The organism is Geodermatophilus sp. SYSU D00742 (assembly GCF_054049935.1).
In genome coordinates, this window is record NZ_JBJGYJ010000009.1 from 1 (window position 1) to 56,878 (window position 56,878).

The window sequence follows — 56,878 nt, forward strand, 5'->3', positions numbered from 1 at the left end:
ACGCCCACGACGTCGGCGCACCGCTGGAGGTGTCGGTGAACCGCACCGCCACCGGCGCCTGCCCACTCGACGGCGACGCCGTGAACGACGCCACCGGCACCACCGGACCCGGACCCGGAGCCGGCGCCGCGAGGTCGGCGTGCCAGTAGCGGCGGGTCGACTGGTTGCTGGCCAGGACCACGATGCCGCTCTGGGGGGTGACGCTCTGCTTGGTCGTCGTGACGTCGTTCATGTTCGCGGAGGCGACGTCACGGATCACCGGGGTGCCGCGGCCGGGCTCGAACGACGGGTTGTCCATCGGCGAGGTCTTGTCGTAGATCGTGCCGGCCGCGCCGGGGAAGGGGCAGCCACCGCTGCTGGGAGCGGTCGCGAAGACGTGCACCGTCTGGTTCGCCTCGTCGAGCACCAGCTGCGGCCGGGTGTGGCAGTCGGCCAGGGTGCCGACCGTGGTCGTGGTCCAGGAGCCGGTGCCCGGCTTGAAGCTGAGCAGCTGGATCTGCGGATCCGTCGACACGGTGGGGGACGCTCCGTCCAGGCTCGTCTTCGCCACCGCGAACACCCGCCCGGAGGTGTCGGCCTGGACGGCCTTGATGTTGACGTGGTCGTCGGCCTGCCGGTTGCCGCGCACGGCCGGGACCACCCGCCAGGAGTCCCGCGCGGCCCCGTCGTCGTGGACGGCCCAGTAGACCCCCCCGTCGAGCTGGTTGCTCCACAGGATGCCGATCCGGTTCCTGCCGAAGGCCACCACCGAGGAGATGTCGTCGGGAGCGACCGCAGATGCGGCCCCCGGCACGACGAACGGGGTCCCCCAGGTCGCGTCGCCGCCGATGGTGGAGTTGGCGTACACGGCGCTGGTGTAGCCGGACGTCGCGTTCCCGCTGACCTGCGTCCAGGTCGCCCACAGGGTGCCGGTGGAGTCCTTGTCGATCGTCAGTGACTCACTGGAGTTGTCGTTGATGGCGACCGGGAAGCCGGCGTCGCGGGTGTAGGAGTTCGCCGCCGCCGAGTAGCTGAAGCGGTACAACCGCGCCGGGCTGCCGGCCACCGACGGCCGCGCGGTCCCGTCACTGGAGACCGTGACCACGTGCGAGGCGACGTACAGGTGGGCGCCGTCCCACAGCACGTCGGCGAGGGTGTCGACCCGGTCGTCGATCAGCACCCCGGTGTCGACCCACTGCTGCGTCGAGCGGTCCAGCCGGTGGATGTGCCAGGTCCGGGACGCCGCGTGGAACATGTCGGCCCACCAGGAGCCGTGCGCGTACCACAGCTTGCTCTGTGGTTTGTCCGACGTCGGCGCGTTGGCGACGCCCACGTACGACGGCCCCGGGTGACCGAAGTCCCCCACGGCCGCCGAGGCCGGTCCTGCGACCGTCACCAGTCCGATCGCGACCGTGAACGCGACCAGAGCGGTCACCACGGCCTTCCGCATGCCACAGAGCACGTGCCATCTCCCCGTTGATGCAGGCGCCGTCCGGCGCCGGGAGACGCCCGAGGAGACCCGCGGCTGATCACTGCCGGTGACGCTAGCCAAGGGAATCGCGGCGCGCGGTCGCCCGAACAGGTGAACTCCCGGGGAAACGCCGCGGGATTGCGCACGGAATGCACACGCAGGTGTGCCGGGAAATCACCGTCGGGCCATTGTCCGGGAGCAGGCCAGGAGCCGGGGTGACCGCCGTCACAATGTTGCCAGCGACCATTTGCGGGAACGCGCCCCGATCGCCTGACCACCTGCTCCCTAAGGGTGACCGTGCCATTCCGGCCACGCGGCGACGGACTTTCCCTCAGTAGGGTCCGGCGCATGAGTCCCCCATCGGCAGGCCCGTTCCGGGGCTCGAACGGCTCCGTCTGATGACCCGTTCCACGCAGGAGGAGCCGGCGTCCGCGGAGAGGACCCAGGTCGCCGACGAGCGCAGCGCCCTCCTGCGCGCCGGGGCCTCGGGGGTCCTGTGGCAGGGGCTGGCGCAGGTCGTCGGCAAGCTGGTCGTCCTCGGGACGACGGTCGTCCTGGCGCGCCTCCTCGCACCGGAGGAGTTCGGCCTCGTCGCGCTCTCCCTGGTCCTCATCACCTACGCCGAGGCCTTCGCCGACGCGGGCGTGGCGCAGGCCCTGGTCTACCTGCCACGCACGCGCGAGAACCTGCGAGCCGCGCTGCTCAGCTCGGTCGTCGCCGGCGTGGGCCTCGTGCTCGCGGCGATGGCCGCCGCGCCGGCCATCGCGTCCTTCTTCGACCGTCCCGACGTCACCCCGCTGGCGCGCCTGCTGGCGCTGTCCCTCCTGGCCGCGTCGCTGGGCGCCCTCCCGGAGTCGCTCCTGCGTCGGGATCTGCGGTTCCGCCGCCTCACGGTCTCCACCGTCGCCCGGGTCGTGGTGACCGGAGCGGTGTCGATCGCCCTGGCGACGGCCGGTCTGGGCGCCTGGGCGCTGGCCTGGGGAACGGTCGCCGGGAGCCTGGTCTACGCGGTCGCGAACTGGCTCCTGCTCCCGCAGCGGCCGGACCTGGCGATCTGGCGCGCGACCCGCCGGGACCTCGGACGGGTCCTCGGCTACGGCCTACCGGTCGCCGGGAGCAACCTGCTCTCCAGGCTCATCTTCAACGTCGACTACCTGGTCATCGGCTCGATCCTCGGCGCCACGGCCCTGGGCTACTACACGTTGGCCTTCCGCATCCCCGAGCTCCTCGTCATCAACGTCTTCTTCGTCCTCTCGGCCGTGGCGTTCCCGATGTTCAGCCGGCTGCAGGGTGACCTGGCCCGGATGCGCAGCGCCTACCTCTTCAGCGTGCGTCTCCACTCGCTGTACGGGATCTGCGCCGGTGTCGGCCTGGCGGTCGTCGCCTCCCTGGTCGTGCCGGTGGTGTTCGGCCCTCGCTGGGAGCCGGCCGTCGCATCGCTGGTCCCGCTCGCGCTGTACGCCGCGTGCCGGTCGATCGGGGTGGGTGCCAACGAGGTCTACAAGGCCCTGGGGCGCCCCGGCCTCGCCCTCTCCCTGTCCGTGGTCCGGCTGGCCGTGCTCGTCCCCGCGCTCGTCGTCGGAGCTCTGCACTGGGGGGTCGTGGGCGTCGCCTGGGCGCAGGTGGTGACCTCCCTGGCCATGGCCGTGCTCATGCAGGGCCGGGCCGCACGCGTGCTCTCGCTGCGCTGGCGACAACTCGGCCGGGCCGTGGCCCCCGCCCTGCTGGCCGGCGCGGCCATCGCCGCCGTCGGGCTGCCGCTGGCCCGGCTGCCGCTGCCCGCGCCGTCGGCCCTCGCCGTCGTGATCGTCGCGGGAGCCGCCGCGGCCTCGCTCGTGGTGTTCCTCCTCGAGCGTCGGTTCGTGCGCGAGCTCCTGCAGGTGGCACGCCGTCGGTCCGGGGGGACGACGTGAGCGGCGGGCCCTCCCCGCGGCGGGTCGCCCGGCCGGTCGAGCCGGGCCCCGCACTGCCGCCCGATCCCCCACGCAGGTGGGACAGCCCCCACCGAGACGAGAGATGAAGGACCCGATGCTGGAAGCCATCCCCGACGGCTCGCTCCCGCGGACCGCCCCCGTGGACGCCCCGCCCGTGCACCCGATCGTCGCCGCGGCCTTCCGCGGGCTCACCGAGGCCGCCGTCCCGTGGGTGCTGCTGCGGGGAGCGGACGACCTCGCCGCGCCCTCCGGTGACGTCGACCTGCTCGTCGACCGGGACGCACTGCCCCGGGTGGACGTCGCCCTCGCCGCGGCGGGGCTGCACCGCCTCGGCTCCCGGGGGCACGGCAGCCACCGGTTCTACTTCGCGTACGACGCGGACGACGACCTGTGGGTCACGCTCGACGTGGTGTCCGAGATCGAGTTCGGGCGTCACCAGTCCCTGCGCTCGCCCCTGGCCGCTGCCTGCCTCGGGCGTCGCCGGCAGGACGGCGCGCTGTCGCGGCCCGCGCCGGAGGACGAGGCCTGGCTGCTGCTGCTCCACCTGCTCCTGGACAAGGGGACCGTGCCCGCCGGACGTCGGCAGGCGGCCCGGGCCGCGGCGCAGGTCGCCGGGTCCAGCCCCGTCGCGGACTTCCTCGACCGCGAGATCGCAGCGGGCTCGGCCCGACGGGTCAGGGACGCCGTCCTCGACGAGCACCCGGGTCGAGCCGAGGAGCTGGCTCGCGAGCTCACCCGCCGATGGGTCGGCCGGCGGAAGGTGGGCGCACGACTGGTCGGGGGGAGGAACCGGCTGCTGCGGCGCCTCGAGGTGCCGTTCGGCAGGCCCACCGGCGGGCTGGTGGCCGCGCTGGTCGGCCCGGACGGTGCCGGCAAGACCACGGTCGCCGAGGCGCTCCGGGCCCGCTACCCCCTTCCCAGCCGGGCCGTGCACATGGGCATCTGGCGCGAGGGCCCGTGGGACCACCGGCTCTCGCGGCTGCCCGGCGGACGGGTCCTCCAGCGCACCGGGCGGATCGTGCGGAGCTCGCTCGCCGCGCGCTACCACCGGGCACGTGGGCGACTGGTGCTGCTCGACCGGTTCGCCCAGGACGTCCTCCTGCCCGGCGTCGTGGACACCAGCCGAGGTGGTCGGCTCAACCGCCTGCTGTCGCTGCACCTGGCCCCGGAGCCGCAGCTGGTCATGCTCCTCGACGCACCGGGAGAGCTGATGTTCGCGCGCAAGCGGGAGCACTCCCCCGGCGTGCTCGAGGAACGACGTCAGGGGTACCTCGCGCTCGTCTCCGACGTGCCGAACGGGGTCGTGCTCGACGCGACCGAGCCGGTCGACCGGGTGACCCGCGCGGCCCTGGCGGCCGTCTGGCGCACGATCGTGGCGGGTCGTCCCCGCCCGGTCCCGGCCGGGAGGAACAGCCGGTGGTCCCTGCCGCGGGTCGGCCGATGAGCACCTCGACCTCCCCGTACCCGGCGGAGCCGGCTGCGGCGGGTGGAGGATCCCTCTCCCCGCCGCCCGCCCTGCTCCTGCACCGGTGGCGGCGACTCGACTGGCGGTTCCTCCTGCCCGTCCCGGACGTCGGCAGGCTGGCCGTCGGCGGTCGCGTCGACGACGGGCTCCGGGACGCGCTGCCGCTGCTGGCGGGCGAGGTGCACGAGGTGACCTCCGTGGCCGGGTGGAGTGCACTCCCGGGCAACTGTGACGTCGTGGTGCTCGTCCGGCCGACCGTGCCCGAGCTCGGGCGGGCCGCGGCGGCCCTGCGTCCCGGCGGCTGGCTGTACGCGGAGGTCCGCCGCGACCTGCGGGGTCGCGGACCCCGGTCGCTCGCGGGATGGCACCGCGCCCTCGAACGGCTGGGTCTGGACGACGTGGCCGCCCACTGGCACGCCCCCGACCTCGCCACCACGTCCCGGATCGTCTCGCTGCAGGATCGGACGGCCGTGCGACACGCGCTCGACGACCACGACCGCGGTCGGCTGGGCGACCTGCGCAGTGGGCTGGCGACGGTGCTGCTGGGCGCGGGGCTGCTGCCCCTGCTGGTCCCCGAGGGCAGCGTCGTCGGCCGCAGGCGCTCGGCATGAGCGGGAACCTCGTCCGCACGGCCCTCGTCGAGCACGCCGAGGACCTGCGCCTCGCCACGCTCGGCCTCGACCACCGGCTGCAGACCACGCTGCTCACCCCCCGGTTCCCGACCTCCCGCCACGTCGTCGCCCTCGTCTTCGCCCCCGGCGACCGCCGGCCACGGGTGGTCGCCAAGATCCCCCGTCGTCCGGGCGACGACGCGGGTGTACGGACCGAGGCGCACGTCCTCCGCCGGCTGGAGACCCTCGGCGGTTCCGCGGTCACCGGTGTCCCCGTCGTCCTGGGGACCCCCGACGTCCACGGCCGCACGATGCTCGTCGAGACGGCGGTGCAGGGCACCCCGCTCGGGCTCGCCGAGGTGGCGCGCGACGTGCCCCGCGCCGTGCGGGCGGGGGCGGACTTCGTGTCGCGGATGCCCGTCGTCCGCCCGCCGCAGGACAACGGGAACTGGTACGAGGGCGCGCTCACCGCTCCGCTCGAGGCGCTGGGTCGCCTGGCCGGTGCCGACAGCGAGATCACGGCGCTGGTCACGCGGACCCATGCCGTGCTCGACCCGCTGCGCGAGGTCCCGCTGCCGGCGGTGTTCGAGCACGGCGACCTCGGCTGGCCCAACCTGTTCCTCGCCGAGGACGGCAGCACGCTGCTGGTCATCGACTGGGAGCGCGCGACCGAGGACGGCCTCCCCGGGCACGACCTGACGTTCTACCTGCAGTACGTCAGCCAGTGCCTGCACGGGTTCGACCCGCGGACGACGCTGCTGACCGCGTTCGACCGCGCCTTCGTCGGTCCCGGAGCGTGGGCCGGACCGACGTTGCGGGACCACCTGGAGGAGCGCGGCATCAGCCCCCGCCTCGGCGGCCTGCTGGTCGTGGCGTGCTGGGCACGGGCGGCCGCGACCCTGGTCTCCCGGCTCGGCACCGACCGGCAGGACGACGGGTCGTCGGCGGCTGCCGTGAGGGAGGCCGTGGTCCAGGACCGCGACGTCGTCCTGTGGCGGCACGCCCTCCGGCGAGCCGAGGACGGCGATCTGTTCACGAGAGAGGACGCACGATGACCGCCGAGCCCGAGACCTCCCCACCGGCGGCCGCCGCGGGCTCGCCGTCCGGCGACGCCGACGTGGACTCCGTCGCGACGGGCGAGCGCGCCGCCCTCCCGTGCCACGACTCCTCGGTGCTGGCGACCTGGTGGCGTACCTGGCGGCAGGACCTCACCTGCAACCCGCTCACCGACGCGCGGACGACGCTCGCCATCTGGCGCGCGGGGCAACTGCTCTACCGCCGACCCGGTGTCGTCCCCTTCCTGCTGCGCCGGGTGTTCCGGATGGCCGACCGCCTCTGGACCCGGGGCTACATCGGTGCGGAGCTGCCCTTCCAGGTGACCGCGGGCCCCGGCATGCGCCTGCCGCACGCAGGGCGGGGGATCATCCTGCACCCCACGGTCCGCATCGGGTCCGGGGTGACCATGTACCACCAGGTGACCGTCGGTGTGCGGGACGACCGGCCCGCGGCCGTCATCGGCGACGGTGCCTACATCGGCGCCGGCGCCAAGATCCTCGGCCCCCTGGACATCGGTGCCGGTGCCCGGATCGGGGCCAACGCCGTCGTCGTCCGGGACGTCCCGGCGGGGGCCACCGCGGTCGGCGTGCCGGCGACCGTCCGCGCGGGGGACGCGCGACCGCAGGCCCGCTGACGCGGGCCGTCACGGCGGCCGCGAGCCGACGGGCCGCGGCCGCCGTGACCGCCGGTCGCGAGGAGCCCGCGCCGCGGCCGCGACGAGCACCCGGTCCGCGACCGAGGGGACGTCAGGTCGGGCGCGGTCCCCCGTGCCCGACCATCACGCCGGACGCCCCGACGCGGCCGCGCCGCAGCCAGGTGCGGACCCGGTGGGGCAGCAGGCGGAGGCCGAGCCAGCGCGTGCAGTACCAGATCCAGAACCGCCACCGGGGCTCGAAGACCGACCGCGCCTCGGTGAGGACGGCCCGCCGCTCCGGCGAGAGCTCACCGTGGGCCACCAGGAACGCCTCGATCCACTGGAGGTACCGCAGCGTCGCCGGGTCGCGACTCCCCCGTCCCGGCGAGCGGTGCACCACCGAGCCCAGGTGCTGCCGGTACCGGCTGGTCGAGCCGGCGGCCACGACCGCCGGAGCCTGCACCGTCAGCCGAGCGACGATGGTCTGGTCCTCGAACAGGCCGCGGAAGTGCGGGTCGCACAAGCCGTCCGGCGGGACGAGGGACCGCCGGAACATCAGCCCGCAGGTGGGGATGGGCGCCCCGGCGAACGTCGCCGAGTCCAGCAGCGCGCCGGCCGGCAGCACCGCGTCGACGGGGTACGGCAGCTCCCGCACGTGGTCCTCGGCACCGCTCTCGCCGCGCCAGCTGACCCAGATGGTGGTGGGGGACACGACGATCGCCGCGTCGGGGTGGCGCTGCGCGGTCTCCAGCTGGCGCTCGAGGTGGTCCGGCAGCCACACGTCGTCCCCGTCGAGGAAGGTGGTCCACCGGCCGCGGGCGCGGTCCACACCCAGGGTGCGCGAGGCTCCTGTGCCGCGGTTGGCCCGGCCCGGATGGGTCAGGAGCACCACCCGGGGGTCCCGCGCCGCCCACGCCTGCGCCGCTGCATGGCTGCCGTCGGAGGAGCCGTCGTCGACCAGGACGAGCTCGAGGTCGGCCATGGTCTGCCCCAGGACGCTGCGCACCGCCTCGTCCAGGTAGGGACCCGGGTCCAGGAAGATCATCACGACGGACACCAGCGGTGCCCGCACCGCCGCTGTCACTGCCGGGTCGTCCTCCGGGGTCGCGAGTCCCCCACCGGTCCCGGCGCTGTCCGCGACGGCGGTCACGAAATGGCCGCCGCAGCGGCGGTGTCGATTCGGCGCAGCACGACCGCCAATCTATCCGAGCATTTCCGACCGGAAGCCGTGCCGGCCGTCAGATCACCCGTAAGGGCAACGGACGGCAGTCGACCGGGCGCATCGTCCCGAACTGCGGCACGGGCCTCCACGGGCTCGACTAATCTCCACGGTGGCCGATCGAATGGCCACGAACCGGGGGGGCACATCGTGACCAGGAAAGAGAATGCGCACCGTCGAGGCGGAAAACGGCGCAGACGGTGGTCGAGTGCGATCGCCGCCGCCGTCGTCCCCGTGATCGTGGGCTGTCAGGCGTCGTCGTCGGCATCGTGCGCCAGCACCTCCCCCGCGACGGGCAGCGCGTCGTCCGGTGGGTCCGCGGAGGACGGACCGCCGGCCGGCTACCCCTTCGGGCCGGCGAGCGTCTGGCGCACCGACATCGGGTCGGCCCCGGTCGCCGAGGACTCCAGGGCCGTGGTGGGGTACCTGGCCGACACCGTCGAGGACGTGTACGGCGGGATCGCCGCCTTCAACGTCCGGCGGTACAACAACAACGTCTACGTCGCGCCGCCGGGGACGGCGACCGTCGACGTGGCGTTCGACGACTGCCAGGACAAGGGCTACCTGCCCAGCGGCCTGACGGGTCCCGGCGGGCAGTTCACGGCCGTCCCGATCCCCACCGGGGCCGTGCCCGCCGCCGGGACCGACAGCACGATGTCGATCTACTCCCCCGGATCCGACCAGCTCTGGGAGTTCTGGCGGATCGGTCAGTCACCGGACGGCCGGTGGAGCGCCTGCTGGGGCGGTCGCATCGACTCGGTCTCCCGCAGCCCCGGGTACTTCCCGGAGGGCTACGGGGCCTCCGCATCCGGGCTCTCCACCACCGGCGGCACCGTGTCGCTCGCGGACGTGCGTTCCGGCGAGATCGACCACGCACTGGCGCTCGTGGTGACCAACCCGGCGATCCACGAGCGGTTCAGCTGGCCGGCCCAGCGCAGCGACGGCTGGGACCCCCATCCGCACGCGGTCCCCGAGGGGACCCGGCTGCGCCTGGACCCGTCCCTGGACGTCGACGAGCTGCGGCTCACGCCCGTCGCCGAGATGATCGCCCGGGCCGCGCAGCGGTACGGGTTCATCGTGACCGACAAGGGCGGCGCCGTCGCCGTGACGGCCGAGGGCGGCGCGGCGGAGCAGGCGGCCACCGGCGTCGACCCCTGGGAGACCGTCCTGGACGGCGTCCCCGACTACGCGGTGATGGAGGACTTCCCGTGGGACCGCCTGCAGGCACTGCCGCAGGACTACGGACGCCCGTCGGAGGCCGATCCGCGCTGCAGCTGAACCCGCCTCACCGCGCCTGCGCCTCCTCGAACGCCTCGGTGCTCCGCCGGGCCGGGAGGCCGTCGGTGCGCCCTCCGTCGGTCGAGCCCTCCCACAGGCGGGTGAGCAGCCGTGCGTTGTCGTCCGGGCGATGGGCCTCGAGGACCGCGGCACGTCCGGCCTCTCCCAGCCGCCGGCGGAGGGCGGGATCGGCGGCCAGCTCGGCCAGCGCCTCGGCGATGAGGTCGGCACGGCCGGGCGGGACCACCAGCCCGGTACGGCCGTGCACGACCAGCTCCGGGATCCCCGCGATCGCGGTGGTCACCACGGGGCGGCCGGAGGCCATCGCCTCCATCAGCACCACGGGCAGCCCCTCGGCGAAGCTGGGCAGGCAGAAGACGTCGGCCGCCCGGTACAGGTCGGGCAGGTGCTGCTGTCCCACCGGACCGACGAGGTCGACGGCGTCGGTCAGCCCGTCCGCCCGCACCTGCTCGGCCAGCTGCGCGGCGAGCGGGCCGGCGCCGACCACGGTGAGCCGCGCCCGGATCCCCGCGGCCCTCAGCCGGGCGACGGCCTCGACGAGGACCGGCGCACCCTTCTCGGGGACCAACCGGCCCACCGTGAGGATCCGGAGGTCACCGTCCCCACCGTCCTCCGGCCGGGCCGAGGTGGTCTCGAGCGGCCGGAACCGGGTGGTGTCCACAGCCATCCGGACGATGCCGGTCTTCCCCCACTCGGACGGCGGGAGGAGCCGCATCACCTGACTGCGGCAGAAGTCGCTGATGCAGGCGACGGCCGATGCGGAGGCGACCTTGTCGGCCAGGTCGAACGTCGTCCGGTCCTCGAACTCGGTGGGGCCGTGCATGCTCAGCGACCACCGCCAGCCGCCGTCCGGGCCGTCGACCGCCGCACCGAGGGCCACGGCCAGCCGGGCGATGTCGGCCCCGTTGTTGGCGAAGTGCACGTGGACGTGCCGGAGCCCGGTCCGGGACATCCGCCACCAGAGGACCACGGCCTCGTACAGGTAGAACGCCTGCCAGAGCCGTCCGCGGGGCGTCGCGGGACCGCTGCGCGCCGCCAGCCGGAGGCCGGCCGGGACCGCACCCGGGGAGCGGAGCACGAGCGCGAGCGACGCCCGGAGGAAGGTCCGCAGCGATCCCCGGAGCAGGACGGTCGTGGCGGCTGCCTCCTCCCGCGCCCGGTCGGACAACAGGTCGCCCGGCGTGCTCGGGCGCACGGAGAAGGGGTGCACCTCCACCCCGAGGTCGCGCAGGGCGCGGATCTCGGTCTCGATGAAGGCGTGGCTCAGGCTCGGGTACCGGCTGACCAGGTAGGCCACGCGGCGCGAGGCGGGGTCGGTCATGCCGGCACCCCGTCGACGCGGCCGTGGCCGTCCCTCCCGGTGGGCCGACCCGGCGCCCGCCCGGGGCCGGCCGGAGCGGCGGGCACCCGGCTGGAGTCGTCGCGCTCCCAGGCGGCACCGGGGAGCGCTCGTCGGGCCTGCACGCGGGAGGCTGCCGTCACGGCCACGTAGACCAGGGCCGGCACCAGGAGAGCCGGATCGCGGACCACCTCACCGCAGAGGGCGCGTGCCGTTCCGCCGGTCGTGGCAGCGGACGCCAGACCCAGCTCGGCGCCGCGGCCGGCCAGTTCCCGGTTCCCGCGTGCCACGCGTGTGCGCACGGCGAGCAGTGCCCGCGTGGTCCGCGGCGCCACGACCTCGAAGACGTCGTCCACCGTGATCCGCTCCTCGGGACCGAACAGCCGCTGGACGTAGAGGTCGTCGGCCACCACGTCGGGGAAGGTCCCGAAGCGCTGGCGACCGAGCTCGGACACGCCGTACACGCCGAGCCCGACCAGGCCACGGCGGGTGTAGGGCAGCCGCTGGAAGACCGCGAAGAACGCCCGGACCGGCCACGAGCAGCCGGACAGGTCGAACACCGCGCGCGGAGCGCCCACCAGCGGGACGTCGGTGGCCAGGGCCTCGGCGAGGCGCAGCAGCGAGGACCCGGAGATCCGGATGTCCGCGTCGAGGTAGATCCGGGGGAACACGGTGGCTGCACGATCCCCCGCGTCGAGGGCCGCCGTCTTCGACGCCTCGGGCAGTTCGACCACCCGGGTGCCCGGGACGCCCCGGGCGACCGTCGCGGTGTCGTCGCTGCAGCCGTTGGCGACGACGATGAGCTCCACGCTCCCGGCGGGCAGGGACGCCGTCAGCCCCCGCAGCCGTTCGGCGATCACGGCCGCTTCGTCGTGCGCCGGGATGATCACCGAGCAGAGACCGCTCGACGGGTGGTGTGCGCGTTCTGGTGGCACGTCGACCTTCCTGAGAACCATCACTGTGCGTGCGTGCGGGCCGCCCGCACGCCGTCCGGCCGGAGCCGGATCGGGACGAGGGTCACGTCCCAGGGGCAGGCACCGGGCCGGCGCCGGGCGTCGACGTCGAGGCACGAGGACCCGCGTCGTCGTGGGCCGGGGCGTCCCGCTCTGCGGGTCCGGCGCCCGGACCGTGCCGATCCACCGCCGGGGCGTGCGGCAGCAGGTGGTCGCGGAGCACCATGCCCGCGAGGAGCCAGAACAGGTTGTTCGGCAGCACGTACGGCAGCGGGCTCAGCATGGCGCACACGCCCCAGACGCATGCGTAACCGATGAACACCGGCTGCCAGCCCTGCAGGTCGGGGTCGCCGGGCCGACGGGTCGCGGCCAGGACCGGTCCGGCCAGCACGCAGGCGACCCACAGGGCGGCGCCGACGAGCCCCAGCTCGGCCGCCCGCGACAGCAGCACGTTGTGGACCTCGATGTCGACGTTGGTGATCGGGTAGTCGTCGGCCTGCCGCACCCAGTCGGTGCTCTGACCCAGGAACTGGGTCCAGCCGATGCCGTCGATCGGGTGTGCGCCCACGGCCCGCAGGGCCGCGGCGTTCGTGTTCTGCCGGTCGAAGATGGACCTCGCGGTCGTGAGCCTGTCCACGAGCACGGTGGTCAGGCCGGGCACCGTCAGCAGGAGGAGGCCCCCTGCCGCTGCAGCGCCGGCGACCAGCGCGACGAGGCGGCGCCGCAGCGGCGGGACCACCACCATGAGCACGAGCACGCCGAGCGCCGCGCCGACCCACACCGAGCGCGTGAGCGTGAGCACCACACCCGTCGCGGTGAGGAGCACCGCCGCCGCGGAGGCGACCCGCCAGGCCCCGCGCGCCCTGGAGACGTACAGGGCCGAGGCGAACATGCAGGCGGCCAGCACCAGGCCGTTGGCCTCCGGCTGGACGAACGGCCCTCTCGCCCGCCCGAACAGGATGCCGGCCTCAGGGTCCATGACGTAGCGCGGGAGGACCAGCCACGAGGGACCGGCGATCTCGAGCACCGCGGTGGCCCCGAGGTAGAGGCCGAGGACCACGAGGGTCCGCAGGAGCAGACGGCGGTCCTCCTCGCGGGCGAACAGGACCGGCGCGAGGGCGAACAGCAGGAACGGGACGACGATGCGGTCGAGGAGGGCGTAGGAGCCGTACGCCGTCTGCAGGGCCCCGTGCGTGAGGGCGGACCAGGACGCCCACAGCACGGTGCCGACCATGGCGGTGTGCACCGGCCGCCAGCGGAGGCGACCGAGCTCACGGGCGCCCCCGGTGAGGAGCAGCAGGGCCAGCGCCCCCGCGAGGAGGATGCGGTCCAGGGGGAGGACCAGGCCGAGCCGATCGCTGTTGCCCGACAGGACGCTGCAGGCCAGGCTCGCGACGACCAGCCGGGTGACCCACCGGCGATTGCTGTCGGTCACCTCACCGGGCTCGCTCGCCCGCGCCCGCCGCGGATCCGCTCAGCCGGCGCTCCGCCGGTCGCAGCTCGTCGGCGTCGACGGGCGGGGTGGGGAGGTCGTCGGCGGCCACCGCCGTCCGCGCCGTCCGCCGACGCTCACGCAGGACGGAGGTCACCAGAGCCGCCAGCAGTCCCGCCGCGAGCCCCGCGACGCCGAAGCGCCCCAGCTGCGCGACGCGGTCGTCCCCGGTCACCGCGGGCTCCTGGACCAGCATGAGGTTGGCCGCGCCCTGGCTCATCTCCGAGATCTGGTTGCGGTACTTCTGTCCCAGCGCCTGCTGCTGGACCTGCAGGATGGCCAGCTGGGCCGCCGCATCCGCGGCCGCCTGGCCGAGCTGCTGGACGTCGGCCGAACCAGCGCCCTGGGCCTGGCCCAGTGCCGCCTGAGCGGCGTCCGACGCCTGCTGGGCCGCGGCCACCTGGTTGCTGATCTCGGTGTACTGGTCCAGCGTGGCGTCGGCCGCGGAGCTGGCGCTGGTCGTGTCGTTGACCTGCTCCATCAGCGACTCGCTCGTGGCGGCCACCGCGGCCCGGGCGGCAGCCGACGTGCGGGCCACGGCCTCGACGCGGACGACGTTGGACTGGGGAATGGGCGACGCCGACACCTGTTCCACCGTTCCGGCCCGGACTCCGAGCGGGAATTCCAGTGCCGTTTGTTCCTGGGCGTTGTTCACGTAACGGGCGTAGTTCGCGGCGAGCTGCTGCGCCGCCAGGGCGAATCCCGGAACCGCTTCCGCGGCCAGCCCGGCATTTCCCCCCACGGCGAGGCGGGCTTCCGCGGTGTAGTGGGTCGGACGCGTCAGCGCGAGCCCGAGACCAGCGACGACGCCGATCAGCGCGAGGAGGGCTGCCATCTTCTTGTGCCGCCGGACGGCGGCCAACGGAGTTGCTCGTTCTGTCGACATGCTGACACCCAATTTCTCGATCGGTTCTCGGTACCGCACCGACAGCCCGCTGTCGGTGAAAGGGCCGTCGGCACCGACCGACCCTCGATCCGGATCGACACTAAGTGGACGGCCGGGAATGGATCTCCTCATTCGCCACCGGCTACCTCTGACGGGTGAGGCGCGCGCGTGCACGACGCCGGCGTCCCCGCAGCGGTGGTCGGGGACGTGCGCCACGACCCGGTGCCGCTCGGTGGTCGTGGCCCGGCAGCCCCGGCGCGGAGCTCAGGAGAGCGTGACCAGCTCCAGTCCGCGGGCGCGCAGGCCCGTGATGGCGTGCGGGAGCGCGTCCACGAGGACGTCCCGCGAGGGGGCGCCGTCGGGCGCCTCCTCGAGCGCGTCGTGCAGCAGGACGACGTCGCCGGCCCTGCAGCCGTCGAGCCCCCGCCTCAGGTCCATCGCCTCCGTACCGGGCTGGTAGTCGTGGGGGTCGACCGTCCAGAGCCGGGTGTGGAAGCCGAGGCGGCGCAGCGCCGAGGCGTTCCTCCAGTCGAGCCAACCGTGCGGAGGCCGGAACAGCGGGACCGGGCGACCGAGGGCGTCCTCCAGGGACCGCCGACCCGCCTGGTAGTCGGCCACGACGGCACGGCCCGCGAGGTCCCCCACCCGGTGGGTCTCGGAGTGCGAGCCGACGGCGTGGCCCGCGTCGACGATCCGCCGGACCAGGTCCGGGTGGCGACGCGCCCGCTGGCCGACGCAGAAGAACGTGGCCACGGCGTCGTGCGCGGCCAGGACGTCGAGCACCCGGGGCGTGCTCTCGGGATCGGGACCGTCGTCGAAGGTCAGGGCGACCGCCTGCGCGGACCCCTCCAGCCGGCGGGTCGCCCCGGCGACGCGCGCCAGCCCGAGGTAGGCCCGCCATCGCAAGGGGGTGTCGATACGTCGCACCCGGCCACGCTAGACAGGAAGAGGTCCCCGGCGAGCCCGCTGCGCGGGACGCCTCACCCGTTCGGGGCGGGGAGCCCGCCGGCCAGGCGGTCGTGGCGGGGGACGCGCCACCGGGCCGCGGCGACCGACGTCCACGGTCGGGTCGCCGCCGCGGCGACCACGTGCACCACTGGGCGGACGTCACCGGTGGTCCCTCCCCACGTCGACATCGGCGGCGCCGGCCCCCCGGAGGTGGCCGGGCCCGTCGCAGGACCCGACCGGGCGGTCAGTACGCCCCGGACCGGCTCAGGACGGCGCGCACGGTCTTGGCGAGGATCAGCAGGTCCATCGCCAGCGACCAGTTCTCCACGTACCGCAGGTCCAGGCGCACGGCCTCCTCCCAGGGGAGGTCGCTGCGGCCGGAGACCTGCCAGAGGCCGGTCAGACCGGGCTTCACCAGCAGCCGGCGGTGCACCGAGGTGTCGTAGCGCGCGACCTCCCCCGGCAGCGGCGGCCGCGGCCCGACCAGGGACATCGAGCCGCCCATCACGTTGAACAGCTGCGGCAGCTCGTCCAGGGACAGCCGGCGCAGCAGCCGGCCCACCGGGGTCACGCGCGGATCGGAGCGCATCTTGAACAGCAGCCCGTCGGACATGTTCTGGGCCTCGAGGGCGTCGACCTGGCGGTCGGCGTCGACGACCATGCTGCGGAACTTCAGCATGGTGAACGCCTGGCCGTTCACGCCCACCCGCTCCTGGCGGTAGAGGACGGGCCCCGGGCTGGTGAGCGTGACGGCCGCGGCGATCGCGAGCAGCACGGGGGCCAGCAGGACGACGGCCAGCCCGGCGGCGACGCGGTCGAGACCGCCCTTGACCACGCGCCGCCAGCCCTCGAAGCGGGGCTGCTCGACCGAGAGCAGGGGCAGCCCCTCCAGCGGCCGGATGTGCAGGCGCGGGCCGGCGACCTCGATCAGGCCGGGGGCCACGAGCAGCTCGATGCCGGTGCCCTCCAGCTGCCAGGACAGCTGCCGCAGGTACTGCGCGGCAGTCTCGCTGGCGGAGGTGACGGCGATGGTGTCGGCGCCCAGCCGGGCGGCCAGGGCCACGACGTCGTCCAGGCCGCCGACGGGCAGGTCGGCGGCGTCGGCCACCCGGTCGCGGTCGGCGCGGGGCACGCAGGTGGCGACGACGTCCAGCCCGGCGAACCGCTCGCGGCGGAGCCGGTCGACCAGCTCCAGGACGGCGGTCCCCCGGCCGACGACCACCACCCGCTTGGTGCACTGCCCCTGGGCGCGCAGGCCGCGCAGGGTGCAGCGCGCGGCGAAGCGACCCAGCAGGGTGCCGAGGGTGAGCGCGGGGACGGCGACGACGACCAGGGCGCGGCTGAGGTCGAGGTCCCCGGCGTAGGAGACGAAGCCCGCGACGGCGAGCAGCAGGAAGCCGGCCTTGCCGACGGCCCGGTACTCGTCGCTGCCGCTGCCGAAGACCCGCTCGGCGTGCGCGCCAGTGGCCTGCAGCAGAAGCGGCCAGGCGACGACGAGCGCGGCGGCGGCCCAGAACAGCGCGGTGTCGGGCGCGAACCCGGTGGGGTGACTGGCGAGGACCGCGGTCGCGGCGACGAGGGCGGCGAGCACCTCGAACACCGTGAGGGCCGCGGAGTACCGACGCGCCCAGGCCGGTGCCCCGGAACGGAGCCGCGGCGTGGTGTCGGCAGCGGGCAGCCGGGACACGGTCCCGAGCCGGACCCGGGTGTCGTCGAGAAGCACGGATTCCCCCGAACGCGTGTGACATGCTGTAACCGAGATCACTCGGGCGGGGGATGCGGCAGCCCTGTGACCAGGGCGTTTCCCCACCGGCGGGGCTCGGTGTCGGAGCAACCATCACAGTGCGTCATGGGCCGGGTCAACGCGGAGCGCGGCCATTCACCCGATAGGAGCCACCGGCCCCCGCCGGTCACCGGTCCGGGGGAGGCGTCAGGTACGGGGGTGGACGACGTTCTGCGCGGCCTCGAGGCCGCGGGTCAGGAGCTCCTCCGTCGCGTCGGCCGCCTCGGCGACGAGCAGGTCGAGCTCCTTGCGCTCGGTGGCGGAGAAGTCCTTGAGCACGAAGTCGGCGGGGTCCTGCCGACCGGGCGGGCGGCCGATGCCGACGCGCACCCGGAGGTAGTCCTTGGTCCCGGTGGACCGGGTGATCGAGCGCAGCCCGTTGTGACCGCCCTCGCCGCCACCGCGCTTGAGCCGCACGCTGGCGAAGGGGATGTCGAGCTCGTCGTGCAGCACCACCAGGTCGGTGGCCGGGATGGAGTGGTAGTCCAGCAGGCCGCGCACCGGCCCCCCGGACTCGTTCATGTAGCACGTGGGGCGGGCCAGCACGACGCGCCGGCCGGCCAGCCGGCCCTCGCCGATGAGCGTCCGTGCCCGCTTGCCCTTCCCCGGGGACAGCTTCACCCCGCTACGGGCGGCGAGCTCGTCGAGCACCATCGCGCCCACGTTGTGGCGGTTGCCGGCGTAGGAGGGGCCGGGGTTGCCCAGGCCCACGATCAGGAAGGGGCCCTCGGACACCGACGAGCCGGGGGCGCCGGCGGTACCGGCGCCCCCGTTCGTGCCGGAGCCGGTGCTCAGGGCTGGACGCCGGTGTTCTCGCCGGCGTCGGCCGGGACGGCACCCTCGATCTCGGAGGTGGCCTCCTCGGCGGACTCGGCGGACTCCTCGCGCTCGATGCCGGCCTCGGCCTCGGCGGCCTCGAGCTCGGCCTCGAGGGCCTCGGCGGTCGGGGCACCCAGGAAGCCGATGACGAGGGCCTCGGCGTCGGTGACCAGCGTCGCGCCGCGCGGCAGCACCAGGTCGCCGGCGGTGATGTTCTGGCCGGCGGTCCGCCCGGTGACGTCCACCTCGATGGTCTCGGGGAGGTGGGTGGCCTCGGCCTCGATCGAGACGGTGTTCAGCTGGTGGTTCGGGATCGCGTCCACGCCCGGCTGACCCACGACGACGATCGGGATGTCGACGGTGGTGCGCTCGCCCCGGCGGACCAGGAGCAGGTCGACGTGCTCGTGCTGGCGGGTCAGCGGGTCGCGCTGCACGGCCTTGGTGAGCGCGAGCTCCTCCTTGCCGTCCAGGACGATCGTGAGCAGGGCGTTGGCGCCGCCGTTGCGCAGCGCCGCGGCGAACTCGCGGGCCGGCAGGGACAGGTGCACGACGTCCTGGCCGTGCCCGTAGAGGACGGCGGGGACGCGGCCGGCCCGGCGGGTGCGGCGGGCACTGCCCTTGCCGAACTCGGTGCGGGCCTCGGCGACGAGGCGGAAGTCAGCCACGGTGGTGTGCTCCTCGGGGAGTGGTCGGTGTCGATGGCCGGCGCGCGGCGCGGCACACCCCGACAGGGGCACACGCACGTCGATCACGGAGTACGGACGGGCCGTCTCCCTCGCCGGGCAACCGACACAGGGTACCCCGACACACGAGGTGCCCCGACGGCGGCCGGGATCGGTCCCGCCGAGCGGGGCCCGGAGGGTCCCCCGACGCGGGACGGGAGGGGCTCAGCGGCGGCCGGAGCCCGCTCCTGGCCGCGGTCGGAGCCCGGAGGGCGACAGTGTCACGACGCGCCGTCGAAGAGGCTCGTGACCGAGCCGTCCTCGAAGACCTCCTTGATCGCCCGCGCCAGCAGCGGGGCGATGGAGAGCACGGTGAGCTTGTCGAAGTGGCGGGCCGGGTCGATGGGCAGCGTGTTGGTCACGATGACCTCGCTGACCCGGCTGTTCTTCAGCCGGTCGACCGCCGGCCCCGAGAGCACGCCGTGGGTGGCGGTGACGATGACGTCGGCGGCGCCGGCCTCGAAGAGGGTCTCGGCGGCCTTCACGATCGTGCCGCCGGTGTCGATCATGTCGTCGACCAGGATGCAGACGCGGCCGGCCACCTCGCCGACGACGCGGTTGGCCACGACCTCGTTGGCGACCATCGGGTCGCGGGTCTTGTGGATGAAGGCCAGGGGGGTGCCGCCGAGCTTGTCGGTCCACCGCTCGGCGACGCGCACCCGGCCGGAGTCCGGGGAGACGACGGTGATGTCGCGGTCGCCCCAGCGCTCGCACACGTGCCTGACGAGCAGGTCGAGGGCGAAGAGGTGGTCGACCGGGCCGTCGAAGAACCCCTGGATCTGCGCGGTGTGCAGGTCGACGGTCATGAGCCGGTCGGCGCCGGCGGTCTTGAACAGGTCGGCGACCAGGCGGGCGGAGATGGGCTCGCGGCCGCGGTGCTTCTTGTCCTGGCGGGCGTAGGGGAAGAACGGCGCGACGACGGTGATCCGCTTGGCCGAGGCCCTCTTGAGGGCGTCGACCATGATCAGCTGCTCCATGAGCCAGGTGTTGATCGGTGCGGTGTGGCTCTGCACGACGAAGGCGTCGCAGCCACGTACCGACTCCTCGAAGCGGACGAAGAGCTCGCCGTTGGCGAACTCGTACGCCGCCGTCGGCGTCGGGGTGACGCCGAGGTGGCCGGCGATCTCGTCGGCCAGCTCGGGGTAGGCCCGGCCGGAGAACAGCATCAGGCTCTTGCTGGTGGTCTGCCGGATGGCGCTCATCGGCTCAACTGCCCCTAGTGGTCGTCGTCTCGGGGACCAGGCCGTCGACCGGCCTACTCGGACGCCTCCGTCCGAGTGTCGGCCGCGCCGGCGGCCTCCGCATCCCCTGCCGCCTCGGCGGCCTTCGCGGCGGCCGTCCCGGGACGCCGCCTCGCCACCCAGCCTGCCACATTCCGCTGGGTGGCCCGCGCCACGGCCATCGCCCCCGGGGGGACGTCGGAGGTGATCACGGAGCCGGCCGCGGTGTAGGCGCCGTCGCCCACCGTGACCGGCGCCACGAGCATGGTGTCGGAGCCGATCCGCACGTGGGCGCCGATCGTGGTCCGGTGCTTGGCCACCCCGTCGTAGTTGACGAACACCGTAGCCGCCCCGATGTTCGCCCCCTCGCCGATGGTGGCGTCGCCGACGTAGGACAGGTGGGGCACCTTCGACCCCTCGCCGACCTCCGCGTTCTTCGTCTCGACGAAGGCCCCCACCTTGGCGCCGCGGGCCAGCCGGGTACCGGGCCGCATGTAGCTGAACGGGCCGACGACGGCCTCCGGGCCGATGACCGCGCCCAGGACGTGCGACCGGACGACCGAGGCCCCCTCCCCCACCTCGGCGTCCCGCAGCGTGGTGTCCGGCCCCACGACGGCGCCGGTCGCCACCGACGTCGTCCCCTGCAGCTGGACGCCGGGCTCGAGCACCGCGTCGGGGGCGACGGTGACCGTGACGTCGACCCAGGTGGTCGCGGGGTCGACGACGGTGACGCCGGAGCGCATGAGTTCGTCGAGCACCCGGTCGTTGAGGGTGCGCCGGCGGGCGGCCAGTTCGCGGCGGTCGTTGCACCCGAGGACGTCGTCGGGGTCCTCGGCGCGCACTCCGCCGACCCGGCCGCCCTCGGCGACCAGCAGGCCGAGGACGTCGGTCAGGTACTGCTCGCCCTGGTCGTTGTCCTCCCCGAGGAAGGCCAGGCAGCGGCGCAGGGCGGCCGCGTCCCCGACGTAGACGCCGGCGTTGATCTCCCGGACGGCCCGCTGCTCGGGCGTGGCGTCGCGCTCCTCGACGATGGCCCGCACCGCGCCCTCGTCGTCCCGCACGATCCGGCCCAGGCCGGTGGGATCGTCGACCTCGGCGGTGAGGACGGTCAGCACGTTGCCGGCGCTCCGGTGCGCGTCGACCAGTGCGGCGACGGTCTCGGGACGCAGCAGCGGCGCGTCGCCGTTGACCAGGAGCACGGCGCCCTCGATCGCCGGGACGGCGGCCAGCGCGACGGCCGCCGCGTGCCCGGAGCCCCGCTGCTCCGCCTGGAACACCGGCCGGGCGCCGGGGGCGACCTCGGCGAGGTGCTCCTCGACCGCGGTGCGGCCGGCGCCGACGACGACGACCGTGTGCTCGGCACCGAGCGGGGCCGCGGCGGCCAGCACGTGGCCGAGCATGCTGCGCCCGCCGAGGGGGTGCAGCACCTTGGGCAGGGCCGACTTCATGCGCGTGCCCTGGCCGGCGGCGAGGACGACGACGGCGGCGACGGACGGGGTCGAAACGGTCACGGGTCTCCTCGTGCCTAGAGCTCAGGACGGCGTTGCTGGGGGACTCGGACTCGAACCGAGACTTCCCGGCTCCAAAGGCCGGCGGGCTGCCGATTACCCCATCCCCCACTGCGGGCGCCACCGGCGCACCGGCGACGCGGACACCGGTCGGCGTCCCCCCGAAGACTAGGGCGCCGCGGGGTCGTGGCCACCGGCCGCCCACGTCCCCGACAGGCGCCGTTCCCTACGGTGACGTAGGTTACGGCGGCCCAGACCGGTTCCGCGGCACCTCAGATCTCCGGTGCCCACCGGCCCAGCCGCCCAGGAGGTCGCTTGTCCGCTCCCGCTCTCACCAGGCCCACGGCACCGCCGCGCCCCGCCGACCCGGACGCCGGTCTCCCGGCGAACGCGCTGGGCAAGGACAAGGGCGCGCTCGAGCAGATCACGCTCTACGTGTTCGTCGTCGTGCCGTTCCTCGCCCTGGCCGCGGTGGTGCCCGCCGTCTGGGGGTGGGGTCTGTCCTGGCTCGACGTCGGCCTCGCCGTCGGCTTCTACTACCTGACCCTGCTCGGCGTGACGGTCGGGTACCACCGGCACTTCACCCACGGGTCGTTCAAGGCCGACCGTCCGCTGCGGATCGCCCTGGCCGTGGCCGGGTGCATGGCGATCCAGGGGCCGGTCGTCCAGTGGGTGGCCGACCACCGCCGGCACCACGCCTTCTCCGACCGCGCGGGCGACCCGCACTCGCCGTGGCGGTACGGCACCGACGCGCGGGCCCTGCTCAAGGGCATGTGGCACGCGCACCTCGGCTGGCTGTTCGACCGGCGGCAGACCAACCCCGAGCGCTACGCGCCCGACCTGCTCAAGGACGCCGCCCTGCGCCGCACCAGCCGGCTGTTCGTCGTCTGGGCCTTCCTCAGCCTGGCGCTGCCGGCGGTGATCGGCGGCCTGGTCACCCAGAGCTGGGCCGGGGCGTGGTCGGCGTTCTTCTGGGCCGGCCTGGTGCGGGTGGCGCTGCTGCACCACGTGACCTGGTCGATCAACTCGGTGTGCCACGTCGTCGGCAGTCGCCCGTTCGCCTCGCGGGACCGGGCGACCAACTTCTGGCCGCTGGCGCTGCTCAGCGGCGGCGAGTCGTGGCACAACCTGCACCACGCCGACCCGACCTGCGCCCGGCACGGCGTGCTGCGCGGACAGGTCGACATCAGCGCCCGTGTCATCTGGGTGTTCGAGAAGCTGGGCTGGGCGCACAGCGTGAAGTGGCCCGACCCGGTCCGGCTGGCCGCGAAGCGGCGCGCCACCGCTCCGGCCGTGTCCTGACCGCGGCCGCTCCCCCGCCCGGGCGGCGGCCGCCGCTGCCGGCCCCCGGGCGGGGCCGGCCGCGGGGCACCATGGGGGTCATGCCCAGCAGCGCGGCACGACCCCGGGTGCGCATGACCGGCGCGCAGCGGCGTGAGCAGTTGCTGGACGTCGGCCGGGAGGTGTTCGCCCAGCGGGGCTACGAGGCCACCTCCATCGAGGAGCTCGCCGCCCGCGCCGACGTCAGCAAGCCGGTCGTCTACGAGCACTTCGGCGGCAAGGAGGGCCTCTACGCCGTCGTCGTGGACCGGGAGATGCAGCGGCTGCTCGACCGCTTCACCTCCGCGCTGGCCGCGGGCGGCACCCCACGGGAGCTGCTGGAGCGGGCCGCCCTGGTGCTCCTGGACTACATCGAGGAGGACTCCGACGGCTTCCGGGTGCTCTCGCGGGACTCCCCCGTCACCGGCGCGTCGGGCGGCACCTACTCGTCGCTGATCGGCGAGGTGGCGCGCAAGGTCGAGCACATCCTCGGCGCGCAGTTCGCCGCCCGAGGCTACGACCCGCGGCTGGCCGAGCTCTACAGCCAGGCGCTGGTCGGCATGGTGGCCCTGGTCGGCCAGTGGTGGCTCGACACCCGTTCACCGGGCAAGCGGGAGGTCGCCGCCCACCTGGTGAACCTCTCCTACAACGGTCTGGCCCACCTGGAGCCGGCCCCGCGCCTCGTCGGCCGGCCGGTGGAGCGCCCCGGGGGCTGACCCGCTCAGCCGACCAGGCGTGCTCCGGGCACCGGCCCGTGCACGGCCCGCACCGTGCGGTAGACGCCCACCCCGGCCAGCTCGGCGGCCAGTCGGACAGCGGCCTCCTCGTCGTCGGCCAGTGCGGCCACCGTCGGGCCCGAGCCGCTCACGATGGCGGCGGGGGAACCGGCGTCCGTGGCCGCCCGCAGGGCCCGGCGCAGGGCCGGCCGCAGGGACACCGCCGGCGGCTGCAGGTCGTTGGCCAGCGCGGCCGCGAGCGCCGACACCGGTCCGCTGCGCAGCGCGGCGATCACCGGCTCGGGCGACGCGAGGTCGGTCCCGTCGGGCACCCGGCCCTCGTCCCGCAGCCGGTCGAGCTCGCCGTACACCGCCGGCGTCGACAGCCCCTCGCCGGCGATGCCGAGCACCCAGTCCCAGCGGCGCCGGGCCAGCACCGGGGACAGCTGCTCCCCGCGGCCCGAGCCGAGCGCGATCCCGCCGTGCAGGCTGAACGGCACGTCGCTGCCCAGCTGCGCGGCCAGGGTCGCGAGCTCGCCACGGGTGGCGTGCGTGCCCCACAGGGCGTCCAGGGCGACCAGCGCGGCCGCGGCGTCGGCGCTGCCACCGGCCAGCCCGGCCGCCGCCGGGATCGACTTGTCGACCGTGATGGTGGCGTCGGGAGCCACGCCGGCGCGCTGGGCCAGCAGCTCGGCGGCGCGCCAGACGAGGTTGCGACGGTCGGTGGGGACGGCGTCCGGGCCGGTGCCCGTGGTGCCCTCGCCGGTCACGCTGAGCGCCAGCCCGGAGCCGGGGCGGACGGTCACCGTGTCGAACAGCGAGACGGCGAGGTAGACCGTGCGCAGCTCGTGGAACCCGTCGGGGCGCAGCGGGCCCACGGCCAGGTGCACGTTGACCTTCGCCGGGGCGCGGGCGACGACCGCGCCGTCGCCGGCGATCCGCCCCGGCCCGCCGGAGGACGTCCAGCTCATGGCTGCACCGGCGCCGTGGCGGCCAGCCGCGCGAAGTCGGTGACCGAGAGCTGCTCGCCGCGGGTGCCGGGGTCGATGCCGGCGGCCCGCAGCCGGGCCTCGGCGGTGGCCGGGCTCCCCGCCCACCGGGCCAGTGCGGCCCGCAGGCCCTTGCGTCGCATGGCGAACGCCGCGTCGATGACGGCGAAGGTCGCGGCGCGGTCGCCGGGCGGCGGGGGCCGGCGCACGAGGGCGACCAGGCCGGAGTCGACGTTGGGCTCGGGCCAGAAGACGCGGCGACCGACGTTGCCGGCGCGGCGGACCTCGCCGTACCAGGCGGCCTTGACCGACGGCACGCCGTAGGCGGGCGCCCCCGGCGCGGCGGCCAGCCGCTCGGCGACCTCCGCCTGCACGAGCACCAGGGCGCGGCGCAGCGTGGGCAGCAGTTCCAGCAGGTGCAGCAGCACGGGCACCGCAACGTTGTACGGCAGGTTCGCGACGAGCGCTGTCGGAGGCGGTCCGGGCAGCTCGCTGACCCGCAGCGCGTCGGCCTCGACGACGGTCAGCCGGTCGGCCAGGGCGGGGACGCGTCCGGCGACGGTCCGCGGCAACAGGTCGGCCAGCCGGGGGTCGATCTCCACCGCGGTGACCCGCGCGGCGGCCGGCAGGAGGCCGAGGGTGAGCGAACCGAGGCCGGGCCCGACCTCGAGGACGACGTCCTCGGGGGTGAGCTCGGCGGTGCGCACGATCCGCCGGATGGTGTTGGCGTCGTGCAGGAAGTTCTGCCCGAGGGACTTGGTGGGACGCAGCCCGAGCTGCTGGGCCAGGTCGCGGATGGCGGCCGGGCCCAGCAGCCCGTCGGTCTGCTCCGGAGGAGTGCTCAGGTGGATCCGATCAGCTGAACAGCCGCGGGCCGCAGTGCGGCCACTGGCCGGCACCGGAGCGCTGGTAGAGCAGCTGCGCGCGGTAGGTCTGCTCGTCGGCCGAGGCCGCCGACGGGACGCCGGTGCCGCCCACGGCGTTCCACGTGGCCTGCGAGAACTGGTAGAGGCCGTGGTACTTGCCCGTGGAGCTCACCGCGTTGGGGCGCCCGCCGGACTCGCACTGCGCCAGCGCCGCCCAGTTGAGCCCGTCGGCCGACGGCGAGTTGCCGCTGGAGGCGGCGGGGGCCGGACGCTCCTTGGTCCCGACGGCGACCTGCTCGTCGACCGGCTGGCGGGTGACGGTGGTGCTCAGCTGCTCGCGGGCGGTCTCGACCCCGTCGGTGACGGTGATCCGGAAGGTGGTGGCCTGCTCGCCGTCCACACCCTCCTGCGTCACGGTCTTCTCGCCCGTGAAGGCGTTGGCGTCCGGGGTCTCGACGGTGCCGTGCCGGACGGCGGAGGTCTCGGTGACCTCGGTGACCTGCACGCGGGTGACCTGGATGCGCATGCGGTCCAGCAGCGCCTGCTCGGCGTAGACGCTGGTGCGGTCGGTCGGGCCGAGCGTGATGCCCTGCTCGGCCAGCAGGTCGCCGGCGGTGGCGGCCGTGGTGGTCACCACGCGCTGGGTGCCGTCGACGATCAGGGTGATGTCCTTGGGCGTGCTGATCGACAGCGCCATGCCGTCGAGCGGCAGGCGCTCGCTGCGGCTGGCGGACAGCACGAGGTCCTCGGCGCGGTAGCCGAGCTGCGCGAGCGCCTCCTCGACCGACAGCGCGGTCACGTAGACCTCGCTCGCCACGCCGTCGACGGTCAGCTGCAGCGGGCGGGCCCGGTTGACGACGACGGCGTCGCCGTCCTCGACGCCGGCCCCCGTGTCGGGCAGGACGACGTCGTGCGCCTGGGTCTCCAGCCCCTCCTCGTCGAGCACCTCGCCGACGGTGTCGGCATAGGTGCGCACCTCACGCGCCTGACCGTCGACGGTCAGCGTGAGGGACTTCTGGGCGGCGAAGTAGGCCAGGGTGCCGCCCACGAGTCCGAGCAGGACGAGGGCGTAGAGAGCGAGCTGCAGCGATCGACGCACGACACTTCCAGGGGTCACTGAACCCGGGCAGGGGAGGCCGCGCAGGAACCCACCGGCTGGTGGGCACCGAGCGCGTTCCCGGCTCGGACAGCAGTCGACCGGGAGCTCAGCGCTCCCGGTCGCGATGCCGTCCGGGTCGGTCCCCACCCCGGCTGGTCACGACACGATAACGAACAGAGCACCTCTGGCAACGGTGCGTCATCAGTGAAGCAGCGGGTCGACCTGACGACATGTGGGCGCGCCGACACGTGGGGTGATTGCGGTGCGGGGTGTCACGCGTGGGGCGCATGCGCAGCGTGAGATCCCGCGGTGACCAAGACCACAGTGTGGCCGCCCTCTCCCTGGGGCACCGCCGGCCCCGCTGCCCTGGACCGACCCCGCACCGGGGACCACACGGGTCGCGGCGGGCAGACGGGAGCGCAGCGCAGCGGGGGGACGGCACGCGGCCGTGGGGTCCGCCGGTGGGCCGACGGACGACCCGGTTCAGCCGGCGAGGGCGCGGTCGTTCGAGCGGACCGGGCGCAGCCAGGTGAGCAGGAAGACGGCGACGGCGAGCCCGGCGGCCAGGCCGGCGAAGCCGCCGGCGACCAGCGCCACGGGCAGCAGGTCCACGCCCTCGGTGACGCGGTCACCCAGGTCGATGCCGGCGGTCAGCAGCAGCGCGCCCAGTGGCAGCAGCGCGAGCACGCTCGCGGCGGCGGTGACCAGGTGCGCCGTCCAGGTGCGCAACGCCTCGTCGACGGGCACGTCGGCCCCCTCGGCCGGCAACGGACGGGTGACCGTGCGCAGCAGCGCCGCCTCGGCCAGCAGCCACGTCAGCAGCGGGACCACGAGGGCGACCCAGGCCACGGACGCCGGGAGGTTGTCGCGCTGCCACATGAGGGCGGCGGCGGCCACCTCGGCCACGACCATCGCCCGCATCGCCCACACCAGCGCCGGGGAGACCTGCTCGGCGAACCGGGGCCGGCGCGGCGGACTGCTCAGCTTCCAGCGGGGCCGCGGACGGGTGGCCTCGGCGAGCACGACGCCGACCAGCAGGCCGACCACCAGCGCCGGGGCCCACAGGAACACCGAGGCCTCGGCGAACAGCACGATGCTCACCCCGATGCCGACCAGTCCGAGCAGCCAGCCCAGCGCGCGGATCCGGCGGCCGTGCTGTGCCTGGCGCTGCAGCGTCGCCGTGCCCTCCGGCGTGGGCGTGGCGAACTCGACGGCAGCGGCGGCGACCGCGCGACGACCGGCGGCCAGCGCCCACGCGCGGGCGAGCAGCACACCGGGGACCAGCACGGCGATGAAGAGAACGACGGCGATGAGGCGGCCCACGCCCCTAGTGTCCACGCTTCCGCGGGGAGCGGGAGGACCGCCGTGGCGTCGTCAGGACCCCCCGGGGATCCCGTCGTGCCAGGGGCCGAAGACCCGCTCGGCGTTCGCGGTCAGGGCCGCGCACAACTGGTCGAGCTCCGCCCCCGTGACCTCGGCCAGCGCCCGCACGGTGAGCGGCACCAGGCGGGAGGCGTTGGGGCGGCCGCGGTGCGGCATCGGCGTGAGGAACGGCGAGTCGGTCTCGACCAGCAGCTGCTCCAGCGGGGTCAGGGCGGCCGCCTCCCGCAGGTAGCCGGCGTTGCCGAACGTCAGCGTGCCGGCGAAGGACAGCACGTGGCCGCGGGCCACGCACGCCGCGGCGAACGCGGCGTCGCCGGAGAAGCAGTGGAAGACGGTGTGCTCGGGGGCGCCCTCGTCGTCGAGCACCCGGAGGATCTCCTCGTGCGCGTCGCGGTCGTGGATGACCAGCGCGACGCCGCGCTCCTTGGCGATGCGGATGTGCGCCCGGAACGACGCCTCCTGCGCCGCCCAGCCGTCGGGGCCGGTGCGGAAGCGGTCCAGCCCCGTCTCCCCCACGGCCCGGACGCGTGGCAGGGCGGCGAGCCGGTCGATCTCGGCCAGCGCGTCGTCGTCGGCCGCGCCCGCGCCGGCCTCGTTCGGGTGGACGGCGACGGCGGCCAGCACGTTCGGGTGCCGGGCGGCGAGCTCGGCCGACCACCGCGAGGAGCCGACGTCCACACCGACCTGCACCAGCCGCGGGACGCCCACGGCCGCGGCGGCGGCGATCTCGGCGTCCACCGCGGCCGCGTCGGGCAGCCGGTCGCTGTCGAGGGCGATGTCGAGGTGGGTGTGGCTGTCGATCGCCGGCGACGGCAGGGGCTCCGGGGAGGGCGGCGGCTCGCCCCGGCGGTTGGCGCGCGACGCGGCCGAGCGGCTCACGCGGCGTCCCCAGGGGCGGGCGGGGCCGTCGCTGCCGTCACTCGCCCTCTTCCAGCCGGCGCAGCTCGTCGGCGACGATCGACTCGTCGAGCTTCTTGAACACCGGGGTGGGCGGTGCCAGCGGGGTCCCGGCCTGCAGCGGCCGCGATGCCCAGACCGCCTGCGCGGCGTCGTAGTCGCCGGTGATGACCGGGTACGGCGAGCCGTCGTCGAGGTCGGTCACCTCGTCGATCCGGGGCGCCGGCGACCACACGCCCGTGCCGCCGAGCAGCTCGTGGATCCGCTGCGCGGAGTGCGGGAGGAACGGGGTGAGCAGGGCGTTGCAGTCGCTGACCGCCTGCAGCGCGGTGTGCAGCACGGTGTCCCGGCGGGCCGGGTCCTCCTTGAGCTTCCACGGCGCCTGGTCGGACAGGTACTTGTTCGCCTCACCCACGACCCGCATCGCCTCGGCCGCGGCGGCCTTCTGCCGGTTGCGCGCCAGCAGGTCGCCGATCGGCCCGAACGCCGCCTGCGTCGTCGCCAGGAGGGACCGGTCGGCCTCGGTCAGCTCCCCGGGCGTGGGGACGGCGCCGACGTTCTTGGCCGCCATCGACACCGAGCGGTTGACCAGGTTGCCCCAGCCGGCGACGAGCTCGTCGTTGTTGCGGCGGCGGAACTCCGACCAGGTGAAGTCGGTGTCCTGCGTCTCCGGACCGGCGGCGGCGATGAAGTACCGCAGCGCGTCGGCGTCGTAGCGGGCCAGGAAGTCCCGCACGTAGATGACGACCTGGCGCGAGGAGGAGAACTTGCGGCCCTCCATCGTGAGGAACTCGCTGGAGACCACCTCGGTGGGCAGGTTCAGCCGGCCCAGCGACCCCGGGGTGCCGCCCTTGTCGCCCTCGCCGTTGTAGCCGAGCAGCTGGGCGGGCCAGATCTCGGAGTGGAAGACGATGTTGTCCTTGCCCATGAAGTAGTAGGCGTCGGAGTCCGGGCGCTGCCACCACTGCCGCCAGGCCTCGGGGTCACCGGAGCGGCGGGCCCACTCGATCGACGCCGACAGGTAACCGACGACGGCGTCGAACCACACGTAGATGCGCTTGTCGGGCCGGTCGCGCCAGCCCTCCAGCGGCACCGGCACGCCCCAGTCGATGTCGCGGGTGTAGCTGCGCGGCTTGAGGTCGTCGAGCAGGTTGACGCTGAAGTTCAGGACGTTCGGTCGCCAGCTCCTGCGGGTGGCCAGCCAGTCGCCCAGCGCCCGGGTGAACGCCGGCAGGTCGAGGAAGTAGTGCTCCTCGTCGACGAACTTCGGCGTCTCGCCGTTGATCCGGCTCACCGGGTTGATCAGGTCGACCGGGTCCAGCTGGTTGCCGCAGTTGTCGCACTGGTCGCCGCGGGCGCCGTCGTAGCCGCAGATCGGGCAGGTGCCCTCGATGTAGCGGTCGGGCAGGGTGCGGCCCGTGGAGGGGCTGATGGCGCCGAGCGTCGTCCTGGGGAAGACGTAGCCGTTCCTCAGCAGCCCCAGGAAGATCTCCTGGCTGATCGCGGCGTGGTTGGCCGTCGTCGTCCGGGTGAACAGGTCGTAGCTCAGCCCGAGCGACTGCAGGTCGCCGACGATGATGCGGTTGTTGCGGTCGGCGATCTCCCGCGGGGTGACCCCCTCGGCGTCGGCCGCGACGGTGATCGGCGTCCCGTGCTCGTCGGTGCCACTGACCATCAGCACCCGGTCCCCCACCATGCGGTGGTAGCGGCTGAAGACGTCGGAGGGGACGCCGAAGCCGGAGACGTGGCCGATGTGCCGTGGACCGTTGGCGTAGGGCCAGGCCACGGCGGTCAGGATGTGCCGATCACTCACGCCGACGAGAGTACGGAAGCGGCGTCCACCCGGTTCAGGGCCGGCTGGTGCCCGCGGTCGTCGGCGCCTCGGCCGCGCCGCCGGGCACGGGTGTGGTGAGGGCGACGGCGACCAGGGCCAGGCCGATGACGCCCAGCGTGGCCGCCCGCAGGACGGGGCGGGCCCGCCCCGGCTCCGGGCGGGAGGCGGCGGCGCGCGGCCCGGCCGCCGACCACGCCAGTGCGCTGGGCGCGCCGGCGAGCAGCAGTTTCCCGACCGGCAGCCCGAGGGCCAGGAGCGCGAGTGCGGGCAGCGGGAGGGAGACCGTCAGCGGGTCCAGCAGCGACGTGCCCGACGCGAGCACCAGGACGGTGGCGACCAGCGCGATCTCGGCGGTCGCCACCCCGGTGTACGTGCGCCGTCCGGACCCGTCGGCCAGCAGGGCGCCGCCGGCGGCGCACAGCACCACCCACGAGGACAGGCCCAGCAGCAGCGCGGGAACGACCGCGCCGGGGGGTCGTGGGCCGGTGAGCAGGAGCCCGTCGAGGCCGGTGAGCGCGCCGGCGAGCAGCGCCACGGCCTCGAGCACCGCGAGCGCGGCCGCGGCCAGCACCGCGGCCGGCGGCCGCGGACGGCCGCGGACGGGAGCCGCCGGGGTGGTGCGGGCATCGGGGACGGTGGTGCTCGCCACGGGGCTGCTCTCCCTGGCCGGGGACGACGGTCACCGGTCGGGTCGGCGCAGGTGGCGGGCTCCTGGACCGCCGCGGCGGGGCGTCTCACCCCTCGGGGGGAGTCAGCGGCGGGCGATGTTCTCGGCGGCGGACAGCCGTTCTCCGGTGGCCATCCGGCTGCGGTGGCGGCCGTAGACGAAGTACATGCCGACGCCGAGCACCATCCAGACGAGGAAGCGCAGCCAGGTGTCGGTGGGCAGGTTGGACATGAGCCACAGGGAGGCGGCCGCGGAGACCCACGGCAGCACGTTGATGAGCGGGACCCTGAAGGAGCGGTGCAGGTCCGGGCGGGTGCGCCGCAACCACCACACCCCGATCGACACGAGGAAGAACGCGAACAGCGTGCCGATGTTCACCAGCTCGGCGAGTGCGGTCAGCGGGACGAAGCCGGCGAGCAGCGCGACCACGATCCCCGTGGCGATCGTGATGCGGTACGGGGTGCCGTAGCGGGGGTGGACCTTCGCCAGTCCGGGCGGGAGCAGGTGGTCGCGGCTCATCGCGAACAGCACCCGCGACTGACCGAGCATCAGGATCATGACCACGGAGGTGAGCCCGGCCAGCGCGCCCAGCGAGATGACGCTCGAGAAGACCGGCATCCCGTTCGCGGAGAACGCGCCCGCGAGCGGTGCGGTGGCACTCAGCTCCGTGTAGTTCTGCATGCCCACGACCACGAGCGAGACCGCCACGTAGAGCAGGGTGCAGATCGCCAGCGAGCCGAGGATCCCGCGTGGCATGTCGCGCTTGGGGTCGCGGGTCTCCTCCGCCGCCGTGGCCACGATGTCGAAGCCGATGAACGCGAAGAACACGATCGCCGCGCCGGCGAGCACGCCGCCCCAGCCGAACGTGCCGGGACTGAACCCGGTGAGCACCGAGATCAGCGGCGTGTGCAGCCAGCCCCCCTCCCCCGCGGCCGCGGGCTCGGCCGGCGGGACGAACGGCGAGTAGTTGTCGGCGGTGATGTAGAAGAAGCCGACACCGATGACCAGCAGGACGACGGCCAGCTTGATCGCCACGATGACCGCGGTGACCCGCGAGGACAGCTTGATCCCGAGGATCAGGACGCCGGTCATCGCCAGCGCGATCGCGATCGCCGGGATGTTGACGGTCGCCGTCTCGCCCGCGATCGACGACGGCAGGGGCGTGCCGATGTCGTCGAGCAGTTGGTTGAGGTAACCCGACCAGCCGACCGACACCGTCGCCGCGCCCAGGGCCAGTTCGAGGACGAGGTCCCAGCCGATGATCCAGGCGATGAACTCGCCGAACGTCGCGTACGAGAACGTGTACGCCGACCCGGCCACCGGCACCGTCGAGGCGAACTCGGCGTAGCAGAGGGCGGCCAGGCCGCAGACCACGGCGGCGATGACGAAGGAGATGGCGACCGCCGGCCCGGCCTGGTCACGGGCGACGAGGCCGGTCAGCACGAAGATGCCGGTGCCGATGATGACCCCGACCCCGAAGACGGTCAGGTCCAGGCCCGACAGGTTCTTCTTGAGCCGGTGTTCCGGTTCGTCGGTGTCGCGGATGGAGTCCTCGACGGACTTGACCCGGCGCGTGTTCACGGCCACGGCGTCCCCTCTCGCGGCCGGCGCCTCCGCCGGCACTGCTCGACCCGGGCAGCGTCGCACGAGGGCGACCGGCCCGCATGCCTACGCTGTCAGCCCCGACGGACCCGCTGAGGAGTGCGCATGACCGGCACCGAGACCCCGCGCGGCACGCCCGGGGGCCCGCCGGGGGAGCCACCCGGGGTGCGTCCCCGCCCGGCGGGCCGGCCGCGCACCACGCCGTCCCGCCCCGAGGGGGTGAGCCCGGTGGTGGACTGCGGGGTCTACGTCGACGGACGCCGCCAGGAGCCCGTCCACCCGCACGACGCGCTGGAGCAGGCCGCCGCGCTGGGCGGCTTCGTGTGGCTGGGCCTCTACGCCCCCACCGAGGTGGAGCTGGGCGCCATCGCCGAGCGGTACGGACTGCACCCGCTGGCCGTCGAGGACGCCGTCTACGCCCACCAGCGGCCCAAGCTGGAGCGCTACGACGACGGCCTGTTCATGGTGCTCAAGACCGCGACGTACGTGGAGCACGACCGGCTGACCGCGACCAGCGAGGTCGTCGACACCGGCGAGGTGATGGTGTTCCTCGGCGCGGACTACGTGATCACGGTGCGGCACGGCGAGCACGGCGGGTTGAGCGACCTCCGGCAGAGCATGGAGCAGCAGCCGGACCTGCTGTGCCTGGGGCCCGCGGCGGTGCTCTACGCGGTCGCCGACCACGTGGTGGACGCCTTCGTCGACGTCGCGGGTGCCGTGGAGGAGGACGTCGACGAGCTGGAGGCGTCGGTGTTCAGCGACCGGCGCACCGACGACATCGGCCGGCTCTACCAGCTCAAGCGGGAGTTGATGTCGCTGCGCCGGGCGGTGTCCCCGCTGGAGGTGCCGCTGCAGAAGCTGGCCGAGCGGCGCGTCGACGTCGTCCCCGAAGCCATGCGCTCCTACTTCCGGGACGTCGAGGACCACGCCATCCGCGTGCGCGACCAGGTGGCCGGGCTCGACGAGCTGCTGACGTCGATCCTGCAGGCGTCGCTGGCCCGGACGTCGCAGGCCGACAACGAGGACATGCGGAAAATCTCGGCGTGGGCGGGCATCATCGCCGTCCCCACGGCGATCGCCGGCATCTACGGGATGAACTTCGAGTACATGCCCGAGCTGCGCTGGCGCTTCGGCTACCCGCTGGTGCTGCTGGTGATCGTGTCCGCCTGCGTCCTGCTCTACCGAGGCTTCAAGCGCAACGGCTGGCTCTGACACCCACCGCCCACGGGGTGCTGCGCCCCGCCCGCACCAGGCTCTGCGCAGGTCAGGGGGACTTGGCGGCGACCACGGCGTCGTAGACCGTGCGGCGGGGCAGCCCGGTCCGGACGACGACGGCGCGGATGGCGTCCTTGCGCGTGGCGCCGGCCGCCTCCTCCGCCGCGACCTCGGCCGCCAGCTCGGCGGGGGTGAGCGACACCGGCCCGGCCGGCGCCCCGCCCACCACGAGCGTGATCTCGCCCCTCACCCCGTCGGCGGCCCACACGGCCAGCTCCGCGAGCGTCCCCCGCCGGACCTCCTCGTGGGTCTTGGTCAGCTCCCGGCAGACGGCGGCCGCACGGTCGGCGCCGAACGCGCCCGCCGCGTCGGTCAGGGCGTCGGCCAGCCGGTGCGGGGACTCGAAGAACACCATCGTGCGGCGCTCGTCGGCCAGGCCGGCCAGCCGCGACCGCCGCTCCCCGCCCTTGCGCGGCAGGAAGCCCTCGAAGCAGAAGCGGTCGACGGGCAGGCCCGAGACCGCCAGCGCCGTCGTCACCGCCGAGGGCCCGGGCACCGAGGTCACGTGCACGCCGGCGTCGATCGCCGCGCGCACCAGCGTGTAGCCGGGGTCGGACACCGACGGCATCCCGGCGTCGGTGAGCAGCAGCACGGTCCGCCCCTCGCCCAGCGCGGCCATCAGCCCGGGCAGCCGCGCGCGCTCCACCGACTCGTGGAAGGTGACGACGCGGCCGGTGAGCGTCACCCCGAGGTCGGTGGCGAGCCGGTGCAGCCGGCGGGTGTCCTCGACGGCGAGCACGTCGGCCGAGGCCATGACCTCGCGCAGCCGCGGCCCGACGTCGCCGGGCTGCCCGAGGGGGGCACCGCCGAGCACGAGACGTCCACTCACGGCGACGAGCCTGTCACGCCGGAGCTCGCAGGCCCGCCTGCGGGGCCCGGCGCGAGCTCGCGGGTGCCGGGGGCAGGCGGGTCCCTTCTCTACCCTGGCCCCCATGGCGGTGCTGGCTCCCGAACGCACGGACCGGGGGCCCGACGAGCCCCGGCCCACGGCCGTGCGCCGCTGGCCCCTGCCCCGCCCACGCCGCGACCGGACGCCGCCGCTGCCGGCCGACCGGTGGCTGTCCTGGGTCCTCGCCGCGGTGCTGGGCGCCGCCACGCTGGCCGGCCGGCTGGTGGACATCGGCTATCCGTCCGACCTGCTCTTCGACGAGGCGTACTACCCGCCCGAGGCGCGGGAGCTGCTCGAGTGGGGCCACGAGTACAACCGCGGCTACACCTTCATCGTGCACCCGCCGCTGGGCAAGTGGCTCATCGCCGGCGGTGTCCAGCTGTTCGGCTACGACTCGTTCGGCTGGCGGTTCCCCTCGGCGGTGGCGGGCACCGTCTCGGTCGTCGTCCTCGCCCGGCTGGGACGGCGGCTGACCGGGTCCACGTTGCTCGGCCTGGTCGCTGCAGTGCTGCTGGCCCTGGACGGCTTCGCGTTCACGCTGTCCCGCATCGGCCTGCTCGACGTCTTCCTCCAGGTCTTCGTGCTCTCCGCCGTCGCCTGCCTGGTCGTCGACCGGGACCGGGTGCGGGCCCGCATCCGCTCCGCCGGGGCCACCGCCACCGGCTTCGCGCTCGGTCCGCGCGGGTGGCGCCTGGCCGCCGGGTTCCTGTTCGGCTGCGCCTGCGCGGTGAAGTGGAGCGGGGTCTACTTCCTCGCCCTGTTCGCCGTCCTGTCGGTGTTCTGGGACCGCGCGGCCTGGCGGGAGGCCGGCGTCCGTCGTCCCACCCTGGTGACCGCCCGCCGCGGGCTGCCCGGTGCGCTGTGGGCGCTGGCGGTCGTGCCGGTGCTGACCTACCTGGCCAGCTTCACCGGGTGGTTCCTGGGCGAGACCTCGCAGGGCAAGGTCTGGGCACAGCAGAACCCGGAGACGGCGTTCCCGTGGGTGCCCGACGCGCTGCGCTCGCTGTGGCACCAGCACGCGGAGTGGCTGCGGTTCCACAACGGGCTGTCGACGCCGCACCCGTGGGAGTCCGGACCGTGGTCGTGGCTGGTCGACGGGCGGCCGATCCTGCTGTGGAACCCGCAGGGACTCACCGACTCCGCGGGCGAGCAGGTGGTCCGCTACATCCTGATGCTCGGGACGCCGACGCTGTGGCTCGCCTTCGCACCGGCACTGGTCTGGCTGGCCTGGCGGCTGGTCGCCCGCCGTGACCCGGCCGCGCTCCTCGTCGCCACCGCGATCGCCGCCGGGTGGGGCACCTGGTTCCTCAACCCCGAGCGCACGATGTTCATCTTCTACATGGCACCGGTGGTGCCGTTCTTCGTCCTCGCGGTCGTGCTCGTGCTGCAGGACGTGCTCGGCCGGCCCGGTGCCGAGCCCTGGCGCCGTCAGCTGGGGCTGGGCGTGGTCGCCACGTACGTGGGGGTCGTCGCGGCGACGTTCGTCTTCTTCTACCCGGTGCTCAGCGGCCAGCCGCTGACGCGCGCGGAGTGGCTGGACCGGATGTGGTTCCCGTCGTGGTTCTGACGCGGCGGGGCGTGACCGGGCGCCCGGGTACGACACCCGGCGCCCCCGCGGCGGTCGGCAGCGGACCGCCGGCCGGGGCCGGTCCTTCGCGCGCCTGACCGCGTCATCCTCCGTACGGTGACGGTCCAGGACGACGGGCACACCGGCACACCGGCACACCGGCACACCGGCACGGAGGAGACGGCGATGACCAGCGCACAGGAGCGACCCCGGGTGCTGACCGAGGCCGACGGCGACGTCTGGCGCATCACCCTCGACCGGCCGGAGTCCGGCAACTCCCTGGACCCGGCGATGGCCGCGGAGCTGTCGGCCGCGCTGCAGGCACGCCCGCAGGCGGCCCGCACGGTGCTGCTGCTCGGCAACGGGGACCGGTTCTGCGTGGGCGGCGACGTCCGTGCCTTCGCCGCGGTCGAGGACCCGGGCCGCTACGTCGGGCAGTTGGCGCACGACTGGCACGAGGTCATCCGGGCGCTGCTGTACTGCCCGGTCCCGGTGGTCGCCGGGGTGCAGGGCGCGGTCGCCGGCGCCGGCATCGGCCTCATGGGCGCCTGCGACATCGTCGTCTGCGCCCGCTCCACCAAGATCCGCCCGGCCTACGGGGCGATCGGGTTCTCCCCCGACGGCGGCAGCTCCTGGGCGCTCACCCGCGCCCTGGGCGCTCCGCGGGCCCTGGAGCTGATGCTCACCAACGGCGCGCTGACCGCGGCGGAGGCGCACATGTTCGGCCTGGTCGCCCGCCTCGTGGAGGACGAGGAGGTCCACGCGTCGGCGATCGCCCTGGCGCACGCGGTGGCGGCCGGCCCGGTGCGGGCCATGGTGCGCACCCGCGCGCTGGTCCGGCAGGCCGCCGTCCGCACCCTCGAGCAGCAACTGGACGACGAGGCGCGGCTGATCGCCGAGTCCGCCGGTGACCCCGAGGGCCGCGAGGGCGTGCGGGCGTTCGTCGAGAAGCGCCAGCCGGACTTCCGCGGGGCCGTCTGACCGACTGGAGCGGGAGCCCGGAGCGGCCGGCACGGGTGCCGGGGTGGCGAGCCGGGTAGACCCGAGCACGGCGTCCCGAGCGGGACCCGACGTCACCGAGCACCGCGCCCCCGTGGGCACCCGGCGCCCCGCCGCGGCCCGCGGGGCACTCCTGGCAGGGGGAGCAGTCATGGGTCTACCCGGACGAGACCAGGCACGGAACTGGGTCGGGATGACGGTCCTCGACCGCGACGGCACCCCGGTCGGCCCCTGCACCGCCGTCCTGGCGGACGAGGCCACCGGGCTCCCGGAGTGGATGTACGTGGAACTGGACGGGGCCGTCGTCGTCGTCCCGGTCCTCGACGCGGCCGAGACCGGCGACGACCAGGTGCGCGTGACGGTCAGCCGCGCCCAGGTCGCCGGCGCGCCGTCGGTCGGCGACACCGCCCAGCTGTCGGAGGCGCAGGAGGGCCAGCTCTACCGGCACTACGGCATCGAGTACTCGCGGCAGGCCTCGCAGAGCCTGCTGCCGGCCGGCGAGGCGGCCACCGGCGCGGCCGGCACCGGCGGGGCGGGCACCGGCACGGCCGGCACCGGCGGGGCGGGCACCGGCACGGCCGGCATCGGCGAGGCGGGCGCCGCGGCGGCGGGGTCCTCCCCCGGCTCCGGGGACGCACGACCCGCCACACCCGGCCGCCGGTCGGCGACCGTGGTGGGCGCGGTCGCGGGCGTGGCCGCGGTCGCCGCCGCGGTGGGCCGGGCCCGGCGCGCCCGGGTGCGACGGCAACGGGCACGGCCGGCCTGGGCTGCACGGTTCCCGGCCCGGCGGCGCTGGGCGCCACGGCCGCCGACGCCGGCCGAGCGGGTGACACGGGGCCTCTCCGCGGCGGCCGGCCAGGCGCGCCGCCTGGCCCGCACCACCACGCGGGCGGTCGCCACGTCGGCCGCGCGGGTGCGGGCCCGGACCGCGGGCTGAGCTAGACCGCCGACTGCGCTTGGAGGACGAAGGTGGCCCGGGCCGTCACACCGGTGCTGTCGGTCGCGGTCGCGGTGACCTCCATGCGGGTGCCCTCACCGTGGTCGACGAAGGGTCGGGCGTAGTGGGCGCCCTCGACGGTCTCCCCGGGGTGCTGGTGGCATCCGCCGCCGCTGCAGTGCACCAGCAGCTCGCTCCACCGGACCGTCAGTGACCCGTCCTCGGCGTCGATCGCGGTGGCCGACGCCTCCACCAGCTCGCCCGGCAGCCAGCGCCGGTCGGCCGGCGGCGCGGTGAGCGTGAGCTGGGGCGGGCTGTTGCCGGGGACGACGGTGACGGCCGTGCTGTCCTGCGCCCCGCCCGCGTCGGTGACCGTCAGCGTCGCGGTGACCGGGTCGAGCCCGGTGCCGGCGTAGGCGTGCACCACCTGCGCACCATCGACCACCGTGCCGTCACCGAGGTCCCAGCGGTGGGTGAGCGGGTCGCCGTCGAGATCGCTGGAGCCGGCCCCGTCGAACGTGACGGTGCGGGTCGCCGCGTCGACGGTGGCGACGGACTGCGCCGTCGGTGGGCGGTTGCCGGGCGCGTACCGGAGCCGGGCCAGCACGCTGCCGCGGATGTCGGCCCACACGACGTCGCCGTTCTCCGGGTGCGGCCGGAACGCGACCGGGGCACCGAGCTCCGCGGCGAAGCCGTCGGCCTCGGGCGGCCGCACGAGCAGGCCCTGGGCGTCGTGGCGCAGCGTCGAGACGCGCTGGGCCGAGTAGTCCCCGAAGAAGTACGCCCCCTGGTACTCCGGCGGGTAGGTGGTGCCGGTGTACACGAACCCGCCCGTGACGGCGGTGCCCGCCGGTCCGTGCGGATAGGCCCACAGCGGCGCGGTGTTCGGCGCCCCCTGGCACCCGGGCAACTCCGCGTAACCGGGCGTGGGCTCGGTCCCCTCCCAGCAGGGCCAGCCGTAGCTGGCGCCGGGCCGGACGACGTCGACCTCCTCCCAGGCAGTCCAGCCGACGTCGCCCACGACCGGCGCACCGGTGACGGGGTCGAGGGTCAGCCGGAACGGGCTGCGGAACCCGCTGGCGTAGACCCGGCTCTGCCAGGAAGTCGGGGCGGCCGGGTCGAAGAACGGGTTGTCGGGCGCGCCGCTGCCGTCGGGCAGGACGTGCAGGAGCTTGCCGTAGCCGGTGGTGGGGTCCAGCGCCCGCAGGGCCAGGGGGTCGGCGGCCACATAGCCCGCGCTGTCCCCGATGGTGACCCACAGCGTGCCGTCAGGGGCCGCGACGAGACCGGTGAGGCCGTGGGCGTCGGAGCCCGCCGGCAGCTCGAGGACCACCCGCTCGTCGGCGAGCCCGGTCGGCTGGGGGCCACCGACGAGGGTCCAGGCGCTCAGCCGCAGGGTCCACTGCCCGTCGACGTCGAGCGCGCGACCGGTGTAGAACGTCGCGGCGTCGGGGGCGACGGCGACGGCGACCAGCCCCAGGTCGTTGCGGGAGAGGACCGACAGCTCGGCGAGCGTGCGGGCCTCCCCCGCGGCCGAGACCCAGGCCACCCGGCCGTTCTTCCCCGCGGTCACGTAGCTGCCGTCGGGCAGGAACGCGAAGTCGGTGAGCAGCTCGTCCTGGCCGCTGGGCAACTCCTGGACGACGAAGTCCGGCGCCAGCACCGGCGCGGCGGCGGCAGGCGGGGCGGTGGCCACGGCGGTCGCGAGGACCAGCGCCGCGACGACGCCGAGCTGCAGGGCGGGGGTGCACCGCCGTGCGGCACGGGAGGGATGCCGGCTCATGGGTAGCGACGCTCCCCCAGCTCCCCGGCGCGCCACAAACGCAGGCCGCCGGCTCCCCTGTGGTGCGGCACCGTGCGTGGTCGCGCACCAGCGCAGCGGTCCCGCCGGCACCGGTCCGGTGACACAGATGCCCCGCCCGGGAGACCCGGGCGGGGCATCTGGAACTGTCCGGTGGAGCTGAGGGGATTTGAACCCCTGACCCCCTCGATGCGAACGAGGTGCGCTACCGGTCTGCGCCACAGCCCCTGACGGTCGAGGAGTCTACCGGCAGCCCGCTCCGGCCCCGCCACCGGGTGGCCCACCTGCAGGGCCCCGCCGCGACCCCGTCCCGAGGCCCACCGTGCGCCTGCCGACGGTGCGGAGGACGGGGTCCTCCCACGGAGGGGCCGGCAAGGGGTCCTCCGTCAGCCGTTGGCGACCTTCCGGGGCTGGTAGACGTCGATGTCGGCGAAGCCGATGTCGTCGTCGTCGAGCCCCACGACGGCGCTGTTCTGCCAGCCGGCCGGCGCCGCCGCGCGGGCGGCCACGACACGGCCCGGGCGCAGCGGGTGCACGGGGGCGAGCGGCAGGCTCGGGTGCGGCAGGCCGACGGTGTGGTGGTGCACCTCCTCGACGACCGGGGCCTCGTCGACCTCGGGCGCGGGGCGGGGTGCGGGCACCGGGCGCGCCGCGGGGCGGGGAGCCGGCTGACGGGCGGCGCGGGCAGCGGTCCGGGCGGCGCGGCGCGCGGCCAGCCGCTCCCGGCGCGCGGCGGCGCGCAGCACCACCAGGTAGGCGACGACGGCCAGGTCGAGCACGCCCTGGGCGATCCACAGCCAGGGGCTGTAGAGGATCGCGCCGGCCAGCGCCAGCAGCGTGAGCGCGACCAGCCCGGCCAGGGTCCGCCGGCGGACGGCGTGCACGTCGACCCGGAGCTCGCCGGAGGTCAGCAGCGCGGCCCGGTCGACGGAGACACGCTCGGTGTCGGCGTGGACCACCGGGTCCACCGCCCGCCGCCGCTGCAGCGTCCGCCCCGCGTCGGCGCGGACGGTCTGCGAGTCACCGCGGGTCACCACCATGGGCACCAGCACGACGAACCACAGCACGACCAGAGCGGCCAAGAGCACGCCGGATCCCATCAGAACACCACCCGTCACATGAGTCACTCGCCCGGCGAAGTTAAGGCCTGGACCCACCCCGACGAGGGAGGCGCGCGGGCGTGTCTCTGATGTGTTGTGTGACTGGAGTGCCGTCGGGACGGCGTGTCGACAAACGGACACCGCCCGACGCGCGGTCGATCTGGTATGCGAGGTGTGGAACCGCGATCAACGGGGTATGCGGGCCCGCCAGCGCGTGAGGACCCCCTGCGGCTCGTCCTCGGCCAGCAGCGCGTAGCACCGGTGGTCCCGCCAGTCGCCGTCGATGTCGAGGTAGCGGCGCAGCAGGCCCTCCTGACGGAACCCGAGGCGCTCCACCAGCCGCTGACTGGGGCCGTTCTCCGGCCGGATGTCGGCCTGCAACCGGTGCAGGCGGGCGGGACCGAACGCGTGGTCGCACACCAGTGCCACCGCCAGGGACCCGATGCCGCGCCCGGCCACGGAGCGGTCGATCCAGTACCCCAGGTTGCCCGAGCGCAGCGCCCCGCGGACGACGTTGTCGATGGTGACCTGCCCGGCCAGCCGCCCGTCGACGTGGACGACGAACGGCAGCGTCGTCCCCACGGCGGCCCGGCGCAGCAGGGCGCGGCGCATCGCCCGGAACGACTGCGGGGTGTGCCGGGCCGCCCACGACGCCGGCGCGCTCGGTTCCCACGGCGCCAGCCAGGCCTCGTTGGCCAGCCGGACCCGGCTCCACTCCTCGGCGTCCCGCCGGCGCGGTGGGAGCAGCTCCACCGGCCCCCAGGCCAGCCGCGCGGGCCAGCCCGGGTGCAGCGCGGGGTCGACCACGGGTCCCGTCAGCCGCCGAGCAGCAGGGGCATCACGGTGACCAGCCCGCCCGCGGCCACTTCCGTCACGTCCTCGTCGATGACGATCAGGCAGTTGGCCCGGGCCATGCGGGCGAGCATCGCCTCGTCACCGCCGCCGAGCGGCTCGACGACGTAGCCGCCGTCGGGGTGGCGCATGACCTGGCCGTGCAGGTACTGGCGGTAACCCAGTGGCGAGAGGAGCTGCTCGGCGGCGATTGCCTGCACGGTGCGGCGGAACAGCTGGCGCTTGCCCAGCATCAGCCGGATCGCCGGTCGCACGAACACCTCGAAGGCCACCAGCGCGGCGACCGGCTCGCCCGGCACGCAGATCACCGGCACCGCGTCGCGGCCCAGCCGGCCGAAGGCCTGCACCGGCCCGGGGTGCATCGTCACGGGTGAGAAGTGCATGTCGCCGAGCTCGGCCATGACCTCCTGCACCATGTCGCCCTCGGTGGCGAAGGTGCCCGACACGAGCACCAGGTCGCTGCGCAGCAGCTGGCTCTCCAGCACCTCGGACATGCGGCGCCGGTCGAAGGGCACGATGCCCGAGCGGTAGGCCTCGGCCCCGGCGTCGCGGGCGGCGGCGGCCAGGGCGTAGCTGTTGACGTCGACGACCTGGCCCGGCCCCGGCGGGGTGCTGATGTCGACCAGCTCGCTCCCGGCGGACAGGACGGCGACCCGCGGCCGCGGGCGCACCTGGACGCGGTCGCGCCCCACCGCGGCCAGCAGGCTGATCTGCGCCGGCCCGATCGGCGTCCCGACCTGCACCGCGGTGGTGCCCGGCGCGACGTCGTCCCCCGCGCGGCGCACGTAGCCGCCGGTCTCGACCGGCGCGTGGACGGCGACGGTGACCACGCCCCGGTCGGTCCACACCGCCGGGACGACGACGTCGGCGCCGGCCGGCAGCATCGCGCCCGCGGTCACCTTGTGGGCCATCCCCGGGCCGATGGACGACGGACCGCTGGGGCCGGTGACGGTCTCCCCGACCACCGCCAGGCGGGCCGGCTCCTCGAAGGAGGCCCCCTCCACGTCCAGGGCGCGGGCGGCGTACCCGTCGAGGGCGGCCTGGTCGAACGCGGGCAGGGCGCGCTGGCTGACGACCTCCTCGGCGCACAGCAGCCCCTGCGCGTCGAGGACGGCGAGCTCGATCGGGTCCGGCTGCGGCACCGCGGAGAGGATCTCGTCGAGGTGCTGCTCGACCGTCCGGGGCTCGAGCGGCTCCGGGGCCGGCGGTGGCGGCGGCACCTGCCCGCGGTCGATCGCCGCGGTCTCGTGGAGCACCGCCGGCGCCTCCTGCACCACGGTGCCCTGGCGCAGGTCCATCGCCGTGGTGTCGCGCTGCCCTGCGGGCGCCACGCCCGTCCCGTCCCCGGTCATCCCCACCACGGAGGACGATGCTCCCCCCTGAGGCCCTCGGTTCAGCCCTGCGACGCGCCCTCGGCGGGCAGGTCTGCGACGAACTCGGTCAGCCACGCCCGCAGCGGCGGTCCGAGGTCGTCGCGTTCGGTGGCGAGCTGGATGACCGCCTTGAGGTAGTCCAGGCGGTCGCCGGTGTCGTAGCGACGGCCGTCGAAGACCACGCCGTGCACCGGCTCCCCGCGCGCGACCAGCGTGGCCAGGGCGTCGGTCAGCTGGATCTCGCCACCTCGGCCGGGGGGCGTCTCCCGCAGCACGCCGAAGACCTCCGGTGCGAGGACGTAGCGGCCGATGATCGCCAGGCTGCTGGGCGCCTCGTCCACCGGCGGCTTCTCGACCAGGCCGGTGATGGTCACCACATCGGTGCCGCCGGGCTCCACGGCGACCGCGCCGTACTTGTCGATGTTCTCCCGGCCGACGTCCAGCAGCGCCACGACGGAGCCGCCGTGCTCGGCCTGCACCCGGAGCATCTGCTCGAGCAGGTGGTCGCGGGCGTCGATCAGGTCGTCCCCGAGCAGCACGGCGAACGGCTCGTCGCCCACGAAGGCGGCCGCCTGCAGCACCGCGTGGCCCAGTCCGCGGGCCTCCCCCTGCCGGACGAAGTGCACCTGCGCCACGTCGGTGGACTCCTGCACCGCGGCGAGCCGGCCGGCGTCGCCCTTCTTCTCCAGCGCGGTCTCGAGCTCGGGGTGCCGGTCGAAGAAGTCCTCGATGGCGGCCTTGTTGCGGCCGGTGACCATGAGCACCTCGGCCAGCCCGGCCCGGGCGGCCTCCTCGACGATGTACTGCAGCGCCGGGCGGTCGACGACCGGGAGCAGCTCCTTGGGCACGGCCTTGGTGGCCGGCAGGAACCGGGTGCCCATCCCCGCGACCGGGATGACGGCCTTGCGCGCCGGGCGCGAGCTGGAAGTCGGCATGGCGGGAGCCTAGCCAGGGGCCGGGAGACCGCTCCCGGCGACGCCGGGCAGGCGCCCCCGCGCGTGGCTAGCCTGCGGCGGTGACCCCTGCGGACGGCGCCGCTGCCGGCAAGGCCGAGCTGCGGGCGGGCGTGCTCGCCCGCCGCGCCGCGCGACCGGCCGCCGAGCGCGCCGCCGCCGCGGCCTCGGTCACCTCGGCCCTGCTGCGCGGACTGGCCGGGGTGCACACGCTGGCGGCGTTCGTGCCCGACCCCACCGAGCCCGGCACCGGCCGCCTCCCCGCGGCGTACACCCAGCTCGGCGCGCGGGTGCTGCTGCCGGTCGTGCCCGCGGCCGGCCGGGAGCTGTCCTGGGCGGTGGACACCGGCCGGCTGGCCCCCGGCCGCTTCGGGCTGCAGGAGCCGGTCGGCCCGCGGCTGGGCCCCACCGCCATCGGCACCGCGGAGGTCGTCGTCGTCCCGGCGCTGGCGGTGTCCCGCACCGGGGTCCGGCTGGGCCGCGGCGGTGGCTACTACGACCGGGCGCTGCGGCACGCGCGCCCCGGCGCCCGGCTCGTGGCCCTGGTGTTCGACGACGAGCTGGTCGACGACCTGCCCGTGGAGCCGCACGACCACCGGGTGACCGCCGTGGTCACGCCCTCCGGGGGCTGGGAGGCGCTACCGGCCGGTCACTGACACAGTGATCACGCCCTCGTTCCCGATGCCGCTGGAGCGCCGATGTCACCCGAGATCGTCACCATCATCGCGCTCGTGGTGATCTTCGCGATCGCCACCTTCCTGCCGATCAACATGGGTGCCCTGGCCTTCGTCGCCGCCTTCGTGGTGGGCACCCTGTCGGTCGGTCTCACGACCGACGAGATCCTCGGGGGCTTCCCCGCCGAACTCGTCCTGACGCTGATCGGGGTCACCTACCTCTTCGCCATCGCGCAGAACAACGGCACCGTGGACCTGCTGGTCCGTGGCGCGGTGCGACTGGTCGGCGGGCACGTGGCGGCCATCCCGTGGATCATGTTCTTCGTCACCGCGCTCCTGACCGCCATCGGTGCCCTCTCCCCGGCCGCGGTGGCGATCATCGCCCCGATCGCACTGACCTTCGCCGCCCGGCACGGGATCAACCCGCTGCTCATGGGCATGATGGTCATCCACGGCGCGCAGGGCGGCGGGTTCTCCCCCATCAGCGTCTACGGCGTCACGGTGAACACCATCGTCGAGGACGAGGGACTCCCGAGCAGCCCGCTCATGGTCTTCCTGGGCAGCCTCCTGTTCAACATGGCGATCGCACTGCTGCTCTTCGTCCTGCTCGGCGGGCGCAAGCTGATCGGCCGGAAGGTCGCCGCCGAGCCGCTGGCGCACGTCGAGCACGCCCACGGCACGCTGGTCCGGGGCCACGGCGCCGCGCCGGGCCCGGCGGTGGGTGGCGACGACGACGAGCACGTGCACCCCGACGTCCCCCAGCCGGTGCGGTTCGAGCAGGTCCTCACGCTCGTCGGACTGGTGGTCGTCGCCGTCCTCGCGCTGGTCTTCGACCTCGACATCGGCTTCGTCTCCATCACCGTCGCCGTCGTCCTGGCGCTGTTCTCCGCGCAGCAGCACAAGGGGGCGGTGACCCAGATCAGCTGGTCGACGATCCTGCTCATCGCCGGCGTGCTGACCTTCGTCTTCGTGCTGCAGGAGGCGGGGACCATCGAGTACATCGGCGACGCCGTCACGGGGCTGGGCATCCCCCTGCTGATCGCGCTGCTGCTGGCCTACATCGGGGGGGTGGTGTCGGCCTTCGCCTCGTCGACGGCGATCATCGGCGTCGCCATCTCACTCGCGGTGCCGTTCCTGCTCGCCGGGGACATCGGGGCCGTGGGCGTGGTGGTCGCCCTGTCCGTGGCCTCGACCATCGTGGACGTGAGCCCGTTCTCGACGAACGGTGCGCTGGTCCTGGCCAACGCGCAGGACGTCGACCGTGACCGCTTCTACAAGCAGATCCTGAGCTACGCCGCGATCGTCGTCGTCGCCGGGCCGCTCCTCGCCTGGCTGGTCTTCGTCGTCCCCGGCTGGCTCTAGACGAACGGAGCGCACCACCATGTCCGGACCGCTCGACGGCGTCCTCGTCGTCGACCTGACCCGAGCCCTCGCCGGGCCGCACGCCGGCATGATGCTGGGCGACCTCGGCGCCCGCGTCATCAAGGTGGAGAACCCCGGCAGCGGGGACGACACCCGCGGCTGGGGCCCGCCGTTCGTGCACCCGGACCCCGCCCGGGGCGGTGGGGCCGGGGGCCACGCGGACCGGGAGTCGACCTACTTCCTGTCGACCAACCGGAACAAGGAGTCGGTCACCCTCGACCTCAAGGACGACGGCGACAAGGCGCTGCTCACCGAGCTGATCCGCCGTGCCGACGTGCTGCTGGAGAACTTCCGCCCCGGCACCCTGGCCCGGCTCGGCTTCGGCACCGACGTCCTGGAGTCGCTCAACCCGCGGCTGGTCACCCTGTCGATCAGCGGGTTCGGCCACGACGGCCCCGAGGGCGGGCGGGCCGGCTACGACCAGATCGCCCAGGGCGAGGGCGGGCTGATGTCCCTGACCGGCTCGGGCCCGGACGACCCGCAGCGGGTCGGCGTCCCGATCGGTGACCTGCTGGCCGGGATGTACGGCGCGTACGGCGTGCTGGCCGCGCTGCTCGAGCGTGAGCGCACCGGGCGCGGGCAGGTGGTCCGCACCTCGCTGCTGGCCGCGATCGTCGGCGTGCACGCCTTCCAGGGGACGGCGTGGACCGTCGCCGGGCAGGTCGGCCGGGCGCAGGGCAACCACCACCCGTCGATCGCGCCGTACGGGTTGTTCCACTGCGCGGGCGGCAGCGTCCAGCTCTCCTGCGGGTCGGAGGGGCTGTGGCGCAAGCTGTGCGCCGAGTTCGGCCTGGACCCCGAGGCGCCGGGCATGGCGACCAACGGCGAGCGGGTGGGCAACCGGCAGCAGGTGATCGGACTGCTCGAGCGCACCTTCGCCGACATCCCCCCGGAGGAGCTGTTGGCCCGCCTCGCCGCCGCCGGCATCCCCGCCGGGAAGGTGCGGTCGATCGACGAGGTCTACACCTGGGACCAGACGCTGTCGCAGGGCCTGCTGGTCGACGTCGAGCACCAGACCCTGGGCCCCCTGCAGCTGCCCGGCCCGCCGCTGCGCTTCTTCGCCCCCGGCCCGGACGGCGAGACCGAGACCACCCGCCGCGACCACACCGCCCCGCCGGTGCTGGGCTCGTCCAACGAGGCGATCCGCGCCTGGCTGCAGCAGTGACCCGGCCGAACAGGCTCGACGCCCGCTCGCTGCGGGACCTCGTCCTCGACCCCGGCTCCTGGAAGACCTGGGACTCCCCGATCACCGTCGGCGAGGTCTCCCCCGAGTACGCCGCCGAGCTGGCGCGTGCGGCGGAGCGGACGCGGCAGGACGAGGCGATCATCACCGGCGAGGGGCTGCTGCGCGGCCGGCGCGTCGCGGTCATCGCCGGGGAGTTCGGGTTCCTCGCCGGCTCGATCGGGGTGGCCGCCGCGGAACGGCTGATCTCCGCCGTGGAGCGGGCCACCGAGGAGGGGCTGCCGCTGCTGGCCGCGCCGGTGTCCGGCGGCACCCGCATGCAGGAGGGCACCGTCGCCTTCCTGCAGATGATCGGGATCACCGCCGCCATCGCCCGGCACAAGGAGGCCGGGCTGCCCTACCTGGTCTACCTGCGGCACCCGACGTTCGGTGGGGTGCTGGCGTCGTGGGGCTCGACCGGGCACGTGACCATCGCCGAGCCGGGCGCCTCCATCGGGTTCCTGGGGGCCCGGGTCTACGAGGCCCTCTACGGCGAGCCCTTCCCCGAGGGCGTGCAGACCGCGGAGAACCTGGCCGCGCACGGGCTCATCGACGCCGTCGTCCCGCACGAGGAGATCGCCGAGGTCGCCGACCGGGCGCTGCGGGTGCTGGCCGCGCGGCAGACCTGGCACCTCGACGTCCGCGACGCCGAGCGCCCCCGGCCCGAGGACGGCACCGACGCCGACGACCCCGAGGACCACCGCAGCGCCTGGGACGTCGTCACCGCGTCGCGGCGCGAGGAGCGGCCCGGCGTCCGCCGGCTGCTCCGGACGGCGGCGACCGACATCGTCGGCCTGTCCGGCACCGGCGCGGGCGAGAAGGACCCGGGGCTGCTGCTCGCCCTGGCCCGCTTCGGCGGCGCACCCTGCGTGGTGCTCGGGCAGGACCGACGCGGGCAGTCGCTGACCGCACCGCTCGGACCGGCCGCGCTGCGTGAGGCGCGCCGCGGCATGCGGCTGGCCGCGGAGCTGCGGCTGCCGCTGGTCACCCTCATCGACACCCCCGGTGCGGCGCTGTCGAAGGAGGCCGAGGAGGGCGGGCTGGCCGCCGAGATCGCCCGCTGCCTGCAGGACCTCGTGATGCTCAAGGCCCCGACGCTGGCGGTGCTGCTCGGCCAGGGCACCGGCGGCGGCGCGCTGGCGCTGGTGCCGGCCGACCGCGTGCTGGCCGCGGCCAACGGCTGGCTGGGCCCGCTGCCACCGGAGGGCGCCTCGGCGATCGTGCACCGCACCATCGACCGCGCCGACGAGATGGCGGCGTCCCAGGGCGTGCGGGCGACCGACCTGTGGCGGGCCGGGATCGTCGACCGCGTGGTGCCCGAGCGGCCCGACGCCGCCGACGAGCCGGTGGAGTTCTGCCGGCGGCTGGGCCGGGTGCTGGGCGAGGAGCTGGCCAACCTGCTCGGGCGGGACGACGGCGAGCGGTTCCGCAGCCGACTGCACCGCTACCGGCACCTCGGCCGCTGAGGAGCCGGGGGGTCAGGCCGCGGCCCGGCCGTCCAGCCCCCACGCGGCGGCGACGAGCTCGAGGCTGCGCAGCCGCTCCTCGACGCCGTGCGTGGACGCCGACAGCATCAGCTCGTCGGCGCCGGTGTCCGCGGCCAGCCGGCGCAGCTGCGCGACCGCGCCGGCGGCGTCCCCGATGACCGCGTTGCTCGGCATCGCCTCGGCCGCGCCCCGCTCGGGGTCGACCTGGGCCTCCTCCACGCTGGGCAGGGGCCGCGGCCGGTTCAGGCGGAGGGACAGCCGCATGAGCTGTCCGGGCAGCGCCAGCCGCCGGGCCTCCTCCTCCGTCCGGGCCGCGAGCACGTTCGCGGTGACGATCGTGAACGGCTCCTCCAGCACCGGCGAGGGGCGGAAGGTCTCCCGGTAGAGGCCGACGGCGGTCAGCACGTCGGAACTGCCGAAGTGGTGGGCGAAGGCGAAGGGCAGCCCGAGGTGGCCGGCCAGCTGGGCGGAGAACCCGCTGGACCCGAGCAGCACCACCTGCGGCGCCGACTCCGCGGCGGGGGTCGCCCGGAACCGCTCGGCGAGGCCACCCTCGACCCGCGGGTCCCCGAACAGACCGAGCAGGTCGACGAGGTGCTGCGGGAAGTCGTCGGCCGAGAGCGCGGCCGGGTCGCGGCGCAGCGCCACCGCCGTCCGCCGGTCGGTCCCGGGAGCGCGGCCGATCCCCAGGTCGATCCGGCCGGGGTGCAGCGCCTCGAGGACGGCGAACTGCTCGGCGACGACCAGCGGCGCGTGGTTGGGCAGCATGACGCCGCCGGAGCCGATGCGGATCCGCTCGGTCACCGCAGCCAGGTGGGCGATGAGGACCGGCGGGCTGGTGCTCGCCACGGCCGGCATGTTGTGGTGCTCGGCGACCCAGATGCGGGAGAACCCCAGCCGGTCGGCGGTCTGCGCGACGCGGGTGGTGGCCGCGAGCGCCTCGGCGGTGGACTGCCCCGAGCCGACGGTGGCCAGCTCGAGGACGGACAGCGGCAGCGACTCGGACATCACCCGCCGGCAACGCGCGCCGGTCGCCCGGGCTTCCCCTGCCCGGCCACCGGGAGGCCCCGCCGGGACGTCAGCTCGCGTCCGCGCCGTGCTCGACGCGCAGGCTGTGGTCGGGGTCCAGCCGGTCGATCACCAGCGCCAGCGCCTCCCCGAGGGCCCGGGTCTGCTGCTCGGTGAGCGGGTCGAACAGGGCGGCCCGGACGGCGTCGACGTGGCCGGGGGCGACCGAGCGGACCACGTCCCACCCCGCGTCGGTGAGGACGGCGACGTTGCCCCGGCCGTCCTCACTCGAGCGCTCCCGCCGCACCCAGCCGCGCTCCTCCAGCCGGGCGACCGTGTGCGACAGCCGGCTCTGCGACTGGTTGGCGCGGCGGGCGAGGTCACTCATCCGCCGGCTGCGCCCCGGCGCCTCGGACAGCATCGCGAGGACGACGTAGGCCGCGTGGCTGATGCCGGCGTCCCGCTGCAGCTGCGCGTCGAGGACCCGCGGCACCAGTTCGGACGCGGTCAGCCACGCCCGCCAGGTCCGCTGCTGCTCCTCGTCCAGCCACTCCTGCGCCACGGGAGGGACCGTACTTGCGCCGGGCCGAGCCCAGTCCGGTGACGGTCCTCCCTGTGCGGGCGCCGGTCAGCCGCGCGGCGCGGGGATGTTCGGCGCCGCGATGTTGGCGTTGCGGTGGAAGACGTTGCCGGGGTCGTACTTCGCCTTCACGGCGGACAGCCGCGGGTACTTCGGACCGTACGCGGCCTCGACCTCGGCCGGGTCGCCCCCCTCGAGGGCGTTGACGTAGGTGCCCGCGCCCATCATGTGCGGGCGCAGCGCCTGCCACAGGGTGCGGACCCACTCGCGCTCCGCGGGGAGCATCTCCGCCGTGGGCGTCAGCCCGATGAAGAACCCGGCGTACCGCGGCGACCGCCCGCCCCCGAAGGCGGTGTCGTCCTCGCCGACCTCGGAGTAGGCCGCGTCCAGCCGGTAGAAGAGCAGCACCGACAGCGGGGAGGTCTTGCGGGGGGCGTACTCGGCGAGCACGTCGACCACGTCGTCGGTGAGGTCGGCGAAGTAGCCGCTCTTGTCGTACGCGTGGAAGCCCCACGCGTTGGCCTCGTCCAGCATCTGCTGCAGCGCCGTGTACGGCATCGGCGCGACGACGTCGAACAGCGGCGGCAGGGTCTCCCGCACCCGCCGGGTCACCTGCTCGTGCTCCGCGGCGTCACCGAAGCCGACCAGGATCAGCGCGTACCCGGACCTGCCCTGGTGCTCGGCCGGCACGAAGGGCGCCGGTGGGGCGGTGAGCGCGGCCGCCGGGACGGCGTTCATCGTCCGCGGCAGGTCGGCGACGACGTCCCGCATCAGGCGCAGCGCCTCGCGCCCCTGCGACGCGTCCCAGAAGAACAGCCCGAACTGCACCGTCGGCCCCACCTGGTGCAGCCGGAACTCGAACTCCGTGACGACGCCGAAGTTGCCGCCGCCACCGCGGACGGCCCAGAACAGGTCGGGGTTCTCGTCCTCCGCGGCCCGGAGCACCCGGCCGTCGGCGACCACCACCTGTGCCGACACGAGGTTGTCGATCGAGAGGCCGGCCAGCCGCGTCAGCCAGCCCATCCCACCACCGAGGGTCAGGCCACCGACGCCGGTGTGGCTGACCATCCCCGCCGGGACCGCGAGTCCGTGCGCCTGCGTGGCGGCGTCCAGGTCCGCCAGCAGCGCACCGCCCTGCACCCGCGCCCGCCGGCCGGTGGGGTCGACGGTCACCGCGTTCATCCGCCGCAGGTCGACGACCAGGCCGCCGTCGACGGAGGAGAGTCCGGGGATGCTGTGGGCGCCGCCGCGGACGGCGATCTCGAGGCCCTCGCTCTGGGCGAACCGGACGGCGGCCGCGACGTCCGCGGCCGTGGTGCACTCGACGACCACGGCCGGCCGCCGGTCGATGCCGGCGTTCCACAGCGACCGGGCCTCGTCGTAGCCCCCGTCACCCGGCACCAGGACCGGCCCACCCACCTCGGCTCGCAGCGCCTCGATCCCGCCGCTCAGCGTCTCGGTCACGATCGGCCCGCCCTTCTCCCGCTCCCGGCGTCGGCCCCCGTCGGGGAGCAGTGTTCACCTGAACGCGCCCGGACCACATCCCCCCGGGCGGCCGGGATGGGTGGCACCGGCGCGTCGGCGTCCGGTCGGCGCCCGGGCACCGGCGTGCGGCAGCGGTCCGGACGCGATCGGCTACCAGTAGTCGTGCCCTCCCGCGCGAACGCACCCGTGCCGGGGTCCCGCCGGACGCCGTCCGCACTCCCCGGCACGCGACGACCGTTGTGTACGCTCGTTCTTATGCACTCCCGGCCCGATGCGGGCGACTCCCGGACGCTGCGCGAGCGGGTGCTCGCCGGGGACCTCCACACCGCCGACGACCGCGAGCTCGCCGAGGCCGGCGCACGGGCCCTCGACCTCGCCGACGCCTACGACGCCACGTCGGTCCGCCAGGGTCCGCTGCGCCGCCAGCTGCTCGACGAGCTGCCCGGCGCCGTCGGCGAGGGCACCGAGATCCGGCCGCCGCTGCACGTCGACCACGGCAGCTCCATCCGCTTCGGCGCCCGCTGCTTCCCGAACTCCGGCCTGGTCGCCCTGGACGTCGCGCCGACCACCATCGGGGACGACGTCTGGCTCGGCGGCGGGGCGATCGTGCTGCCCGGCGTGACCATCGGGGAGAACACCGTCGTCGGTGCCGGGGCCGTGGTCACCCGCGACCTGCCGGCGGACGTGGTCGCCGTGGGCAACCCCGCCCGCGTCGTCCGCACGCTGGACGCGGCGGGCCGGTGAGCGCCGCTCCGGTCACGGCGCGGCGGGCCCGCCGGCACGACCCGGGACGGCGCGACCGGCTCGTGGACACCACGCTGGACGTCATCGCCGAGCGGGGCGTCACCGCGGCCACGCACCGGGCGATCGCCCGCGCGGCCGACGTCCCGCTCGGGTCGCTGACCTACCACTTCGGCTCGCTGACCGAGCTGCTCGCCGCGGCGTTCACCCGGCACGTCGACACCGTCGCCGAGCGCTTCGACCAGCGCATGCGCGCCGCACCCGACCGGGTAGCGGCGCTGGAGGCACTGGTCGAGCACCTGACCGGGGACCTGCTGGGCTCGAGCCGGGACCTGGTGCTCGCCGTCGAGCTCTACGTCGCCGCGGCCCGCACCCCGGCCCTGCGCGCGGTCACCCAGGACTGGATGTCCCGCAGCCGCCGCAGCCTGGAGCGCCACCTCGACCCGGTCACCGCGCGGGAGGTCGACGCGCTGGTGGAGGGCCTGGTGCTGCACAGCGCCCTGTCCACCGACCCGATGGACGCCGCCCAGATCCGCTCCGCCCTCTCCCGGCTCGCCGGCTGAGCCCGACACCTCCTGGATCCCCTCATGTCCGTCGCCCCCGCGACCGTCGACGCCGCGCGCCTGCGCCGCGCTCGGACCGCTGTCGCCGCCTGCTTCTTCACCAACGCCGTCTTCTACGCCGGTCTCGTGCCCCGGCTGCCGGAGGTGAAGGCGCAGCTCGGGCTGAGCAGCACCGCCCTGGGTGCGGCGCTGGCGGCCCTGCCCCTGGGTGCGCTGCTGGCCGGCCTGTCGTCGGCGGCGCTCATCCGCAGCCTCGGCTCCGGCCGGGTCGCCTCCTACGGCCTGGTGCTGCTCGGCGTCACGGTGTGGACGGTGTCGGTGGCGCCGAACTGGCTCGGCCTCGCGGTGGCGCTGCTGGTCATCGGCGCGCTGGACGCCGTCATCGACGTCGCGCAGAACGCGCACGGGCTGCGTGTGCAGCGGCTCTACCAGCGCTCGATCCTCAACGCCTTCCACGGCATCTGGAGCATCGGCGCGGTCGCGGGTGGGCTGCTCGGCTCGGTGGCGGCCGGGCTGGGCGTACCACTGGTCGCCCACCTCGCCGGCTCCGCCGTCGTCTTCGGTGCGCTGGCGCTGGTCGCCTCGCGCGCGCTGCTGCCCGGCCGCGACGAGCCGGAGCCGGCCGCCGACGAGCAGCCGCGGGAGCGCCCGCGCCGGCGAGCCGCCGTCCCGGCGCTCGCGGTGCTCGGCGTGCTCGCCGCCTGCGGCGCGTTCGTCGAGGACGCCGGCGCCTCGTGGAGCGCGCTGTACCTGCGCACCGAGCTGGACGCCGGTGCGGCCACCGCCGGCCTGGGCTTCGTCGCGCTGTCGGTGGCGATGACCGTCGGGCGGTTGACCGGCGACCGGGTCGTCGACCGGTTCGGCCAGCGCCGGGTGGTGCGCGTCGGCGGGGCACTGACCGCGGCAGGGATGGGGCTGGCCCTGGCGCTGCCGTCGGTGCCCACGACCCTCGTCGGGTTCGCCCTCGCCGGTCTGGGCGTCGCCACGCTGGTCCCGGCCGTCTACCACGCCGCCGACGAGCTGCCCGGGCTCCCGCACGGGGTGGGGCTCGCGGTGATCAACTGGCTGCTGCGGATCGGCTTCCTGGTCTGCCCGCCGCTGATCGGCGCCGTGGCCGACGCGTCCAGCCTGCGGGTCGGGCTGCTCACGGTCGTGCTCGCCGGGGTCGGCGCGCTCGTGCTCGGACGGGCCCTGCCGGGCCGGCCGGTCGCGGACCGGCTCGCCGGGGGCTGAGCCGGGTCAGGCCCGCTCGGCGGTCGCCGCGATGTCGTCCAGGTCCTGCTCCAGCGCCCGGGTCACGGCACGGCGTCCCAGCGGCGCGGTGACCGCCCCGAGGACCCGCGCCACCGTGCTCGTCGGCCGACCGCCGAAGGTCGTCGTCACGTCCGTCCCGCCGTCGGCGGACGGGGCGAACGCGAACGTCGACACGTAGTGGGCGCCCCGGCTCGCCGCCTCGACCCGGTAGGACCGCAGCGGCTCCACCGCGGTCACCGTCATCTCCTCGGTCGCCGACCGGCCCATCATCGTCCGCGTCTCCCGCCACCGTGTCCCGACGCCGAACGGCCCCGGCGTGAGCACCTCCACGGCGTCGATCCCCCGGACCACCTGCGGCGAGCCCGCGAGGTCGGTCGCCACGTCCCACACCCGCTGCACCGTCGCCGCCACGTGCCGGCGGACCTCCACGTCCTGCACCGCTGCCCCACTCCCTCGACCGGCCGTGCCGCCGGACGGCGGCACGGCCACCTTGCCACCGGGGGGCGACACGACCTCTCGCCGGTTCCCCTCGGCGCGGTCCTGCGCTCGGTCCGCGGACGCGCCGCTCCCCGACAGCACGTGGACGGACGGCGCGACGAAGCGCATCATTGGCAGTCGCCGGGTGAGAGTGCCAACCCGGCCCGTCCACGAGGAGTCCCGAGCCGTGCCCACCTACCAGTACGCCTGCACCAACTCCGACACCCGCCACGAGTTCGAGGTCGTGCAGTCCTTCACCGACCCCGCCCTGAGCGAGTGCACCGAGTGCGGCAGCCCGGTGCGCAAGGTCTACGGGTCGGTCGGCGTGGTCTTCAAGGGCTCGGGTTTCTACCGCACCGACAGCCGGTCGGGCTCCCCGGCCGGCGAGTCGGCCGGCGGCTCGCCGAAGAAGGAGTCGGCCGCGTCCACCTCCTCCTCGACCACCTCCTCCGGCAGCTCGACGTCGAGCAGCTCGTCGACGGGCAGCTCCTCCACCACCAGCAAGGCCGCCGCCGGCTGACCACCCGGCGGCTCGGTCCACAGGCCGGACCGCCCTCCACAACCGCGCCGGAGCCGGCCCACCGGTGACCGGTGGCCGTCAGCGTGGGCGCATGGTGCGTCTCCGCCGTCCCCGCTCGCTCGTGCACACCGCCCGGCAGGTGCTGGCCGCGGTGCTCGCGGCCACCGCCCTCGTGCTGGCCCTGCAGCCGGCTCCGGACCCCGCAACGACCGGCGCGCCGCAGACCGTCCCGGTGGTCGTGGCCGCGGGCGACCTGCCACCCGGGGTCGTGCTCACCGCCGACGACCTCACGGTCGCCCCGTACCCGCCCGCCCTGCGGCCGAGCGGCGCGGTGACCGACCCCGGCACCCTGGTCGGCGCCACCCTCGCCGCCGGCCTGCGCGCCGCCGAGCCGGTGACCGACGCCCGCGTGGTGGGTGCGGGCCTGACCGCGCTGCTGACCGCTGACCAGGTCGCCGCGCCGGTGCGGCTGGCCGACCTCGCGGTGAGCGCCCTCGTGCGCCCCGGTGACCGGGTCGACGTCCTGGCGACCACGGCGGGTGCCGAGCGCGCCGAGGTCGTCGCCGCCGGAGCGCTCGTGCTGGCCGCGCCGGGGCCGGACGACACCGGCGAGGGGCTGCTGCTGCTCGCCGTGGACGGCGGCACGGCCGCCCTCCTGGCCGCCGCGGCCACCAGCGCGACGCTCAGCCTCAGCCTCCCGCCGCCGTGACGCGCCGCCCCGATCCCCCGGACCGGTCCCGCCTGTGGCTGGATGAGCCCCATGCTCAAGGGTTTCAAGGACTTCCTGCTGCGCGGCAACGTGGTCGACCTCGCGGTCGCGGTCGTCATCGGCACCGCCTTCACCGCGGTCGTGAACCGGTTCTCCGAGTCCTTCCTGACGCCGTTGATCGGCCTCATCGGCGGCGGTGGCGAGCTCGGCGGCTCCTTCACGGTGAACGGCCAGACCTTCACCTGGGGCGCGTTCGTCAGCCAGGTGATCACCTTCGTG

52 protein-coding genes and 2 tRNA genes (1 of these 54 cut by a window edge) are annotated in these 56,878 nt (G+C 74.9%); 22 read left to right on the forward strand and 32 right to left on the reverse strand.

What is annotated here, in order from left to right; all coding sequences use genetic code 11:
- The coding region (locus tag ACI78V_RS08325) for a hypothetical protein (RefSeq protein ID WP_456850371.1) at window positions 1-1,414 on the reverse strand (1,414 nt) is incomplete at its 3' end.
- A 434-nt stretch (window positions 1,415-1,848) separates the two neighbouring features.
- On the opposite strand from ACI78V_RS08325, the gene ACI78V_RS08330 reads away from it, so the two are divergent.
- The 5 genes from ACI78V_RS08330 to ACI78V_RS08350 all read left to right on the forward strand — a co-directional run bounded on the left by ACI78V_RS08330 (window position 1,849) and on the right by ACI78V_RS08350 (window position 7,150).
- Window positions 1,849-3,363 (forward strand): oligosaccharide flippase family protein, encoded by a 1,515-nt coding sequence (locus tag ACI78V_RS08330; protein ID WP_456850372.1) that lies wholly within the window; start codon window positions 1,849-1,851, stop codon window positions 3,361-3,363.
- 103 nt (window positions 3,364-3,466) lie between these two features.
- Entirely contained in the window at window positions 3,467-4,828 is a 1,362-nt protein-coding gene (locus tag ACI78V_RS08335; protein ID WP_456850373.1) for a hypothetical protein, read from the forward strand.
- Window positions 4,825-5,460: a hypothetical protein gene (locus ACI78V_RS08340; RefSeq protein ID WP_456850374.1), complete on the forward strand. Its 636-nt coding sequence runs from the start codon at window positions 4,825-4,827 to the stop codon at window positions 5,458-5,460. The genes ACI78V_RS08335 and ACI78V_RS08340 overlap by 4 nt, the downstream gene beginning before the upstream one ends.
- Window positions 5,457-6,515, forward strand: coding sequence for a phosphotransferase family protein (locus ACI78V_RS08345; RefSeq protein ID WP_456850375.1), 1,059 nt, complete (start codon window positions 5,457-5,459; stop codon window positions 6,513-6,515). The genes ACI78V_RS08340 and ACI78V_RS08345 overlap by 4 nt, the downstream gene beginning before the upstream one ends.
- Window positions 6,512-7,150: a serine O-acetyltransferase gene (locus tag ACI78V_RS08350; protein WP_456850376.1), complete on the forward strand. Its 639-nt coding sequence runs from the start codon at window positions 6,512-6,514 to the stop codon at window positions 7,148-7,150. The genes ACI78V_RS08345 and ACI78V_RS08350 overlap by 4 nt, the downstream gene beginning before the upstream one ends.
- A gap of 112 nt (window positions 7,151-7,262) precedes the next feature.
- Here ACI78V_RS08350 and ACI78V_RS08355 read toward each other — a convergent pair whose 3' ends face one another.
- Window positions 7,263-8,234: a glycosyltransferase family 2 protein gene (locus ACI78V_RS08355; protein WP_456850377.1), complete on the reverse strand. Its 972-nt coding sequence runs from the start codon at window positions 8,232-8,234 to the stop codon at window positions 7,263-7,265.
- A 549-nt stretch (window positions 8,235-8,783) separates the two neighbouring features.
- On the opposite strand from ACI78V_RS08355, the gene ACI78V_RS08360 reads away from it, so the two are divergent.
- On the forward strand, window positions 8,784-9,647 hold the full coding sequence (locus ACI78V_RS08360; protein ID WP_456850378.1) for a hypothetical protein: 864 nt from the start codon (window positions 8,784-8,786) through the stop codon (window positions 9,645-9,647).
- A 7-nt stretch (window positions 9,648-9,654) separates the two neighbouring features.
- On the opposite strand, the gene ACI78V_RS08365 is transcribed toward ACI78V_RS08360, so the two are convergent.
- The 11 genes from ACI78V_RS08365 to ACI78V_RS08415 all read right to left on the reverse strand — a co-directional run bounded on the left by ACI78V_RS08365 (window position 9,655) and on the right by ACI78V_RS08415 (window position 21,449).
- Window positions 9,655-10,989 (reverse strand): glycosyltransferase family 4 protein, encoded by a 1,335-nt coding sequence (locus ACI78V_RS08365; RefSeq protein ID WP_456850379.1) that lies wholly within the window; start codon window positions 10,987-10,989, stop codon window positions 9,655-9,657.
- Entirely contained in the window at window positions 10,986-11,942 is a 957-nt protein-coding gene (locus ACI78V_RS08370; RefSeq protein ID WP_456850380.1) for a glycosyltransferase, read from the reverse strand. Before ACI78V_RS08370 ends, ACI78V_RS08365 begins: the two co-directional genes overlap by 4 nt.
- An 82-nt stretch (window positions 11,943-12,024) precedes the next feature.
- A complete protein-coding gene (locus tag ACI78V_RS08375) occupies window positions 12,025-13,395 on the reverse strand; it encodes an O-antigen ligase family protein (protein WP_456850381.1) in 1,371 nt (456 codons plus the stop codon).
- A 1-nt stretch (window position 13,396) separates the two neighbouring features.
- Window positions 13,397-14,338, reverse strand: coding sequence for a hypothetical protein (locus tag ACI78V_RS08380; protein ID WP_456850382.1), 942 nt, complete (start codon window positions 14,336-14,338; stop codon window positions 13,397-13,399).
- A 264-nt stretch (window positions 14,339-14,602) separates the two neighbouring features.
- Window positions 14,603-15,265 (reverse strand): polysaccharide deacetylase family protein, encoded by a 663-nt coding sequence (locus ACI78V_RS08385; RefSeq protein WP_456850383.1) that lies wholly within the window; start codon window positions 15,263-15,265, stop codon window positions 14,603-14,605.
- 265 nt (window positions 15,266-15,530) lie between these two features.
- On the reverse strand, window positions 15,531-17,009 hold the full coding sequence (locus ACI78V_RS08390; RefSeq protein WP_456850384.1) for a sugar transferase: 1,479 nt from the start codon (window positions 17,007-17,009) through the stop codon (window positions 15,531-15,533).
- A gap of 207 nt (window positions 17,010-17,216) precedes the next feature.
- Window positions 17,217-17,804: an aminoacyl-tRNA hydrolase gene (gene pth / locus ACI78V_RS08395; RefSeq protein WP_456850385.1), complete on the reverse strand. Its 588-nt coding sequence runs from the start codon at window positions 17,802-17,804 to the stop codon at window positions 17,217-17,219.
- A 56-nt stretch (window positions 17,805-17,860) separates the two neighbouring features.
- Window positions 17,861-18,553: a 50S ribosomal protein L25/general stress protein Ctc gene (locus tag ACI78V_RS08400; RefSeq protein WP_456850386.1), complete on the reverse strand. Its 693-nt coding sequence runs from the start codon at window positions 18,551-18,553 to the stop codon at window positions 17,861-17,863.
- A 278-nt stretch (window positions 18,554-18,831) separates the two neighbouring features.
- The gene (locus ACI78V_RS08405) at window positions 18,832-19,812 is read right to left on the reverse strand and encodes a ribose-phosphate diphosphokinase (protein WP_456850387.1); all 981 of its coding nucleotides are present in this window, start codon (window positions 19,810-19,812) and stop codon (window positions 18,832-18,834) included.
- A 53-nt stretch (window positions 19,813-19,865) separates the two neighbouring features.
- Window positions 19,866-21,341, reverse strand: coding sequence for a bifunctional UDP-N-acetylglucosamine diphosphorylase/glucosamine-1-phosphate N-acetyltransferase GlmU (gene glmU / locus ACI78V_RS08410; protein ID WP_456850388.1), 1,476 nt, complete (start codon window positions 21,339-21,341; stop codon window positions 19,866-19,868).
- 35 nt (window positions 21,342-21,376) lie between these two features.
- Window positions 21,377-21,449, reverse strand: a tRNA-Gln gene (locus tag ACI78V_RS08415).
- A gap of 204 nt (window positions 21,450-21,653) precedes the next feature.
- Between ACI78V_RS08415 and ACI78V_RS08420 the strand changes: the two genes are divergently transcribed.
- Complete coding sequence (locus tag ACI78V_RS08420; RefSeq protein ID WP_456850389.1) at window positions 21,654-22,640, forward strand: acyl-CoA desaturase; 987 nt, start codon at window positions 21,654-21,656, stop codon at window positions 22,638-22,640.
- A gap of 80 nt (window positions 22,641-22,720) precedes the next feature.
- On the forward strand, window positions 22,721-23,374 hold the full coding sequence (locus tag ACI78V_RS08425; protein WP_456850390.1) for a TetR family transcriptional regulator: 654 nt from the start codon (window positions 22,721-22,723) through the stop codon (window positions 23,372-23,374).
- A 5-nt stretch (window positions 23,375-23,379) separates the two neighbouring features.
- On the opposite strand, the gene ACI78V_RS08430 is transcribed toward ACI78V_RS08425, so the two are convergent.
- From ACI78V_RS08430 to ACI78V_RS08465, 8 genes are all read right to left on the reverse strand, one after another.
- A complete protein-coding gene (locus tag ACI78V_RS08430) occupies window positions 23,380-24,345 on the reverse strand; it encodes a 4-(cytidine 5'-diphospho)-2-C-methyl-D-erythritol kinase (RefSeq protein ID WP_456850391.1) in 966 nt (321 codons plus the stop codon).
- Window positions 24,342-25,262, reverse strand: coding sequence for a 16S rRNA (adenine(1518)-N(6)/adenine(1519)-N(6))-dimethyltransferase RsmA (rsmA, locus tag ACI78V_RS08435; RefSeq protein WP_456850392.1), 921 nt, complete (start codon window positions 25,260-25,262; stop codon window positions 24,342-24,344). The genes ACI78V_RS08430 and rsmA overlap by 4 nt, the downstream gene beginning before the upstream one ends.
- Complete coding sequence (locus tag ACI78V_RS08440; protein WP_456850393.1) at window positions 25,219-26,328, reverse strand: ubiquitin-like domain-containing protein; 1,110 nt, start codon at window positions 26,326-26,328, stop codon at window positions 25,219-25,221. Before ACI78V_RS08440 ends, rsmA begins: the two co-directional genes overlap by 44 nt.
- 483 nt (window positions 26,329-26,811) lie before the next feature.
- Window positions 26,812-27,651, reverse strand: coding sequence for a hypothetical protein (locus ACI78V_RS08445; protein ID WP_456850394.1), 840 nt, complete (start codon window positions 27,649-27,651; stop codon window positions 26,812-26,814).
- A 51-nt stretch (window positions 27,652-27,702) separates the two neighbouring features.
- Complete coding sequence (locus tag ACI78V_RS08450; protein WP_456850395.1) at window positions 27,703-28,590, reverse strand: TatD family hydrolase; 888 nt, start codon at window positions 28,588-28,590, stop codon at window positions 27,703-27,705.
- Window positions 28,591-28,627: 37 nt separating this feature from the next.
- Window positions 28,628-30,421 carry a methionine--tRNA ligase gene (metG, locus tag ACI78V_RS08455; protein ID WP_456850396.1) on the reverse strand — a complete coding sequence of 598 codons (1,794 nt, stop codon included), beginning with the start codon at window positions 30,419-30,421 and terminating at the stop codon, window positions 28,628-28,630.
- 34 nt (window positions 30,422-30,455) lie between these two features.
- The gene (locus ACI78V_RS08460) at window positions 30,456-31,091 is read right to left on the reverse strand and encodes a hypothetical protein (RefSeq protein WP_456850397.1); all 636 of its coding nucleotides are present in this window, start codon (window positions 31,089-31,091) and stop codon (window positions 30,456-30,458) included.
- A gap of 102 nt (window positions 31,092-31,193) precedes the next feature.
- Window positions 31,194-32,696, reverse strand: coding sequence for an amino acid permease (locus ACI78V_RS08465; protein WP_456850398.1), 1,503 nt, complete (start codon window positions 32,694-32,696; stop codon window positions 31,194-31,196).
- Between the two features lie 120 nt (window positions 32,697-32,816).
- Between ACI78V_RS08465 and corA the strand changes: the two genes are divergently transcribed.
- The gene (gene corA, locus ACI78V_RS08470) at window positions 32,817-33,923 is read left to right on the forward strand and encodes a magnesium/cobalt transporter CorA (protein WP_456850399.1); all 1,107 of its coding nucleotides are present in this window, start codon (window positions 32,817-32,819) and stop codon (window positions 33,921-33,923) included.
- Between the two features lie 52 nt (window positions 33,924-33,975).
- On the opposite strand, the gene rsmI is transcribed toward corA, so the two are convergent.
- Window positions 33,976-34,815, reverse strand: coding sequence for a 16S rRNA (cytidine(1402)-2'-O)-methyltransferase (gene rsmI, locus ACI78V_RS08475; RefSeq protein ID WP_456850400.1), 840 nt, complete (start codon window positions 34,813-34,815; stop codon window positions 33,976-33,978).
- A gap of 103 nt (window positions 34,816-34,918) precedes the next feature.
- Here rsmI and ACI78V_RS08480 point away from each other — a divergent pair, with 103 nt between their 5' ends.
- The 3 genes from ACI78V_RS08480 to ACI78V_RS08490 all read left to right on the forward strand — a co-directional run bounded on the left by ACI78V_RS08480 (window position 34,919) and on the right by ACI78V_RS08490 (window position 38,378).
- Window positions 34,919-36,442, forward strand: coding sequence for a dolichyl-phosphate-mannose--protein mannosyltransferase (locus tag ACI78V_RS08480; RefSeq protein WP_456850401.1), 1,524 nt, complete (start codon window positions 34,919-34,921; stop codon window positions 36,440-36,442).
- Between the two features lie 186 nt (window positions 36,443-36,628).
- Entirely contained in the window at window positions 36,629-37,423 is a 795-nt protein-coding gene (locus tag ACI78V_RS08485) for an enoyl-CoA hydratase/isomerase family protein (protein WP_456850402.1), read from the forward strand.
- A 211-nt stretch (window positions 37,424-37,634) separates the two neighbouring features.
- Entirely contained in the window at window positions 37,635-38,378 is a 744-nt protein-coding gene (locus tag ACI78V_RS08490) for a hypothetical protein (protein WP_456850403.1), read from the forward strand.
- Window position 38,379: 1 nt separating this feature from the next.
- Here the strand turns inward: ACI78V_RS08490 and ACI78V_RS08495 are convergent, their stop codons facing one another.
- From ACI78V_RS08495 to galU, 6 genes are all read right to left on the reverse strand, one after another.
- A complete protein-coding gene (locus ACI78V_RS08495) occupies window positions 38,380-40,161 on the reverse strand; it encodes a PQQ-dependent sugar dehydrogenase (RefSeq protein WP_456850404.1) in 1,782 nt (593 codons plus the stop codon).
- Window positions 40,162-40,333: 172 nt separating this feature from the next.
- Window positions 40,334-40,407: transfer RNA gene (locus ACI78V_RS08500), tRNA-Ala, on the reverse strand.
- A gap of 158 nt (window positions 40,408-40,565) precedes the next feature.
- Window positions 40,566-41,267 (reverse strand): divisome protein SepX/GlpR, encoded by a 702-nt coding sequence (sepX, locus tag ACI78V_RS08505; RefSeq protein WP_456850405.1) that lies wholly within the window; start codon window positions 41,265-41,267, stop codon window positions 40,566-40,568.
- A gap of 198 nt (window positions 41,268-41,465) precedes the next feature.
- Window positions 41,466-42,086, reverse strand: coding sequence for a GNAT family N-acetyltransferase (locus ACI78V_RS08510; protein WP_456850406.1), 621 nt, complete (start codon window positions 42,084-42,086; stop codon window positions 41,466-41,468).
- 8 nt (window positions 42,087-42,094) lie between these two features.
- Entirely contained in the window at window positions 42,095-43,462 is a 1,368-nt protein-coding gene (glp, locus tag ACI78V_RS08515; protein WP_456850407.1) for a molybdotransferase-like divisome protein Glp, read from the reverse strand.
- Window positions 43,463-43,524: 62 nt separating this feature from the next.
- A complete protein-coding gene (gene galU / locus ACI78V_RS08520; protein ID WP_456850408.1) occupies window positions 43,525-44,439 on the reverse strand; it encodes a UTP--glucose-1-phosphate uridylyltransferase GalU in 915 nt (304 codons plus the stop codon).
- 80 nt (window positions 44,440-44,519) lie between these two features.
- Between galU and ACI78V_RS08525 the strand changes: the two genes are divergently transcribed.
- Genes ACI78V_RS08525 through ACI78V_RS08540 form a run of 4 tightly spaced genes read left to right on the forward strand, consistent with a single transcriptional unit; the run spans window position 44,520 to window position 49,241 of the window.
- Window positions 44,520-45,113, forward strand: a complete 594-nt coding sequence (locus ACI78V_RS08525; RefSeq protein ID WP_456850409.1) for a 5-formyltetrahydrofolate cyclo-ligase — start codon at window positions 44,520-44,522, stop codon at window positions 45,111-45,113.
- A gap of 42 nt (window positions 45,114-45,155) precedes the next feature.
- Window positions 45,156-46,493: an SLC13 family permease gene (locus tag ACI78V_RS08530; protein ID WP_456850410.1), complete on the forward strand. Its 1,338-nt coding sequence runs from the start codon at window positions 45,156-45,158 to the stop codon at window positions 46,491-46,493.
- A 19-nt stretch (window positions 46,494-46,512) separates the two neighbouring features.
- Window positions 46,513-47,718, forward strand: coding sequence for a CaiB/BaiF CoA transferase family protein (locus ACI78V_RS08535; RefSeq protein WP_456850411.1), 1,206 nt, complete (start codon window positions 46,513-46,515; stop codon window positions 47,716-47,718).
- Window positions 47,715-49,241, forward strand: coding sequence for a carboxyl transferase domain-containing protein (locus tag ACI78V_RS08540; RefSeq protein WP_456850412.1), 1,527 nt, complete (start codon window positions 47,715-47,717; stop codon window positions 49,239-49,241). Before ACI78V_RS08535 ends, ACI78V_RS08540 begins: the two co-directional genes overlap by 4 nt.
- Window positions 49,242-49,253: 12 nt before the next feature.
- Here the strand turns inward: ACI78V_RS08540 and ACI78V_RS08545 are convergent, their stop codons facing one another.
- The 3 genes from ACI78V_RS08545 to ACI78V_RS08555 all read right to left on the reverse strand — a co-directional run bounded on the left by ACI78V_RS08545 (window position 49,254) and on the right by ACI78V_RS08555 (window position 52,314).
- Window positions 49,254-50,270 carry an LLM class flavin-dependent oxidoreductase gene (locus ACI78V_RS08545; protein WP_456850413.1) on the reverse strand — a complete coding sequence of 339 codons (1,017 nt, stop codon included), beginning with the start codon at window positions 50,268-50,270 and terminating at the stop codon, window positions 49,254-49,256.
- Window positions 50,271-50,340: 70 nt separating this feature from the next.
- Window positions 50,341-50,832, reverse strand: a complete 492-nt coding sequence (locus tag ACI78V_RS08550) for a MarR family winged helix-turn-helix transcriptional regulator (RefSeq protein WP_456850414.1) — start codon at window positions 50,830-50,832, stop codon at window positions 50,341-50,343.
- A 66-nt stretch (window positions 50,833-50,898) separates the two neighbouring features.
- Window positions 50,899-52,314, reverse strand: a complete 1,416-nt coding sequence (locus ACI78V_RS08555) for an FAD-binding oxidoreductase (protein WP_456850415.1) — start codon at window positions 52,312-52,314, stop codon at window positions 50,899-50,901.
- 276 nt (window positions 52,315-52,590) lie between these two features.
- On the opposite strand from ACI78V_RS08555, the gene ACI78V_RS08560 reads away from it, so the two are divergent.
- Genes ACI78V_RS08560 through ACI78V_RS08570 form a run of 3 tightly spaced genes read left to right on the forward strand, consistent with a single transcriptional unit; the run spans window position 52,591 to window position 54,872 of the window.
- The gene (locus ACI78V_RS08560; RefSeq protein ID WP_456850416.1) at window positions 52,591-53,079 is read left to right on the forward strand and encodes a DapH/DapD/GlmU-related protein; all 489 of its coding nucleotides are present in this window, start codon (window positions 52,591-52,593) and stop codon (window positions 53,077-53,079) included.
- Window positions 53,076-53,639 carry a TetR/AcrR family transcriptional regulator gene (locus ACI78V_RS08565; protein ID WP_456850417.1) on the forward strand — a complete coding sequence of 188 codons (564 nt, stop codon included), beginning with the start codon at window positions 53,076-53,078 and terminating at the stop codon, window positions 53,637-53,639. The genes ACI78V_RS08560 and ACI78V_RS08565 overlap by 4 nt, the downstream gene beginning before the upstream one ends.
- A gap of 24 nt (window positions 53,640-53,663) precedes the next feature.
- On the forward strand, window positions 53,664-54,872 hold the full coding sequence (locus ACI78V_RS08570) for an MFS transporter (protein WP_456850418.1): 1,209 nt from the start codon (window positions 53,664-53,666) through the stop codon (window positions 54,870-54,872).
- A 6-nt stretch (window positions 54,873-54,878) separates the two neighbouring features.
- On the opposite strand, the gene ACI78V_RS08575 is transcribed toward ACI78V_RS08570, so the two are convergent.
- Window positions 54,879-55,331 carry an SRPBCC family protein gene (locus ACI78V_RS08575; RefSeq protein WP_456850419.1) on the reverse strand — a complete coding sequence of 151 codons (453 nt, stop codon included), beginning with the start codon at window positions 55,329-55,331 and terminating at the stop codon, window positions 54,879-54,881.
- A gap of 226 nt (window positions 55,332-55,557) precedes the next feature.
- On the opposite strand from ACI78V_RS08575, the gene ACI78V_RS08580 reads away from it, so the two are divergent.
- The 3 genes from ACI78V_RS08580 to mscL all read left to right on the forward strand — a co-directional run.
- Window positions 55,558-55,890, forward strand: coding sequence for an FmdB family zinc ribbon protein (locus ACI78V_RS08580; RefSeq protein WP_456850420.1), 333 nt, complete (start codon window positions 55,558-55,560; stop codon window positions 55,888-55,890).
- Between the two features lie 91 nt (window positions 55,891-55,981).
- Window positions 55,982-56,599, forward strand: a complete 618-nt coding sequence (cpaB, locus tag ACI78V_RS08585) for a Flp pilus assembly protein CpaB (RefSeq protein WP_456850421.1) — start codon at window positions 55,982-55,984, stop codon at window positions 56,597-56,599.
- A gap of 51 nt (window positions 56,600-56,650) precedes the next feature.
- Window positions 56,651-56,878: the 5' portion of a large conductance mechanosensitive channel protein MscL gene (gene mscL / locus ACI78V_RS08590; RefSeq protein ID WP_456850422.1), read on the forward strand. The gene runs 210 nt beyond the window's last position; 228 of the gene's 438 nt are visible here — the first part of the coding sequence; its start codon is at window positions 56,651-56,653; its stop codon lies beyond the right edge, outside the window.

What these genes read in the sequence shown, in the direction of transcription:
- ACI78V_RS08425 (WP_456850390.1), top strand. Translation starts at nt 22,721, where the DNA reads ATGCCCAGCAGCGCGGCACGACCCCGGGTGCGCATGACCGGCGCGCAG.
- ACI78V_RS08335 (WP_456850373.1), top strand. Translation starts at nt 3,467, where the DNA reads ATGAAGGACCCGATGCTGGAAGCCATCCCCGACGGCTCGCTCCCGCGG.
- ACI78V_RS08570 (WP_456850418.1), top strand. Translation starts at nt 53,664, where the DNA reads ATGTCCGTCGCCCCCGCGACCGTCGACGCCGCGCGCCTGCGCCGCGCT.
- ACI78V_RS08365 (WP_456850379.1), bottom strand. Translation starts at nt 10,989, where the DNA reads ATGACCGACCCCGCCTCGCGCCGCGTGGCCTACCTGGTCAGCCGGTAC.
- ACI78V_RS08495 (WP_456850404.1), bottom strand. Translation starts at nt 40,161, where the DNA reads ATGAGCCGGCATCCCTCCCGTGCCGCACGGCGGTGCACCCCCGCCCTG.
- ACI78V_RS08405 (WP_456850387.1), bottom strand. Translation starts at nt 19,812, where the DNA reads ATGAGCGCCATCCGGCAGACCACCAGCAAGAGCCTGATGCTGTTCTCC.
- ACI78V_RS08535 (WP_456850411.1), top strand. Translation starts at nt 46,513, where the DNA reads ATGTCCGGACCGCTCGACGGCGTCCTCGTCGTCGACCTGACCCGAGCC.
- ACI78V_RS08485 (WP_456850402.1), top strand. Translation starts at nt 36,629, where the DNA reads ATGACCAGCGCACAGGAGCGACCCCGGGTGCTGACCGAGGCCGACGGC.
- corA (WP_456850399.1), top strand. Translation starts at nt 32,817, where the DNA reads ATGACCGGCACCGAGACCCCGCGCGGCACGCCCGGGGGCCCGCCGGGG.
- ACI78V_RS08380 (WP_456850382.1), bottom strand. Translation starts at nt 14,338, where the DNA reads ATGTCGACAGAACGAGCAACTCCGTTGGCCGCCGTCCGGCGGCACAAG.
- cpaB (WP_456850421.1), top strand. Translation starts at nt 55,982, where the DNA reads ATGGTGCGTCTCCGCCGTCCCCGCTCGCTCGTGCACACCGCCCGGCAG.
- ACI78V_RS08430 (WP_456850391.1), bottom strand. Translation starts at nt 24,345, where the DNA reads ATGAGCTGGACGTCCTCCGGCGGGCCGGGGCGGATCGCCGGCGACGGC.
- galU (WP_456850408.1), bottom strand. Translation starts at nt 44,439, where the DNA reads ATGCCGACTTCCAGCTCGCGCCCGGCGCGCAAGGCCGTCATCCCGGTC.
- ACI78V_RS08560 (WP_456850416.1), top strand. Translation starts at nt 52,591, where the DNA reads ATGCACTCCCGGCCCGATGCGGGCGACTCCCGGACGCTGCGCGAGCGG.
- ACI78V_RS08345 (WP_456850375.1), top strand. Translation starts at nt 5,457, where the DNA reads ATGAGCGGGAACCTCGTCCGCACGGCCCTCGTCGAGCACGCCGAGGAC.
- ACI78V_RS08340 (WP_456850374.1), top strand. Translation starts at nt 4,825, where the DNA reads ATGAGCACCTCGACCTCCCCGTACCCGGCGGAGCCGGCTGCGGCGGGT.
- ACI78V_RS08350 (WP_456850376.1), top strand. Translation starts at nt 6,512, where the DNA reads ATGACCGCCGAGCCCGAGACCTCCCCACCGGCGGCCGCCGCGGGCTCG.
- ACI78V_RS08480 (WP_456850401.1), top strand. Translation starts at nt 34,919, where the DNA reads ATGGCGGTGCTGGCTCCCGAACGCACGGACCGGGGGCCCGACGAGCCC.
- ACI78V_RS08490 (WP_456850403.1), top strand. Translation starts at nt 37,635, where the DNA reads ATGACGGTCCTCGACCGCGACGGCACCCCGGTCGGCCCCTGCACCGCC.
- ACI78V_RS08530 (WP_456850410.1), top strand. Translation starts at nt 45,156, where the DNA reads ATGTCACCCGAGATCGTCACCATCATCGCGCTCGTGGTGATCTTCGCG.
- ACI78V_RS08545 (WP_456850413.1), bottom strand. Translation starts at nt 50,270, where the DNA reads ATGTCCGAGTCGCTGCCGCTGTCCGTCCTCGAGCTGGCCACCGTCGGC.
- ACI78V_RS08330 (WP_456850372.1), top strand. Translation starts at nt 1,849, where the DNA reads ATGACCCGTTCCACGCAGGAGGAGCCGGCGTCCGCGGAGAGGACCCAG.